Source organism: Candidatus Blochmannia americanus (nom. nud.), assembly GCF_059934915.1.
Map to the genome: position 1 here is coordinate 576,715 of NZ_CP011792.1, position 57,671 is coordinate 634,385.

General features: G+C 30.3%; 40 protein-coding genes, 3 tRNA genes and 1 pseudogene (1 of these 44 running past the window's edge). 15 read left to right on the forward strand and 29 right to left on the reverse strand.

Annotation, left to right across the window (positions count from 1 at the left end; genetic code table 11):
* Positions 1-1,359: pseudogene (gene metG, locus Bamer462_RS02440) on the forward strand (methionine--tRNA ligase); its annotated part reaches 276 nt to the left of the window's first position; the annotation flags it as partial.
* A gap of 1,035 nt (positions 1,360-2,394) precedes the next feature.
* Here metG and folE read toward each other — a convergent pair.
* Entirely contained in the window at positions 2,395-3,060 is a 666-nt protein-coding gene (folE, locus tag Bamer462_RS02445; protein WP_500837534.1) for a GTP cyclohydrolase I FolE, read from the reverse strand.
* A gap of 927 nt (positions 3,061-3,987) precedes the next feature.
* Between folE and rplY the strand changes: the two genes are divergently transcribed.
* On the forward strand, positions 3,988-4,281 hold the full coding sequence (gene rplY / locus Bamer462_RS02450; RefSeq protein WP_500837535.1) for a 50S ribosomal protein L25: 294 nt from the start codon (positions 3,988-3,990) through the stop codon (positions 4,279-4,281).
* Positions 4,282-4,650: 369 nt separating this feature from the next.
* On the opposite strand, the gene ddlA is transcribed toward rplY, so the two are convergent.
* The 3 genes from ddlA to gyrA all read right to left on the reverse strand — a co-directional run bounded on the left by ddlA (position 4,651) and on the right by gyrA (position 10,208).
* The gene (gene ddlA, locus Bamer462_RS02455) at positions 4,651-5,760 is read right to left on the reverse strand and encodes a D-alanine--D-alanine ligase (RefSeq protein ID WP_500837536.1); all 1,110 of its coding nucleotides are present in this window, start codon (positions 5,758-5,760) and stop codon (positions 4,651-4,653) included.
* Positions 5,761-5,868: 108 nt separating this feature from the next.
* A complete protein-coding gene (locus Bamer462_RS02460) occupies positions 5,869-6,990 on the reverse strand; it encodes a porin (RefSeq protein ID WP_500837537.1) in 1,122 nt (373 codons plus the stop codon).
* Positions 6,991-7,655: 665 nt separating this feature from the next.
* Positions 7,656-10,208: a DNA gyrase subunit A gene (gene gyrA / locus Bamer462_RS02465; protein ID WP_500837538.1), complete on the reverse strand. Its 2,553-nt coding sequence runs from the start codon at positions 10,206-10,208 to the stop codon at positions 7,656-7,658.
* A 258-nt stretch (positions 10,209-10,466) separates the two neighbouring features.
* On the opposite strand from gyrA, the gene ubiG reads away from it, so the two are divergent.
* From ubiG to yfaE, 4 genes are all read left to right on the forward strand, one after another.
* A complete protein-coding gene (gene ubiG / locus Bamer462_RS02470; RefSeq protein WP_500837998.1) occupies positions 10,467-11,204 on the forward strand; it encodes a bifunctional 2-polyprenyl-6-hydroxyphenol methylase/3-demethylubiquinol 3-O-methyltransferase UbiG in 738 nt (245 codons plus the stop codon).
* Positions 11,205-11,609: 405 nt separating this feature from the next.
* Positions 11,610-13,892: a class 1a ribonucleoside-diphosphate reductase subunit alpha gene (nrdA, locus tag Bamer462_RS02475; protein WP_500837999.1), complete on the forward strand. Its 2,283-nt coding sequence runs from the start codon at positions 11,610-11,612 to the stop codon at positions 13,890-13,892.
* 65 nt (positions 13,893-13,957) lie between these two features.
* Positions 13,958-15,088, forward strand: a complete 1,131-nt coding sequence (gene nrdB / locus Bamer462_RS02480; RefSeq protein WP_500837539.1) for a class Ia ribonucleoside-diphosphate reductase subunit beta — start codon at positions 13,958-13,960, stop codon at positions 15,086-15,088.
* A 25-nt stretch (positions 15,089-15,113) separates the two neighbouring features.
* On the forward strand, positions 15,114-15,353 hold the full coding sequence (yfaE, locus tag Bamer462_RS02485; RefSeq protein WP_500837540.1) for a class I ribonucleotide reductase maintenance protein YfaE: 240 nt from the start codon (positions 15,114-15,116) through the stop codon (positions 15,351-15,353).
* Positions 15,354-15,500: 147 nt separating this feature from the next.
* On the opposite strand, the gene nuoN is transcribed toward yfaE, so the two are convergent.
* The 18 genes from nuoN to fabB form a co-directional block, all read right to left on the reverse strand.
* A complete protein-coding gene (nuoN, locus tag Bamer462_RS02490) occupies positions 15,501-17,000 on the reverse strand; it encodes an NADH-quinone oxidoreductase subunit NuoN (protein ID WP_500837541.1) in 1,500 nt (499 codons plus the stop codon).
* 47 nt (positions 17,001-17,047) lie between these two features.
* Positions 17,048-18,577, reverse strand: a complete 1,530-nt coding sequence (nuoM, locus tag Bamer462_RS02495) for an NADH-quinone oxidoreductase subunit M (protein ID WP_500837542.1) — start codon at positions 18,575-18,577, stop codon at positions 17,048-17,050.
* Positions 18,578-18,650: 73 nt separating this feature from the next.
* A complete protein-coding gene (gene nuoL, locus Bamer462_RS02500) occupies positions 18,651-20,549 on the reverse strand; it encodes an NADH-quinone oxidoreductase subunit L (RefSeq protein WP_500837543.1) in 1,899 nt (632 codons plus the stop codon).
* Positions 20,546-20,848: an NADH-quinone oxidoreductase subunit NuoK gene (gene nuoK / locus Bamer462_RS02505; protein ID WP_500837544.1), complete on the reverse strand. Its 303-nt coding sequence runs from the start codon at positions 20,846-20,848 to the stop codon at positions 20,546-20,548. Before nuoK ends, nuoL begins: the two co-directional genes overlap by 4 nt.
* An 11-nt stretch (positions 20,849-20,859) precedes the next feature.
* A complete protein-coding gene (nuoJ, locus tag Bamer462_RS02510) occupies positions 20,860-21,453 on the reverse strand; it encodes an NADH-quinone oxidoreductase subunit J (protein WP_500837545.1) in 594 nt (197 codons plus the stop codon).
* A complete protein-coding gene (gene nuoI, locus Bamer462_RS02515; RefSeq protein ID WP_500838000.1) occupies positions 21,431-21,973 on the reverse strand; it encodes an NADH-quinone oxidoreductase subunit NuoI in 543 nt (180 codons plus the stop codon). The genes nuoJ and nuoI overlap by 23 nt, the downstream gene beginning before the upstream one ends.
* 26 nt (positions 21,974-21,999) lie before the next feature.
* Positions 22,000-22,971: an NADH-quinone oxidoreductase subunit NuoH gene (gene nuoH, locus Bamer462_RS02520; protein WP_500838001.1), complete on the reverse strand. Its 972-nt coding sequence runs from the start codon at positions 22,969-22,971 to the stop codon at positions 22,000-22,002.
* Positions 22,971-25,724 (reverse strand): NADH-quinone oxidoreductase subunit NuoG, encoded by a 2,754-nt coding sequence (gene nuoG / locus Bamer462_RS02525; RefSeq protein ID WP_500838002.1) that lies wholly within the window; start codon positions 25,722-25,724, stop codon positions 22,971-22,973. The genes nuoH and nuoG overlap by 1 nt, the downstream gene beginning before the upstream one ends.
* Positions 25,725-25,848: 124 nt before the next feature.
* Complete coding sequence (nuoF, locus tag Bamer462_RS02530) at positions 25,849-27,180, reverse strand: NADH-quinone oxidoreductase subunit NuoF (RefSeq protein WP_500837546.1); 1,332 nt, start codon at positions 27,178-27,180, stop codon at positions 25,849-25,851.
* Positions 27,177-27,698 carry an NADH-quinone oxidoreductase subunit NuoE gene (gene nuoE / locus Bamer462_RS02535; RefSeq protein ID WP_500837547.1) on the reverse strand — a complete coding sequence of 174 codons (522 nt, stop codon included), beginning with the start codon at positions 27,696-27,698 and terminating at the stop codon, positions 27,177-27,179. The genes nuoF and nuoE overlap by 4 nt, the downstream gene beginning before the upstream one ends.
* 13 nt (positions 27,699-27,711) lie before the next feature.
* Positions 27,712-29,490 carry an NADH-quinone oxidoreductase subunit C/D gene (gene nuoC, locus Bamer462_RS02540; protein WP_500837548.1) on the reverse strand — a complete coding sequence of 593 codons (1,779 nt, stop codon included), beginning with the start codon at positions 29,488-29,490 and terminating at the stop codon, positions 27,712-27,714.
* Positions 29,491-29,572: 82 nt separating this feature from the next.
* A complete protein-coding gene (locus tag Bamer462_RS02545; RefSeq protein WP_500837549.1) occupies positions 29,573-30,253 on the reverse strand; it encodes a NuoB/complex I 20 kDa subunit family protein in 681 nt (226 codons plus the stop codon).
* Complete coding sequence (ndhC, locus tag Bamer462_RS02550; protein WP_500838003.1) at positions 30,219-30,632, reverse strand: NADH-quinone oxidoreductase subunit A; 414 nt, start codon at positions 30,630-30,632, stop codon at positions 30,219-30,221. The genes Bamer462_RS02545 and ndhC overlap by 35 nt, the downstream gene beginning before the upstream one ends.
* A 647-nt stretch (positions 30,633-31,279) precedes the next feature.
* Entirely contained in the window at positions 31,280-32,566 is a 1,287-nt protein-coding gene (gene folC, locus Bamer462_RS02555) for a bifunctional tetrahydrofolate synthase/dihydrofolate synthase (protein WP_500837550.1), read from the reverse strand.
* Positions 32,567-32,648: 82 nt separating this feature from the next.
* Positions 32,649-33,512: an acetyl-CoA carboxylase, carboxyltransferase subunit beta gene (gene accD, locus Bamer462_RS02560; protein ID WP_500837551.1), complete on the reverse strand. Its 864-nt coding sequence runs from the start codon at positions 33,510-33,512 to the stop codon at positions 32,649-32,651.
* A 362-nt stretch (positions 33,513-33,874) separates the two neighbouring features.
* A complete protein-coding gene (truA, locus tag Bamer462_RS02565; protein WP_500837552.1) occupies positions 33,875-34,651 on the reverse strand; it encodes a tRNA pseudouridine(38-40) synthase TruA in 777 nt (258 codons plus the stop codon).
* Positions 34,652-35,207: 556 nt separating this feature from the next.
* A complete protein-coding gene (locus Bamer462_RS02570; protein WP_500837553.1) occupies positions 35,208-36,332 on the reverse strand; it encodes a 4-phosphoerythronate dehydrogenase in 1,125 nt (374 codons plus the stop codon).
* Positions 36,333-36,833: 501 nt separating this feature from the next.
* Entirely contained in the window at positions 36,834-38,048 is a 1,215-nt protein-coding gene (fabB, locus tag Bamer462_RS02575; RefSeq protein ID WP_500837554.1) for a beta-ketoacyl-ACP synthase I, read from the reverse strand.
* 831 nt (positions 38,049-38,879) lie between these two features.
* On the opposite strand from fabB, the gene prmB reads away from it, so the two are divergent.
* From prmB to Bamer462_RS02590, 3 genes are all read left to right on the forward strand, one after another.
* Positions 38,880-39,800 (forward strand): 50S ribosomal protein L3 N(5)-glutamine methyltransferase, encoded by a 921-nt coding sequence (gene prmB, locus Bamer462_RS02580; protein WP_500837555.1) that lies wholly within the window; start codon positions 38,880-38,882, stop codon positions 39,798-39,800.
* Between the two features lie 20 nt (positions 39,801-39,820).
* Complete coding sequence (aroC, locus tag Bamer462_RS02585) at positions 39,821-40,885, forward strand: chorismate synthase (RefSeq protein WP_500837556.1); 1,065 nt, start codon at positions 39,821-39,823, stop codon at positions 40,883-40,885.
* Positions 40,886-41,206: 321 nt separating this feature from the next.
* Positions 41,207-41,278, forward strand: a tRNA-Arg gene (locus Bamer462_RS02590).
* Positions 41,279-41,688: 410 nt separating this feature from the next.
* On the opposite strand, the gene Bamer462_RS02595 is transcribed toward Bamer462_RS02590, so the two are convergent.
* Positions 41,689-42,927, reverse strand: a complete 1,239-nt coding sequence (locus tag Bamer462_RS02595; protein WP_500837557.1) for an Nramp family divalent metal transporter — start codon at positions 42,925-42,927, stop codon at positions 41,689-41,691.
* Positions 42,928-43,256: 329 nt separating this feature from the next.
* Between Bamer462_RS02595 and Bamer462_RS02600 the strand changes: the two genes are divergently transcribed.
* Positions 43,257-44,444 carry a NupC/NupG family nucleoside CNT transporter gene (locus tag Bamer462_RS02600; protein WP_500837558.1) on the forward strand — a complete coding sequence of 396 codons (1,188 nt, stop codon included), beginning with the start codon at positions 43,257-43,259 and terminating at the stop codon, positions 44,442-44,444.
* 430 nt (positions 44,445-44,874) lie between these two features.
* Here Bamer462_RS02600 and gltX read toward each other — a convergent pair whose 3' ends face one another.
* The gene (gene gltX / locus Bamer462_RS02605; protein ID WP_500837559.1) at positions 44,875-46,305 is read right to left on the reverse strand and encodes a glutamate--tRNA ligase; all 1,431 of its coding nucleotides are present in this window, start codon (positions 46,303-46,305) and stop codon (positions 44,875-44,877) included.
* A gap of 165 nt (positions 46,306-46,470) precedes the next feature.
* Here gltX and Bamer462_RS02610 point away from each other — a divergent pair.
* Together Bamer462_RS02610 and Bamer462_RS02615 are read left to right on the forward strand one after the other, a co-directional pair.
* Positions 46,471-46,544 (forward strand) — tRNA-Val (locus tag Bamer462_RS02610).
* 21 nt (positions 46,545-46,565) lie between these two features.
* Positions 46,566-46,638: transfer RNA gene (locus tag Bamer462_RS02615), tRNA-Lys, on the forward strand.
* A gap of 269 nt (positions 46,639-46,907) precedes the next feature.
* Here Bamer462_RS02615 and ligA read toward each other — a convergent pair.
* Entirely contained in the window at positions 46,908-48,695 is a 1,788-nt protein-coding gene (gene ligA / locus Bamer462_RS02620) for an NAD-dependent DNA ligase LigA (RefSeq protein ID WP_500837560.1), read from the reverse strand.
* A gap of 306 nt (positions 48,696-49,001) precedes the next feature.
* Between ligA and cysK the strand changes: the two genes are divergently transcribed.
* The 3 genes from cysK (at position 49,002) to ptsI (ending at position 52,377) form a co-directional block, all read left to right on the forward strand.
* Positions 49,002-49,940, forward strand: coding sequence for a cysteine synthase A (gene cysK, locus Bamer462_RS02625; RefSeq protein WP_500837561.1), 939 nt, complete (start codon positions 49,002-49,004; stop codon positions 49,938-49,940).
* A gap of 392 nt (positions 49,941-50,332) precedes the next feature.
* Positions 50,333-50,590 carry an HPr family phosphocarrier protein gene (locus tag Bamer462_RS02630; protein WP_500837562.1) on the forward strand — a complete coding sequence of 86 codons (258 nt, stop codon included), beginning with the start codon at positions 50,333-50,335 and terminating at the stop codon, positions 50,588-50,590.
* A gap of 62 nt (positions 50,591-50,652) precedes the next feature.
* Positions 50,653-52,377, forward strand: a complete 1,725-nt coding sequence (gene ptsI, locus Bamer462_RS02635) for a phosphoenolpyruvate-protein phosphotransferase PtsI (protein ID WP_500837563.1) — start codon at positions 50,653-50,655, stop codon at positions 52,375-52,377.
* 482 nt (positions 52,378-52,859) lie between these two features.
* Here ptsI and cysA read toward each other — a convergent pair whose 3' ends face one another.
* From cysA to cysP, 4 genes are read right to left on the reverse strand one after another with little or no spacing between them, the layout of a single operon-like run.
* The gene (cysA, locus tag Bamer462_RS02640) at positions 52,860-53,927 is read right to left on the reverse strand and encodes a sulfate/thiosulfate ABC transporter ATP-binding protein CysA (RefSeq protein WP_500837564.1); all 1,068 of its coding nucleotides are present in this window, start codon (positions 53,925-53,927) and stop codon (positions 52,860-52,862) included.
* 21 nt (positions 53,928-53,948) lie between these two features.
* Entirely contained in the window at positions 53,949-54,809 is an 861-nt protein-coding gene (locus tag Bamer462_RS02645) for a sulfate ABC transporter permease (protein WP_500837565.1), read from the reverse strand.
* Complete coding sequence (gene cysT / locus Bamer462_RS02650; protein ID WP_500837566.1) at positions 54,809-55,642, reverse strand: sulfate/thiosulfate ABC transporter permease CysT; 834 nt, start codon at positions 55,640-55,642, stop codon at positions 54,809-54,811. Before cysT ends, Bamer462_RS02645 begins: the two co-directional genes overlap by 1 nt.
* Positions 55,642-56,664: a thiosulfate ABC transporter substrate-binding protein CysP gene (gene cysP, locus Bamer462_RS02655; RefSeq protein WP_500837567.1), complete on the reverse strand. Its 1,023-nt coding sequence runs from the start codon at positions 56,662-56,664 to the stop codon at positions 55,642-55,644. Before cysP ends, cysT begins: the two co-directional genes overlap by 1 nt.
* Positions 56,665-57,671 lie beyond the last annotated feature (1,007 nt).

Sequence of the window (57,671 nt, forward strand, 5' to 3'; positions counted from 1 at the left end):
TATTATTCTACTCACAGCGAAGAAACGCGCGAATTACTACATGATATTTACTTTCGCTTAAAAAATAACGGATTCATTAAGTCTAGATTTATCTCTCAATTATACGACTCTAAAAAAAATATTTTTTTGCCGGATCGGTTTGTAAAAGGCATATGTCCGACATGCAAAGCATCTGAGCAACATGGAGATAATTGCAATATATGTGGTGCTATTTATACTTCGTTAGACCTTATAAATCCAAAATCAGTTATTTCTGGAGTATCTCCAATAATACGAAAATCTAAACATTTCTTTTTTGATTTGCCAGCTTTTACTGACACATTGCATATGTGGATCCAATCTGGAAGCATACAAAAAGAAGTAGCCAATAAAATAGAAGAATGGTTTAAATTAGGTTTAAAACAATGGGACATTTCCAGAGATGCTCCCTATTTTGGCTTTAAGATTCCTAACACATCAGAAAAATATTTTTATGTTTGGATGGATGCCACTATAGGATATATGGGAACTTTCAAAAACCTATGCAAAAAAAATAAAAATATATCCTTTAAAGATTTTTGGCATTCAAATTCCGAAACTGATCTTTACCATTTCATAGGAAAAGATATTATTTATTTCCATTGCCTATTCTGGCCGGCTATTTTAGCAGGTAGCCAGTTTCGAAAACCAACCAATATATTTGTTCATGGGCATGTTACTTTAAACGGATCTAAAATATCAAAATCTAAAGGGACATGTATCAACGTAAGTACTTATTTAACACACCTAAACCCAGATTATTTGAGATACTATTACGCTACAAAACTTTCATCTCATATCAATGACATAGATTTAAATTTATCAGATTTTACTGCTAAAGTAAATTCAGATATTATTAATAAAGTATTAAATTTAGCCTCTAGAAATTCCGGATTTATACATAAATATTATAATGGTTACTTATCAAACACGCTAGCTAATCCAGTTTTATATAAAATGTTTACAGAATCCAAGCGCTCTATAGGAGAATTATTTCAAAAACAAGACTTTAACTATGCAATGCGTAAAATCATGCTATTAGCAGATGAAGCTAATCGCTATATCGATAAAAATGCTCCGTGGCATATCGCAAGAGAAACAAGTCGCAGACAAGAAGCATTATCAATTTATTCTATGGGTATTCAGTTATTTCGTGTTCTGATGATTTATTTAACACCAGTTTTACCTAAACTAGCCAAATACAGTGAATCTTTTCTTAATACCCACCTTACATGGCATAATATTTCTATACCTTTATTAGATCATCAAATTAATAAATTTAAAGTCATTTTCTTTAGAATTCGTCATGATCAAATTTCATCTATAGCAAACGAATCTCAATTACACATTCCAAATTCTAATACATAAAAAAAATTTACTCACAGAGTAAAACACTATTTAGTGCAATACCAAAAAATCCAGGTAATACAACAATTCACCATTTTTTGTACACAAAACTTTACTTTTAAAACCTAAAATATCAAATTCTTGTCATAAAAAGTATCACGCTAAAGATTTTTCATACACTTTCTGAAAAAATAACTCTACTATTATCTGATTAAAAATAATCAATACAAAATAAACCTGGCCTTATGCACAACATTATAATGTAAATCAATAAAATAAAATATAATCCTATTAGAATACAAAAACACTGCTAATCCTATTTAAATATTGTAACGTAAATAATACTATTTTAATGTTTATCATTAAAAATTATTCTTCATTATATACTTAATAATGATCTGTTATTACCTTAACAAGATCTGATCCTTACTATTGCAACAAATCAGCAACAATAAATACTAATTAAACATATAAAACAATTTTATATTAAAGCCATTCCTTTTATTCACACATTATCATTGTTTGATTTAATTTATCTTATTTATGTAAAATATTTACATTAATACAATCATTATAATCCAAGACCTTTAGTTCTGATTACATTTTACTTATTTTTATTAATAAGATACATATCTTAAAAATAACACTCAACTACATCACAATTAATTAAACCAACCCGAATATAACATACACTTAATCTAAGAATAAAACCGTTAAATGTATGTTAATGAATATAAACATACATAAACACAATAAAATTTCATATCTTAATTATTGTTTTTTAGTGCATTTAATTATAAAAATAAATTCATATGATCACTATCTAAACAACAGCTACATAAATTTCATTTTTCACTTATATTTAGTTATGATATATAAATTCACAATTTCACATTGATAAAAATATCTTTTTAAGTAACCTTAACACCATTTATGTACACATAAATGCATAGTATAATCATATTTCCATATCTTTCACATCTCATATTTATAAAATGTATAAACAACTATAAACTGAAAACATATCACTTAATTATTACAGTACATAATCGAATGCAAAAACTCTTTTCTAGTATTGGCATTGGACTCAAATAATCCTCCTAATGCAGTAGTAGCTGCAGTACTACTAACATCATGAATACCTCTAGCTTTGACACAAAAATGCACTGCATCAATAAATATTGCCACATTATTTGTGTTAAGCAATGTTTGCAACGCTAAAAAAATTTGTTTTGTCAATCGTTCCTGTAACTGCGGTCTTTTAGAAAAAAACTGTACTATTCTATTAATCTTGGACAAACCAATCACATTTTTTTCCGGAATATAAGAAATAGTCACTTTACCATTGAAAACAATAAAATGATGTTCGCAAGTACTAGTGATATCTATGCCTCGTACTGTGATCATTTCATTGATTTTCATTGTATTTTGAATAATTTCAATTTTGGGAAAATTTGAATAATCTAAACCTGAGAAAATTTCTTCTATATACATCTTAGCTATACGTTTAGGAGTGTTTAATAAACTATCATGCTTTAAATCAAGATTAAGAAGATGCACGACAGCTCTCATATTATCTTCAATACGACGTTTACGTATTCGATGATTAATATTCGATTCAATTAATGGATTTTCCAATCCTCGCACTGATAAAGCATCACGCACTAATAACGCTTCTTGTGTCAATATAGACATATAACTTTCTCTAAAAATATATACATAAAATCTTTCAGGATAATACCCCGTGCTATAATAAAAAATTAAAAACAACTCAATTACAATCAGCATACCTTAATTAATATTAACGACTCATATGCATTATTATAAAAGCCATAATTAATCAAATTATTTTCTGTAAATTACTTAGCTCTTCTTATATGATTATTTTTTTATAAAATCACCTGCATATAATCAAAACTTTTATATTATATTACATTAATATAAACAATTTATAAAAAATATACAAAAAAAACACTCCTTTATTACTATATAAAGAATCTATCTGTAAATTAAATCTATAATTTTCATAAAATATAAATAGAGCTTATATCTCTTCTACTAACCAATAAAAATATGAAAAAAATTATGCCTATCCATCATATATTTTCAATATATATATATTGCTATGACTTCATATTTAAAAAATAAATATACTCAAAAGTATGTATTGTACAAAAATAGTTAAAATATTAAAAATCAATAAAATCATTATAAATATCTATTTTTTTATATCCTCCAAAACTTATTTATTCTATTAAATATTATAAAATTAAATAAAACATTAAATACTAAAATATTACGATAATAATCTTTATAAAAACTATTACTGTTATAACCAATAAATATTAATGTATTTCATACAAACAAAAATAAAACTTGATTAAATTAGATCAATACAATATGAACGTCATTTAAAAATTACTTGCACTATTTAATATATTAAATGTCAACTTTATTCACATATAAAATTCACATGCAATAATACCAAATAACTTTATCATATATTATGTTTAACTATATAAATGATTATTTATGCTATATAATATTGTTAATGTGATATAACATCATTTACATGAATATTCAAATTGAATCATAATAAAATATTTAATAGGTATTATAACAATGTTAACAATTAAAGCTAATTTACGTATTCATCAAAAAAAAAGCGCAACAAGGCGATTGCGTAAACAAAACAAATGTCCAGCTATTATTTATAGTAAAAACGATCAACCAAATTTATCTATTACATTAAATCAAAACGATATCTTACATCCAGACACTGCAAGACAATTATGTAAGAATAGTGTTATTCTATTATTTATCGAAAATAAACAATCTATTACAGTTAAAGTACAAGAAATACAATATCATCCTTTCAAACCCAAACTAATTCATATTGATTTTACGCGTGTTTAATAAAATAATCTGTATTACAAACAATAATCAATCTAAAAAATCTATTTAATTTTTAATTTGAGTATAAAAACACACAATTCAATTTGATTGAACTTAATGCACATTAATCATGCTACAAATATAATTTGTAACTTAATTAAATTAACACACAATAAATATATTGATGCAAACAAGAAAACGATTAATATAAATATATATCCATCTAATAAAGTTATAAAATTTCAAAAATTATATGCATAACCTAATCTATAGTCATATATTTATGGAAAATTAATATTTTTACACAACTTTTTACAATCACCCTAAAAACAGCACGGAACAATAATTTGGTAATGCGCTATCTTGAAGTATCCAAAACAAATAAAAATATCAAATCCTCTCATGCTGAGGATACTTTAGTACACTACTATCTGCATGAGAAAAATAACTATTTTTATCATGCAGATCTAAAGACAATTCTATTAATCTCGTAATTAACGATTGAAAATTTAATCCAGTTGCCTCCCATAACTTAGGATACATACTATCGTAAGTAAATCCAGGTAATGTATTAACTTCATTAATAAAAATTTTATTATCTAGAGTTAAAAAAAAATCTACTCGTGCCATTCCAGCACAATTTAATACCTGAAAAGCACGTAAAGTAATATAACGAATCTCATCACTTATTGTATCATTAATTAAAGCAGGTATCATGATCTGAGTTTTGTGTTCTACGTATTTATCACGATAAGTATAAAAATTATCATTTGATAATATAATTTCACCGCATACACTAATCTCCGGATTATCATTACCCAATACCGCGCATTCCAATTCTTTTCCAACAATAGCTGGTTCTATTAATATCTTATGACTAAAAGAAAAAGCTTTTATTAATGATGGATAAAAATTGTTACAATTAGTCACTTTCGACACACCTATTGATGATCCTTGGTTTACTGGCTTTACAAACAAAGGTAATCCAAAAGTAGAAACAAGATCATCAAAATCTATATTATGTTGATCATGCACTGAAAAAGTTTTAAATGGCACTACTGATAAACCTGCATCACGCAATAAACGTTTAGAAACATCTTTATCCATACTTATGGATGAACTCAAAATATTAGAACCAACAAACGGTAAATTCATCATACATAATAAACCTTGTAAAGCCCCGTCTTCTCCTAATGTTCCATGAGTTACAGGAAAAATAACATCAAATTTCAATAAAACATTTATATTTTCAGCATTCAATACGAATCGATGAGGACAATTTTGTAATATAATCGAAATATATGTATCATCTCTATAATTCGATAAAACATTAGAATTTATATCTTTCAGATGCCAATATCCTTGTTTATCTATCCACAGAATCATCGCTTCAAATCGGCATTTATCAATAAATTGTGTAATACATATAGCCGATTTTAATGAAACCTCATGTTCGAAAGAACGACCTCCGCAAATAATACCAATACACAATCTAGACATATACCGTATCCTTTATTTAATATGCATTTTAATTAGTTAGCGTTACGCACTTAAAACAAAGGCGAATTATATAATTCGCCTTTGTTTTAAGTGCGTAACGCTAACTAATTAAAATGCATAAACTACTCCTAATGCAATAATATCATCAGTACAGATCTGAGATGCTCTAGTAAAATTATCCTTATTTAACAAATTAATTCTATAATCCATAGTAGTGCAAATATTCTTATTAAAAACGTAACTCGTTCCAATTGTGATACATTTTTTTAAAAAATTACTGTAACCATTTTCTACATCACTAGCTTTAGAATGCAAATAAGATACAGAAGGACGTAATCCAAAATTAAATTGATACTGAGCCACTAATTCAACATTCCGAGCTTTGCTAACAAATCCATAATAAACATGCTCCGTACTAGGATTATCGCGAAAACTACCAAATGGAGTCATATTATAAGTCTCCCCATAAGTAGCTGCAGCATACATCCCTTTTCCATCATATTTTAATCCAAAGGAATACGCTTCAACATTATTATTACAACAAATATTACTATCTAAACTACTTTGTTCAGCAACACGTTTGTTATTAGTATACGCTGCAGAAGCAGCCAACCCATTATTCAACGAATAAGACGCAGAGACTCCATATCCTTCTCCATTAGCTGTTTTTAAAGTACGACCTGTTGCTTTATTAACATCATTTTTACCTTGATACTGCACAGCAAAATCCAAACCGTTCACGAAACCAAAAAGATTTTTATTACGATATGTAATCACATTTGAACTACGATGAGACAAAAAATTATCTATGAGAGATATATCTCCGCCAAATCCCGGCGTTACATCTGTCCACGCTCCCACATCATATAACACTCCATAATTCCTTCCATAATCAATGCTTCCAAAATCTCCAAATTTCACGCCTGCATAACCAAGCAACACCTTATCATTATTATTCGCACTAATTCCTTCAACATTTTTTAATGAAATCTCATGCTCCCATACACCGAAACCCATAATTTGATCATTAATATATGTTACGCCAGATAATCCATATCTTATAAACGAATTATCCCCGTTTTTAGTATTATCTCTAGAAAAATAATGCCCCCCCACAAGACTCCCGAACATACTTAACGTATTACTATTTTTATTGTAAATTTCAGCAGCCCCGGCAGTGCTTGCTATAACCATAGTCACAACTAGGCTAGTAAAACACCGTAATTTCATATCAATACCTCATCATATAATAAGTAATACTGTTAACAATCCAATAAAACTAACGTTACTTTCTTTGGTAACAATCAACACTTATTCAACTAATATCCACTCCTACTAAGTATCACATATCACATACCATCTAACGATCTTATACTATAACACCTACTCCAACTTATTAATCTAATATAATTTTCAAATCAACCAATTACACTAAATCATACATACAAAAACTAAATTCCATACGCAACAACATAAATCTCTATACATACCCTATCGACGTGATTCGTTATTAAAAAAACAATAACCATCTCGTTTATAGTTAATACCAACAATCTATCTACCCATTGTTACAAATAGATATCATATTACGTATAATTATTATATTCAACATAAATACAAAATGATTCTCCCATAATATATGGATATATATTATGATATTAATCATTTCAAATTATTATCCTTACAATTAACTATCTTATACATTATATTAATCATCCCTAATCACCATATCATAAAAACCATTACGCCAAATTTCAACAACATATATTATGTAAACACATGATTAAACAATATGCAATGCAATATTAATTTCACAAATGAAAAAATCTCATAATATTTAATATTTTTTTATTAAACCGACAATTAACAATACTCACATTCCCTATGACATTAAATTAAATAAAATGATTTTCACTTTCAACTGATTCTACAACACGTTGCAAACCGACTACGCATTCATCACATGCGGTACGAATTAACATAACCCCTTGAGTATTGCGTCTAATAATATTAACTTCAGCAACACGAGTACGAACTAATCGACCTGCATCAGTAATCATTACTATTTGATCAGATTGATTTACCTGAACAGCCCCCACTACATTACCATTTCGCTCGGTAACCTTAATAGAAATTACACCTTGAGTAGCACGTGACTTAATTGGATATTCTGATTGATTAGTACGTTTCCCAAAACCATTCTGAGTAACAGTGAGAATAGAACTCTTATCTTTCGGTATAATTAACGATACTACACGGTCACCTTGTAATAAATGAATACCTTTTACACCAATAGCTGAACGTCCCACGCTGCGTACTTCTGTTTCTTTAAATCGCACAACTTTTCCATAAGCAGTAAACAACATCACTTCATTACTACCATCAGTTATATCAGCTCCAATCAATTCATCTCCGTTATTAAGATTTAATGCGATAATACCAACATTACGTGGTCTACTAAACTCCGTAAGTGATGTTTTTTTTACAACTCCACTACTAGTTGCCATAAATACTTGATGTCCTGTTGTATAATTTTGAATTGGTAAAATAGCAGTAATTCGTTCATTTATGTCTAATGGTAATAGATTAATAATTGGTTTACCTCGTGATCCACGACTAGCTTCTGGTAATCGATATACTTTCATCCAATATATACGCCCATAATTAGAAAATAACAAAACTGTATCATGAGTATTAGCTACTAATAGTTGAGTGATAAAATCTTCTTCCTTGATTCGTGTCGCTAACTTTCCTTTTCCTCCTCGTTTTTGTGCTTCATAATCTCTTAATGGTTGATATTTAACATAACCTTGATATGATAGGGTCACTACTACATCTTTTTGATTAATTAAATTTTCAACATTAATATTTTCAAAATCATCACTAATTTCAGTACGACGGGGATCATGGTATTCTTCTTTTATAACCAATAATTCTTGACGAATTACCTTCATAAGACATTTAGGATCCTTTAAAATAGAGCTTAAATTTTCCATTTTTTCCAACAAACTAGTATATTCTTTCAATATCTTTTCATGCTCTAAAGTAGTAAGTTTATGTAATTTTAAATCCAAAATAGCTTGAACCTGATGCTTAGTAAGATAATATTGATCATTATTGATAGTATTTTTTACTTCTGACCATTCAGATTCAGTAAAATTAACAGAAATTACTTGTCTCATCTCCAAAATATTGCCTGGCTTCCATGATGAAGATGTTAAAATAGAACTAGCTTCCACAGAACTATTAGATCGACGGATAAATTCAATAATCGAATCAATATTAAACAACGCAACAGCTAATCCCTCTAAAATATGAATACGACTACGAGCTTTTTTTAATTCAAACATAACGCGACGTATTACTATTGCACGGCGATGACATACAAAAGCGGACAAAATATCCTTTAAAGACATAATTTTTGGCTGTCCCTGATGTAAAGCTACCATATTAATACCAAATGAAGTCTGCAATGAAGTTAAAGAATATAAATTGTTTAAAATTACTTCACTAATAGCATCACGTTTAACTTCAATAACTATCCGCATGCCATCCTTATCAGATTCATCACGTAAATTATGTATTCCTTCAATACGTTTTAATTTTGCCAATTCAGCAATTTTTTCTAATAATCGAGTCTTATTAACTTGATACGGAATTTCATATATCACAATAGATTCACGACCACTTTTCACATCAGTTTCAATTTCCGCTCGAGCACGAATACAAATTTTTCCCCGTCCAGTACTATATGCTTCTTTAAGGCAACTACTGTCATTAATAATAGCAGCAGTAGGAAAATCCGGACCCGGAATATGTTTCATTAAATCCTCAATAGTAATATCCTCATTATCTATAAACGCTAAACATCCATTAATTACTTCAGAAAGATTATGCGGAGGAATATTAGTAGCCATACCTACAGCAATGCCGGAAGACCCATTTACTAAAAGATTTGGAATTCTAGCTGGCAATATTCCTGGAATTTTCTCAGTACCATCATAATTAAGCTCATAATCAACAGTTTCCTTATCTAAATCTAACAATAATTCATTTGCTATTTTAGACATGCGTATTTCTGTATAACGCATAGCTGCTGCTGGATCACCATCAACTGAACCAAAATTACCTTGTCCATCCACTAAAGCATAACGCATTAAAAAAGGTTGTGCCATACGTACTATAGTTTCATATACTGCAGCATCTCCATGAGGATGATATTTCCCAATAACATCACCTACCACTCTAGCTGATTTTTTATAATTTCTATTCCAATAATTACCAAGTACTTGCATAGCAAATAATACACGCCGGTGTACAGGTTTCAATCCATCTCGTACATCTGGCAACGCACGCCCGACAATAACTGACATAGCATAATCTAAATAAGAATGCGTTAATTCTTCTTCTATATTAATTTGTGTTATTTCTTTAGCAAAATTATTCATGCATTTATATCCTCTATTTATTTTTAGCTTATATGTATACTAAAAACTAGTTTAAATAATTTATTAAACTATAATATAAACTGTTTTAGTAATATTTAAATTATTCTACTAGGATAAATGCGTTTATCATGTTGATATATAATCCAGTTCATATTCATATTTTAATGAACTGATAATTATAATTAATTTATATACTAATATTAAATCTATAGAACCTCACATTTTCTATTTTAAAAAGATCTTAACACGAAAAATATAATTATGAATAAACTTACAATACATCAAAACAATATAAACGAAAAAGAAATTGATAAATTTCACACATCTGAATCGCAATGGTGGAGCTCTTCTAATATGTTTAAACCATTACATCATATTAATTTGATACGTTTTAATTATATTACTGAACGTAGTAATGGATTATTTGGTAAAAAAATATTAGATATTGGATGTGGTGGAGGTATTTTATCAGAAAGTATGGCACAATCCGGTGCAGAAGTCGTAGGATTAGATATAAATGCTACTGCTTTAGAAGCAGCAAAGTCACATGCTTTGCATGAAAACTTAAATATTCATTACACGCAAGAAACAATAGAAGATCATGCCCTAAATCATGCTCAGCACTATGATATAGTAACTTGTATGGAAGTTTTAGAGCATGTACCACATCCTTTATCAATCATTCAAGCCTGTTCTACTATGATTAAGACAGGTGGATCAGTATTTTTTTCTACATTAAATCGTACTTTTAAATCATGGTTATTTATCATAATAGGCGCCGAACATATTTTTCGTATTATTCCAAAAGGTGCTCATAATTTTAACAAATTTATCACTCCATCTGAACTACTAGAATGGATTGACTCTACCATTTTAGAAGAACAAAATATCATTGGATTATGCTATAATCCCTTTACCACTAAGTGCACCTTAGTACGAAACGTTAATACAAACTATATCCTACATGCTCAACTAAAAAATAACGCTCCTATATAGTAAAAATGTGACTACTAATGAAAAAAAATTTATACTGATACAGGTTATTTCAAATTTTAATTTGATAAATATAATTCCCAAAAAAATATAATTATTTTATTTGTGGTATTAATAATAATGTTTATTACTATTTTCAACGAAAAAATAAAAATAATATAATATTGCATGATCAAATATGTTTTACAATGCAATCAGTTATGATGAATTTTTTTCAATACCTATACTAAATTAGACAACACAACATTCTGAACTTACGTTACTATTTAATTATTACTATTTTTTATACATAAAACATTATGATGTCATCATTAATTCATCACTTTATCATGATTATGAACCATAATTCATTCATTATGAATTACTGTGGCTAATGTTATTAGTATTTCACAACAGGTATGCACTTATATGAACCAAACTCTACTAGTTACTAAACGAAATGGTCATCACGAACCTATTAATCTTGATAAAATCCACCGAGTTATTAATTGGGCCGCTAAAGGCTTAGAAAAAATCTCTGTTTCACAAGTAGAATTACGTTCTCGCATACAATTTTATAATGGAATAAAAACTTCAGATATTCAAGAAACCATCATAAAATCAGCAGCAGACTTAATTTCTGAAGCAGAACCAGACTATCAATATTTAGCAGCACGTTTAGCCGTATTTCATTTACGTAAAAAAGCTTATGGTCAATTTGAACCGCCAAAACTTTACAATCATGTGTTACGATTAATAAAAATTGGCAAATACGATAAACATTTACTAGATGATTATAATGCAGAAGAATTCAATCAAATGGATACATTTATTGATCATTGGCGGGACATGAATTTTTCATATGCCGCTGTAAAACAATTGGAAGGTAAATATTTAGTACAAAATCGGGTAACCGGAGAAATTTATGAAAGTGCTCAGTTTTTATATATATTAACCGCGGCTTGTTTATTTTCTAAATATCCTAAAAAAACTCGCATGAATTACATTCAACAATTTTATAATGCAATCTCAACCTTTAAAATTTCTCTGGCAACCCCTATTATGTCTGGGGTACGTACACCAACACGCCAATTTAGTTCTTGTGTATTAATCGAATGCGATGACAGTCTTGATTCTATCAACGCAACATCCAGTGCTATTGTAAAATATGTAGCACAACGCGCTGGGATAGGCATCAACGCTGGGCGTATTAGAGCGTTAGGCAGCCCAATACGTGATGGAGAGGCATTCCACACTGGATGTATTCCGTTCTATAAACATTTTCAAACAGCGGTAAAATCATGTTCTCAAGGAGGTGTACGGGGGGGAGCTGCTACGTTATTTTATCCTATTTGGCATTTAGAGATAGAAAATTTACTTGTTTTAAAAAATAATCGAGGTATAGAATCTAACCGAATACGTCATTTAGATTACGGCGTACAAATCAACAAATTAATGTATCAACGTCTTATTCAAGGAAAATATATTACACTATTTAGTCCATCTGATGTGCCAGGATTATATGAAGCTTTTTTTGCTAATCAAAATGAATTCGAACGTTTATATAAAACATATGAAAATAATCACAAAATTAAACATCGAAAAATTAAAGCAATAGAACTATTTTCTTTAATGATGCAAGAACGAGCTTCTACTGGAAGAATTTATATCCAACATGCAGATCATTGTAATACTCACAGCTCTTTTAATAGTATCACCGCTCCAATTCGTCAATCTAACTTATGCCTAGAAATAACATTACCAACAAAACCTTTAAATAATATTAATGACTATAATGGCGAAATTGCTCTATGTACTTTATCTGCTTTCAATCTTGGTAATATTAAAAATCTTGATGACTTATCTGAACTTTCTACTTTAATAGTACGAGCTCTTGATGCTCTATTAGATTATCAAGATTATCCCATTCCTGCTGCGCAACGCAGCGCTATAAGAAGACGCTCTTTGGGAATTGGAGTAATTAACTATGCTTATTATCTTGCTAAACATGGAGTTCGTTATTCAGACGGCAGTGCTAATAAATTAACACACCGTACTTTTGAAGCTATTCAATACTATCTATTAAGAGCTTCTAATAATTTAGCAAAAGAAAAAGGATCTTGTGAATGGTTTTATGATACTTCATATGCAAAAGGAATATTACCTATTGATACATATAAAAAAGACCTTAATTTATTTATTAATGAACCATTACATTATAACTGGGAAGATTTACGCGCTAAGATTAAACAATATGGATTACGAAATTCTACATTATCCGCATTAATGCCATCAGAAACTTCATCACAAATCTCTAATGCCACTAATGGAATAGAGCCTCCTAGAGGCTACATTAGCATAAAAGCTTCAAAAGATGGAATTTTACGTCAAGTAGTGCCTGAGTTTATTAAACTAAAATCTGCTTATGAATTGTTATGGCAAATACCAGACAATCGAGGATATCTACAATTAGTAGGAATTATGCAAAAATTCGTTGATCAATCCATTTCAACTAATACTAATTATGACCCCTCTCGTTTTCCTGCATCCAAAGTTCCTATGAAACAACTACTTGCAGATTTATTATACGCATATAGGCTTGGTATTAAAACATTATACTATCATAATACTCGCGATGGTGCTCAAGATATACATAAAATACTATCACATAACCAAATAAACACTTGTACAAGTGATGCTTGTACAATTTAAAATACAACTATTATTTATAACATAAATCACATATATTTATATATACTTTTAATAAAGGAATAAAGATGATTTATACAACCTTTTCTCAAAATAAAAACAACCAACTGCTTGAACCAATGTTTTTAGGACAACCAGTAAATATCGCTCGATTTGACCAACAAAAACATTCTATTTTTGAAAAACTTATCGAAAAACAACTTTCTTTCTTTTGGCGACCAGAAGAAATAGATATCTCTAAAGATCGTATAGATTTTCAATCGTTACCAGATCATGAAAAACACATTTTTATTAGCAATTTAAAATACCAAACATTATTAGATTCTATTCAAGGACGTAGTCCTAATATCGCATTACTACCATTAATTTCTATACCAGAACTAGAAACTTGGGTAGAAACTTGGTCATTTTTTGAAACTATCCACTCTCGCTCTTATACCCATATTATTCGCAATATTGTTAGTCATCCATCGTTAATATTTGATGATATTATCAGCAACAAAGAAATTTTAAAACGTGCTAAAGATATTTCAAGCTACTATGATAATTTGATTGAATTAACCAGTTATTATCATATCTTAGGACCTGGTAATCACAAAATTAATAACAACACTGTTACAGTAAACTTACATGAACTCAAGAAGAAACTATATTTATGTTTAATTAGTGTCAACGTGTTAGAAGCTATTCGTTTTTATGTAAGTTTCGCCTGCTCTTTCGCATTTGCTGAACGTGAACTCATGGAAGGTAATGCAAAAATTATACGATTTATAGCTCGCGATGAAGCCTTACATTTAAATGCTACTCAACATATGCTAAATCTGATGCGTTCTGGGTCAGATGACCCAGAAATGGCCGATATCAGTGCAGCATGCCAACAAGAAAGCTATGCGTTATTTTTAATGGCTGCGGAACAAGAAAAAAATTGGGCTAACTATTTATTTAAAGATGGATCTATGATAGGTTTAAATAGGGATATACTTTGTCAATATATTGAATATATCACCAACATACGTATGAGCTCAATAGGACTAGAGGCCCCTTTTGACACTAAATCCAACACGATACCTTGGATTAATTCTTGGTTGTCATCAGATAATGTTCAAGTAGCACCACAAGAAGTAGAAGCCAGTTCTTATCTGGTAGGTCAAATAGATACTAATATGCGTGATAATGAATTCAATGACTTTCAATTGTAGAATATTTATTTGTTCAAAAAAATGTATGAATATACAATTCATACATAATAGTAGAACATATCGTTCTTTATTGGAAGCATTGGAAAAATACCATATCCCATCACTTAATTATCAATGTCGATCAGGTTACTGCGGAAGTTGTCGAGCTTTATTAATAGCAGGAAAAGTACAATATTATAAAGAACCTTTAGGTTATATTAATTCCGATGAAATCCTGATGTGTTGTTGCGCTCCTACAGAAGATATTATATTAAAATTACTATAACACCACATTTTTTAATTAAATTATTGCTAAATTAGCATATATATGCAAAAACAACGCTAACGTTGTATTAGCATATATATGCAAATACAACGCTAAATTCATTAAATGACCTAAAATATAAAATATTTAATTATAGATCTTTATCACTTAAAATAATCTAAGCACATGACCTGTTGGATTTATTAAATGAATGAAGTTTATCATAGGTTGAGGATATAACCCTAAAAACAATATCAAAAAAGATGCAATAATCACTATTATCCCATCGGGGGTAATACTCCAACTACATGAAGAATTAAAATTCATTTTTAAACGATGTATAGGGTTAAGATACAAATTTATTACAATTCTTAAATAATAAAATATACTAACAACACTACTCATCGCTACAAAAACAGTAAGCCACCATAATTCGCTATGCGCTCCTAAAACAAATACATAAAACTTACCAATAAAACCTAATGTCATAGGTATACCAGCTAAAGATAATACAATAATTGTAAATAATACCGATAACATTGGTTGATACCAAAAAAGACCACGATATGAAAATAATGAATCTGTATCTTTATTAATACAACAAACAGACATTGTTGTGATAACACCAAATGCTCCTATGCTAGTAATTACATAAGTTATAAGATAAATACCAATAGCTTCCAGAGCAATTTCATTGCTCTGGAATACTGCAACTACACCAATTAATATATAACCTATATGTGCAATTGAAGAATAAGCTAAAATCCGTTTAATATTATTTTGTTTAATAGCCATTAAATTTCCAAATAACGTTGAACAACATGCAGTTCCTGATAAAAATATACAAAATATCTTATTATATTGCTCAGGAAATACCATAAACAATCGTATTAATACTGATATTATAGCTATTTTACTACTAGTTATCAGATACAGTGATATTGAAGATGGAGCTCCCTGATATATATCAGGAGTCCACAAATGAAAGGGAACCAATGATAACTTAAATCCAAACCCAACCATCATCATACCTAACCCTATAATTAACATAAGTATAGGATGATGCGATGCAACAAAATGTAAATGTAATAACTGATGACTAATGCTAGTAAAAGATAAACAACCAGTTACAGCATATATCAATGCTATACCAAATAGTATAAAAGATGAAGATACCCCAGATAATATAATATATTTAATGCTAGCTTCCAAAGAAAATTTTTTAAAAAAGGAATAACCTATCAAACCAAATAACGGCAATGTAATCAATTCTATTCCTAGATATAACATTGCTAAATGATTCGCTGTGGCCAATACAATACCACCAATAGTAGAAATAAGTAATAATAAATAAAACTCGTCACGATGACTTGGATAACTTGATAACCACTGATAAGCTAATACGGCACTCGATATACTAGAAACTAATATTAACATTATACATAATAAGGAAAAATTATCCATACACATTAATTGAAAAAAATTTCGATCAATTTGATCCCAAATCACTCCAAGAGATATAATGGATAAACTAAATCCAAATACTGCCAATAAAGTATGTAAAAATAAGTTGCGACGATATGCAATTGATAACATAATAATGACCGTTGTTATTCCAATAATTAACACAGGCAATAATATAATTATTTGTGTCCAAGTTATTATCATGGTAAATTATAATCCTATTACCGTTACAATGCGATTACATTGAATAATTATATTCCATGCACCCAAATATAAAGATTGTGCATAGTTCTATATGAAGTGTTCAAAATATATTGCGGAAAAAAACCAATTAAAAAAATACATAATAACAACATTGTTACAACATATTTTTCTCGTAATGTCATATTTGTTAATAACCCATTTCCACTAACGTTAACAGTCAATGTTGGACCAAAATATATGCGTTGCATTAAAATAAGAGAATAAATTGATGAAAATATTATCCCAAAACAAGCTATTATTGTAATTATAGGTGCTACTTGAAAATTACCAATCAAGATCGTCATTTCTCCAATGAAATTTCCAGTACCAGGTAATCCTAGCGTTGCTGCTGCAAAACACAAAGAAAAAGCCGGGATTAAATTCATACGACCCCACAACCCTCCCATTAAACGCATGTCTCTAGTATGTACTCTCTCATATAATTGACCACACAGTACAAACATTCCAGAAGCAGATAAACTATGAGAAATCATTTGTACAACAGCGCCCTGATATGACAATTGAGTACCACTATAAATTGCAATCAGTACAAACCCCATATGGGATATACTGGCATATGCAATTAAGCGTTTAACATCCGTTTGCGCAAATGCCATACAAGCGCCATAAAAAATATTCAATAGACCTAAACACATAGCAATTGAAGCAAAAGATTTAGAAGCACCAGGAAACAACGGTAAAACAAATCGAAAAAACCCATAAGCTGCAGTCTTTAATAAAATTCCTGATAAATCAACTGACCCTGCAGTAGGAACTTGACTGTGTACGTCCGGTAACCAAACATGAAATGGAACAATTGGCATTTTTACTGCAAAAGCGAAAAAAAAACCTAACATAATCAAATATTCCATACGTTCTGGCAATATTACATGCAATAAATCTTGATAACTAAAAGACCACACTCCATTTATCTTATAATTTACAGAAACAATAGCGATAATAGAAACCAACATAAATAACCCGCTAAATTGAGAATAAATAAAAAATTTAGTAGCAGTATTGATGCGATCACTTCTTCTTGCTGCTTTATGTCCCCATAAAGATATTAAAAAATACATCGGAATAAGCATTATTTCCCAGAAAAAAAAGAACAAAAACATATCAATTGATAAAAAAACCCCAATAACCCCACCTAAAATCCATAATAAATTAAGATAAAAAAGACCCTGACAACGCTGAATTTCAGACCAAGAACATAATACCGCCATGCATCCTAAAAAACCAGTTAATGTCACCATTAAAAATGATAATCCATCTAAAGCCAAATGCACACTAATTCCAAATCTTGGAATCCAGAGATATACATATTCTAATTGCCATTTTGGAAATACATGATCTGTTGGATAAGAATTTAATACATCATGACACTCATACCTCCATAAAAACAAAACAGTAAAAAGTGTTAGGCTCATTCCTAATAAAGCGATCCAACGAGGCGCCCAATATCCAATACGTTCTGATTGCCAACACAACAACCCGAAAATAAAAGGAATCAATATCAAGATAAGTAATAACATACTTTTTTATTCTTCTCGCTGAACATACATATTAAACATGATATTACCTTTATATACGATACGATCCATAATACTATACTGATTTACATATATGATCATGTGTTAATATCATGATCAATATAATGACCGCTCCTATATTCATAGATACTATATACCAACTTAATTTACCATTTTCACTAAACGTTAAACCATTCTTAAGCCAACATAATATTGATACGATCATATTCATGATTATATCAATTGGATCAGAATAAGATAATTTTTTTGTTATAAATAAATATGGTTTTATAAATATCAATTTATAAAACCAATCAAACCCCCACCCATAGTAACATAACAATACTATGTATCGCTCTATTACCTCCACTGCACGCGGTGTAATAGCCTGGCTCTTAAGCTCACGCCCAAAATCTAGCCAAAAAATCGATGCCAACCAAATACCAAAAATCACTAAAAATCCAGATACTATTTCAAAATATATTCGACTATAATTATACACTATACTAACGTTAATACCGACAATGTCTGTCGATAGAGGTAATTGTATCCATCCACCAATAAACGTAGATAAAAATAACAATAAAATTAAGGGCAAATTTTGTGTAATTTTATTGCACACACGCGGATCAATTTTTTTAGCACCATGAAATACGACAAAAATCATACGAAACGTATAAATAGGTGTTAAAAACACTCCTATTAATCCAGAAAATAGAAAAAAATAATCATGATTAGCTAATGTTTTTAACATAATCATTTCCTTCGAATAAACTCCAGCTGTAATTATTGGTATTCCGGATAAAGAGGCTCCACCTATTAAAAAACAAACATAGATCAAAGGTATAAATTTATATAATCCTCCCATCTTAAAAATATTTTGTTCATATCTGCAAGCATAACTTAATGAACCTGCAGCTAAAAATAACAACGCTTTAAAAAAAGCATGTGTTACCAAATGTAACATAGCTGCATCCCAATGCTGCCCTCCCAGCGCTAAAAACATATATCCTATTTGACTGATAGTAGAATACGCTAAAATTTTTTTAATATTACTTTGAAATAATGCTGCGCAACTGAATAATACCACGGTTAAGGAACCGATAATACCAGTCAAGTATAAAATGCTCGGAGTCATCACAAAAAAATTATTCATTCGAATTATTAAATACACACCAGCAGTTACCATAGTAGCTGCATGAATCAATGCTGACACTGGGGTTGGGCCAACCATGGCGCTTGTTAACCAAGTTTGTAAAGGCAACTGAGCTGATTTACCAATTGCTCCAATAAGCAACATAAAAGATATCCATGTAATATTACCAAAAAAATGACATGACGAACATTTTAGTTCTAATGTTAATAACTTATTTAAACTTAAAGTATGATATTGATCATAAATCATAAACAATGCACATATCAAACATATATCCCCGAAACGAGTCATAATAAATGCTTTTAACGCCGCTATTCCATTCCTAGAATCACAATAATAAAATCCAACTAATAAATAACTACACAGACCTACACCTTCCCATCCAAAATACATCAATAATAAATCATCTGATAGAACCAAAAGCACCATATTTGCCATAAACAAATTGGTATAAGCAAAAAAACGAGAATACCCTTCACACCCTCTCATATACCACACAGCATATAAATGAATAATAAACCCAACGCCAGTAACTACTGACAACATGGTCAAAGATAACCCATCCAATCTCAGTGATACAGTAACGCGCAAAGCATTAATAGAAATCCACGTCCAAAGTTCTTGAACAAGTACAAAATTTAAATAATCATTAGAACTGAAATAAAAATCACATATGATACATACAGTGACAAATACTGATACACCTACTGCCCCTACTCCTATTATGGCAGAAGTGTTTTCCGACCATTTTCCTTGAGAAATAGCTAATGTAATAAATCCTAACAATGGAAAAAGTATAGTTAAAACAAGTAGATTCATCCACGCATCTCGCTAATGTTATCAACACACAATGTATAATAACGACGATACAATTGAAGTAATAATGCTAAAGAAATTGCAGATTCAGAAGCAGCTACGGTAATTACTAAAATATACATAATCTGACCATCCGCTTGCTCCCAAAAAGATCCTACTACCACAAATGCTGAAGCAGCAGCGTTAATCATAATTTCCAGTCCTAATAATATAAACAATAAATCACGTCTTATTATTATACCTATTAAGCCTAATATAAATAAAATTATAAATAAACTAAGACCATGCGATAAAGGAATCATATTTTCCATTCTTATGAATAATCAGAATCAATATAATCATCAGGCAATTTATACTCTTGAGACAAATGAAATACAGAAATCAATGCGCTTAACAATAAAAATGATGCTAATTCTACCATTAATATATATGGCCCAAATAACACCACACCAATTTGTTTTGAATCTATTACTGATGTATATAAATTTATCAGATAATCTTTTAACCCAAAAGAAACATACAACAAAATGATAAACAAAATACCTACCAATAACGCAATGCCACAACATAATATGAAGCTTAAAAACCTACTTTCTTGTTGTATAAAAAACATAATAGCTTTTGTATTCAGCATCATTATTACAAATACGAACAAAATCATGATGGCCCCAGCATAAACAATAATTGCCACAGCACCAGCGAAAGACGCTCCTAAAGAAAAAAAATTACATGATATGGATAAAAATGCAACTATTAAGCATAATAAGGCATGCATTGGATTATAATGTAATATTACACACGTCGTAGATAGTATCGCTATGACTCCAGAAATATAAAATAGAGCCGTCATATCATACCTCTTCTCATCGATCGTTGCTTTAAAATTAAGGCAATATGTTTCTAACATCTATAGGCTGTGATTCTTTTTTCGCATCTCCTTTTTTCTTACCCAATATTTCTGCGCCGGAAAATCGATAAAAATCATATTCAGAATATTTTCCCGGACCTGATATTAATAAATCAGATTTTTCGTACACTAAATCATGTCTTTTAAAATCACTCATTTCAAAATCTGGAGTTAATTGGATAGCTGCTGTTGGACATGCTTCCTCGCACATACCACAAAAAATACATCTAGAAAAATTAATCCTAAAAAATTCCGGATACCATCGCCCATCTGTAGACTCTCCTTTTTTTAAAGAAATACACCCCACTGGACACGCTACAGCACATAAATTACAAGCTACACAACGCTCTTGGCCTGAAGTATCTCGAGTTAATACAATCCGACCACGATATCTAGGTGACGGAATACACGGAACATCAGGATACATCTGAGTTTCACGTTTACTAAATGCTTGTATTCCTATCATCCAAATACTACGTAATATAGAACTAATATCTATTATAATCTTTTTTAACTTCATCATATATATTTAACCTACATTAATAATTATAATAAAATAAAAACAGCGGTACTTAATAAATTAAACAATGTAAGAGGTAAAAAAATCTTCCAGCCTATCAACATAACTTGATCGTAACGTGGACGCGGTAGAGCCGCGCGTATCAATATAAATATTATCAAAAATAAAAAAGTTTTACTAAAAAACCAAATAGCAGGAGGAAACCACGGTCCTTGCCACCCCCCAAAAAATAACGTTACAATAAACGATGAAATGACAATCATGCTGATATATTCAGAAATAAAAAATAAACTAAACTTAATCCCAGAATATTCTATGTGATAACCGTCAGCCAATTCTTGTTCTGATTCTGGTTGATCAAATGGATGTCTATGACATAAAGCTATGCCTGCTAAAAAAAAAGTAATAAATCCTAAAAATTGAGGAATTACATTCCATAAATATAATTGATCCTCCACTATATTTCTTAAATTGAATGACCCAGATTTAGCAACTACACCCATCACAGATAGCCCTAGAAACACTTCATAACTAAGCGTTTGAGCCACAGCGCGCACAGCTCCGATTAAGGCATATTTATTGTTACTCGACCAGCCAGCAAGCAATACCGAATACACCTTTAATCCTGATATCATAAGAAAAAATAATATACCAACATGACACTCTAATATTAACCATGTAGGAGTAAAAGGAATAATTAATACATTCATCAATGATAAAATAAAAGCTATCACTGGCGCTAAAACAAACACAATACGATCAGAAAATGGAGGAATCCAATCCTCTTTAAACATAATTTTTATTAAATCAGCCAATAACTGCAATGAACCATTCCAACCTACTCTATTAGGACCATAACGATTTTGAAACAACGCTAATAATCTACGTTCTAAAAAACTCATATACGCACCACAAAAAATTATTACTAACAAAATAATTAATGCATGTACGACAGAAGAAACACAATGTGCTGTAACAATTTCTGACGAACAAAAAATCACGATAAAACTCCTTGCACATCTTGCGCATACATACCAGATAAAAATACTGGAATATCTGGCAACCCTATAGGTAATCCAATATGCCCTATAGGTAAATTAACGCTAAATTTTATTGGTAAACATAAAATTTGACCGTCACATGTAAATTTAAGTGACATATTTTTTTGTATTTTTAGTTGTAACGCATCTGAAGGATTGAGCATAACATAAGGGTTTGGCATGCAATCTTGAATACACTTAGAGCGCTGAGAAGTTTCTTCGCTTCCAAACAAATGCCAATAAGGCACTATCAACCACTTATCAGCATTTCTAACAATCCTAAAAGATTGAGGAATCATGTTAAACCAATTCAACGTGGAGCTATTATGAGTATATAATATACGTATTCCTGGATCTCCAGAATACAAATACCCGCCTACCTTATTTTGAAATTTATTCCAAGCTTGTGGAGAATTCCATCCTGGAGCCCATGCAAATGCCACTTGTTTATGAGATGATTTAACATCATGATGACCCTCCATAGAGAAAGAAAACATCGAATCATCATCTTGTGATATGTACGGCTCATGTACATCAATATTAGCATACATAGCTGTACGTCCGCTGTAACGATGCGGTGCACGAGCTAATTTTTGTCCATGAATACGAAAAGACGCACCCGGCGATGCCTGTTTAATTCCAATTAATTTTGGAAAAAAATAAGTCATAGCATCTATAATATGATCAATATGCAGACTTCTTCTTCGAATATAATTTATATAAAAATCATGTATTAAATATAACCATCTCCAACTTTCCAAAACAACTACATCCCTTTCATAATTCTGAGGTTTGTATAAACGAAAAAACCTTTGCGCACGTCCTTCATAATTAATTACAGTTCCATCACTTTCAGTAAAACTAGAAACTGACAAAACTAAATTTGCCTTTTCTTGAATCCGATTATATTGATGATCTAATACAATTAAATAATTAACCTTACTTAAAGCCATATCTACTTGAGTTGCCTTTGCATGACGATACAAACTATTTTCTAACACAATTAAACCAATAGATAAAGTGTTGTTGGTACAAACATCTACAAGAGCAGCATCAAGACTTTTTTTACCCAACATTACTAAACCTATACTATTCACTTCGCCTACAATAAAAGTAATTCCAACCTCACTGCCGCGATTTTTTAAAGCACGTGCGATATTTGCTGCCGAGGCAATTAATTCTTTACTACCTGCATTACTTCCTGAAATAATTAATGGCTTACGCGATGCCATTAATTTTTGCACAGCTATATCTAATTTATCATTCAATTTAGAGTCAAAATCTTTAACTGCAGGAGCAGTATGATCTAACGCATGAGCAATAGCAAAACCAAACCGTGCTTGATTTTGAACCGAATCATAATATGTTAACACAGCAACATCATCTAATTTTGTTTTGTCAATACCAGTAATTAATATAGGATTTTTAATACCTTGAGAGCTATGTATAACCGCCGCAGACTGCCAATCAAAAATTCCTCGATCCTGTGCATCTTTACAAGCTTTCCCTTTAGCAGCTTGTCGCACCGACAACGCTACTCGCGCCCCAGTTTGAGTTAAATCTTCTCCTAATATTAATATTGTATCATAACTTTCTACTTCACGTAATGATGGAACATAAATACCACTATTACACAGTATTTCAACAATTAATAACAATCGTTCTTGTTCAAAACTATCAATACCAGTATAAAAATTATCTGGTCCTACTAGTTTTAGTAAAGCAAAATTGCTTTCCATGCTGGCACGTGAAGATCCAATACCGATTATCTTATTACAATTATATTTTAATGCATTCGCAGCTTCTTGTATTGCCTGTTTTTCATTAAGTATAACCCGATCATTACCTTGTCTATACGATGGATTTTTAGGTCTATTATTAATATTCACATAATCACAGCCAAATCGACCACGATCACACAAAAAATAACCGTTAATATTACCATTATAACGATTTTCAACACGACACAACTTTCCGTAACGTTCACCTAAAATAATATTACACCCAATACTACATTGTTGACAAATACTGGGGGCGAAAATCATATCCCATTTACGAGTGTAATTTTTTGATTGTGTTTTATCAGTAAATACTCCGGTAGGGCATATTTCTATTAAATTTCCAGAAAACTCACTTCGTAACATACCATCTTTTACTCGTCCAAAATAAATATTATCGTGTACTCCAAATACACCTAGATCATCACCCCCCGCATAATCATTATAATAACGTACACAACGATAACAAGTAATACATCTATTCATTTCATGCGCGATAAACGGTCCTAAATACTGATTATGATGCGTACGCTTAGTAAACCTATACCGACGATATGTTTGTCCAACCATTGCTGTCATATCTTGTAAATGACAATTACCTCCTTCTTCGCATATCGGACAATCATGAGGATGATTAATCATCAATAACTCCAATATATTCCTTCTAAATTCTACTACCTCATCATCAAAAATAATAATAACACTACCATCTGATACCGGAGTCATACAAGACATTACCAAATGACCTATTGTATCATTTATTTTATGATCAGAATATTGCTTTACCGCGCACTGCCTGCAAGCTCCAACACTACCTAAAGCAGGATGCCAACAAAAATAAGGAATATCAAATCCAAGAGATAAACATACTTCCAGTATATTTTTTGAATCTTCCACTGTATACTTTTTGCCTTCTATATAAATAGAAATCAACATTTTAATATACCAATTTTATTTTTCATTTATGTCTTAAAAATTTTAAAAAATCAATCAATATATGCCGTTGTATATTACACGCATAAATTATTACAATCTTATCTTATCTATCTATAAAAATTTAATTAATTTGTACACAACTAATACGATGCGTTTTCTGTTGATAGAATTTAAAAATACCTGATTCGAATTCATTTCGGAAATATTTTAAAGCACTTTGTAACGGCGCTATAGCACCCGGAGCATGAGCACAAAAAGTTCTTCCAGGTCCAAGTGTACGGCATAATTGCTCCAATAATTCTATATCCTCAGATCTACCATGTTTCCTTTCTAAAGACAGCAACAATTTTACTATCCAAGGCAAGCCATCTCTACATGGAGTACACCAACCACAAGATTCTCGCGAAAAAAATTCTTCTAAATTACGCATTAGAGCAACCATATTTACAGTACTATCTATTGCTATTGCCATGCCAGTTCCCAATCGACTACCAGAAGCAGCAATATTATTAAAATCCATAGGTATATCTAAATGTTCTTGAGTTAAAAAACCTGTGCTTATGCCCCCAGGTTGCCATGCTTTTAAAACAAAACCAGTACACATACCTTGGGCATAATCTTCTAAAATTTCTCTAGCAGTCGTACCAAAAGGCAATTCCCATACCCCTGGTGTTCTGACTCGACCTGAAAATCCCATTAATTTTGTACCTGAATCATTACTTTTTTTAACAGAGATATTCCTATACCAAATCGCTCCATGTTCAATGATTCCTGGGATATTACATAATGTTTCAACATTATTAATACATGTAGGTTTTCCCCACAATCCTACATGACTTGGAAACGGTGGTTTAGCGCGTGGAACAGCCCTACGACCTTCCAAAGCACTAATCAGCGCTGTTTCCTCTCCGCAAATATATCTTCCAGCTCCTGTATGTAAAAATAGTTCTAAATTAAACTCACTATTCAAAATATTTTTACCAATTAATCCAATTGATTTAATCTCAGCAATAGCACGAGTTAAATATTCAGCTGCAATCATATATTCATATCTTAAAAAAATGTACGCTCGTGACACTCCTAACGCATAACTTGCAATTAATATACCTTCCAATAATAAATGAGGTAATTGTTCCATCAAAAATCGATCCTTATAAGTTCCCGGTTCCATTTCATCTGCGTTACACACTAAATAACGAGAGCAACTAGACTTATTTTGCAACATCATAGACCATTTTATTCCGGTAAAAAAACCACCACCTCCACGACCTCTTAAACCGGAATTTCTAACTAATTCAATAATCTCCTCTGGAGACATATGAGTAATAGCCTTATATGCAGCTAAATATCCATTTCTAGATCGATATTCATGCAACCATACTGGTTGCTTGTCATGCCGCATTCTCCATGTAAGTGGATTATTCTCTGTATTTGCATCATAATTTTTGTTCATAAATACTGCCCTAACAATTTTGTAATCGTTTCTGGAACTATATGAAAATAAATATCTTTATCTACCATAATGACTGGAGCCTTATCGCATCTACCTAAGCAACAGGTAGGTAATAAGGTAAAACGATTATCTGCAGTTGTATTGCCCACAGAAATGTTTAGCGTATATGTTAAAGTTTTTTTAATTTTTTCACATCCAATCAAGTAACACACTATGCTATCGCAATATCTAATAATATGACGACCTACCGGTTGACGAAAAATTTGATTATAAAATGTAGCTATACCTTCTACATCAGCAATAGAAATACATAATAACTTAGCAACCAATATAATTGCCTCATCTGGTACCCAGCCATGATTTTTTTGAATAATTTTTAATGATTCAATAGAAGCAGCACGTATATCTTCATAGTGTGTACACTCTTCTTGAATAGCATGTAATTCTTCTGGGCTTAATTTAAAAAAATCACCGTTAGTTATATTAACAGCCATATCACTAATTTTACTCCTACTCATATTTCCTCGTATATTAACGATCTACATCAGACATAACAAAATCAATACTACCTAGATATACTATTAAATCAGATATTAAACTACCACGAATAACATGTGGAATTTGCTGCAAATGAGGAAAACTAGGAGTACGAATGCGAGTACGATAACTCATAGTATTCCCATCGCTAATTAAATAATAACTATTAATACCTTTCGTGGCTTCAATCATTTGAAAAGATTCATTTGCTGGAATAACAGGCCCCCATGATACTTGAAGGAAATGAGTAATAAGAGTTTCTATATCTTGTAAAGTATATTTTTTCATGGGGGGGGTGGTTAAAGGGTGATCTGCTTTAAATGGACCTGTTGGCATATTCTGCAAACATTGTTCTAAAATGCGTATACTTTGATACATTTCTTCTATTTTTAACATGACTCGGCTGTAAGAATCACTTATACCATTTCCTATTGGTATATCAAAGTCAAAATTTTCATATCCAGAATAAGGGCGCGATTTACGTATATCAAACTCAACACCAGTAGCACGCAATCCCGCTCCCGTTACTCCCCAATCCAATGCTTCTTTAGAATTATATGCGCCAATACCACAAGCGCGTTTTTTCAGTATACTATTTTCTAATGCTGACTTAACATAAAAAGAAACACGATGTGGCAACCAATCAAGACATTTTCTCAATAAATCATCCCAGCCTCTAGGTAAATCATTAGCAACTCCTCCAATACGAAACCATGCCGGATGCATACGAGCTCCAGTAATTAACTCGATGACATCATAAATTTTTTGCCTATCAGTAAACGCTAAAAAAACTGGAGACATAACACCTACGTCTTGTAAATAGGTGCTAATATATAATAAATGGCTATTAATTCTAAATAATTCAGATAACATAATACGAATACATTGTACTTTATCCGGTACCGTAATTCCGGCAAGTTTTTCGACAGCTAATATATAAGGCATTTCATTGACACATCCTCCTAAATACTCGATACGATCAGTATAAGGAATATAACTATGCCAGGTTTGTCTCTCTCCCATTTTTTCAGCACCGCGATGGTGGTAACCAATATCTGGAACACAATCTATAATTTCTTCTCCATTTAATTGTAAAATAATACGAAACACTCCATGCACTGAAGGATGATTAGGACCTAAATTAAGAAACATAAAATTCTCATGTTTAGTATACCTACGCATACCCCATTCTTCCGGTTTAAATAATAATCCTTCCATTGCTAAATCTTCTTTCTGTTTTGTCAGAATAAAAGGATCAAATTCTGTAGCTCGAGCTGGGTATTCTTTTCGTAACGGATATCCGTCCCAGTTCTTTGGCATAATTATACGTGTTAAATTAGGATGATTATCAAAATGAATTCCAAACATTTCCCAAGTTTCCCGTTCATACCAATTCGCATTTATAAACAAAGAAACTATTGTTGGTACACATAGAGATTCTTCTAACAAAGGAACCTTTATTATTATATCATCATTACGTGATATAGAAATTAAATGATAAAACACTGTAAAATCTGATTGAGGTAACCCTTCACGATGTATACGCAATCTTTCATCTATACCATGCAAATCATACAATATAACATACGGTTTTGTTGTCGTTTTTAAAAACGACAACACTGGGACCAGTATCTCGCGTTTTATCCAAATTATTAAAACTCCAGTATAAGTAGATTGCAATATGAAGTCTTTAGAACTGAACACAGAAAATAAATCATTCAATATTGAATAAATATTCTCAATACTAGACTCTTCTGTAGAATCATCACGCATAATATCTACCAATTAATTGCAATTATCACAACACCCATTCCTACTCTTGATCATATACTCACTGCTTTATTTTAAATATCCATCAAAGTTCATCATTCGGATAGGATAAAACAGTTTCTGCCATTCGAGTGCCACTTTTACGTTGACGTTCTGATTGTATATTTCTTCTATATATTTCTCCATCTCCTAACACCCAAGAAAGTGGGCGCCGTTCTTCATTAATAGATTTTTTTAATAATAACAACGCTTGAATATATGCTTCAGGCCTGGGTGGACACCCAGGAATATAAACATCTACTGGAAGAAATTTATCTACTCCTTGTACCACAGAATAAATATCATACATACCGCCAGAATTTGCACAAGCCCCCATAGAAATTACCCACTTAGGCTCTAACATTTGATCATATAATCGTTGTATTACTGGAACCATTTTAATAAACGGTGTACCTGCTATAACCATAAAATCCGCCTGACGAGGAGATGCGCGCAGCACTTCTGATCCAAACCGTGCAACATCATGAACTGCAGTAAACGCGGTAGTCATTTCAACATAACAACAAGATAAACCAAAATTATAAGGCCATAGAGAATTACTTCGTCCCCAATTAATAATTTTATGTAAAAAAACACTTAATTTTCCAAAAAAAACGTTCCTTTGAACATTCTTTTCTAAGGGATCTGGCACAACCTTTCTGTCTTGAAGAGGATATTGTTCATCTTCGCTATTATTTGTTCGAATTGTTGTTAAAGTATATTTCATAATTACTGCCTTTTATTACTTTTTTTAAACATTTTTCTGTATCAAGGTTAAAATAATTTATACAACGGACATGTTGTGATAATTGTTCTGTCCAATTAAATATACCAACTCTTATTAAGTATACTAAACCTACTAATAAAATGGAAATAAACACAAACATCTCGCCAACTCCTATCCACCCCGCATCTCGTATAGATACAGCCCAAATATACACATATATCCCCTCTACATCAAAAATCACAAAAACCATCGCGATTAAGTAAAATTTAATAGAAAACTTTATTCTAGCATTCCCTGTAGACTTAATACCCGACTCAAACGGCTCATTTTTAGCGCGCGAATAAGAACGTCCTCCTAAAAAGTATCCACAGCATAACATAAACACACACACAACCAAGACACCAACTATGAATGCTATTAACCCCCAATAATGAGTATCACACAAATTGTATACCTTCTTTTTTTTATTATTAAATATTAAAATTTCACACCAAATTACATAATTTCACTACCCCAAACCCATAAATATTTATTTTTATTTTCAATATTTTATATAAAATAAATTTATAACTGTTTATTTAAAAATTTATTTTATCCATCACAAAACTATTTAATATAATCACGTTGATTGTATATGAACTGAAGTTATAATGATGCAAATTCTACATATGTACTACAACACCCCGTTATGATTACACTGATAAATATTTCATTTATGTCATACAATATAATGATTATTATTATCCGACGCGCCTAAATTGACTAAAATTTTTAAAAAACAACCATTAAAATTATATAAACATATCTCTCTGTCAAGTTTATTTAATTGCTAATTTATAAAAAAACTTATAAAGTTTGCACAATTCCACATTACTATAACATCTCAATAACTAAAATCATTAGTTTTAGTTTTTAATTTTCTATTTATCTATATCTTATAATGTAAATTAATTATTTGATAATAATCATCATACCCTATCATTGTCTCGTGCCGATGCTAATCGGCACGAGACAATGATAGGGTTATTAACTATTTACTATCTTTTTCATAATTGGACTTACAGCGTAAAATGACCCAAATACTAAAATACAATCATCACACAACGCATCTGACATAGCTTGACTCCAAGCATCTAGTATATTATCAAATCGCTGAACATTATAATTAAATAAACAAGTAGATAACTTTTCAGAACTCACAGAAAACGGTGTATTTAAATCAGCGCAATACCATACATCAACCAAATGGCTTAAACAACGTATAGTACCCTGAATATCCTTGTTTCTTAACATTCCTATGACTACTCTTACATTACCTGTACTTGTTGCAAGAATAACAGCTAGCCGTTTAGCTAAATAACTAGCGGCATGAGGATTATGTCCTACATCTAAAATTACAAGTGGTTTATGAGTAACTATTTGAAAACGTCCTGGTAAAGTGGCTACTTGTAATCCATAACATATAGCTGTTTTATCAACCAAAAAAGGCAACCAATACAATACACTCAATGCAGTAGCAGCGTTTTCCACCGGGATAATAGGTAATGGTAAATCATATAACAATTTACGATAACTAGAACATCCCCACCAAATCCACTTGTTTGCATAAACACTAAAATTCCAATCACGACCACGTACAAACAATATTGCCCCGCAATATTGTGCTATTTTATTTACAATCATTGGCAACCCATTATCGCCAATCACTGCTGGCTTATTAAATCGAAAAATACCTGATTTTTCGTATGCAATCATATCACGATTTATACCTAAAAAATCAGTATGATCTATTGCAATATTCGTAATTACAGAAATATCAGGATCAACAATATTTGTGGCATCTAATCTACCACCTAATCCAACCTCAAGAATAATCACATCTAATTTTGATTGTTTAAATATATATAAAGCGGACAAAGTAACAAATTCAAAATAAGTGAGTTCGATATGATTACGAGCAGATTCTATAACAGCCATTGCTTGAATATGAACACTATCCAATAACTCTTTCCCACAAACACGAATACGTTCATTATAAGACAGTAAATGAGGTGAAGTATACAAACCAACTGTATTATTATTATGTAATAAAATAGTTTCCAATAAACAACATGTAGTACCCTTACCGTTTGTACCTCCTACTAATATAATATATGCTGCAGGATGTATTAGATCCAAATCTATAGCTATTTTTCGTACCCTATCAATATTTAAATCAATTGATGCATGATTTAGTCCCTCAATATAATACAACCATTCTTTCAGTGATGAAAGAATGGTAGGAATACTTAAAACAGATGAAATTTCATTCATAGCTTATAGTGCTTGAATTATATAATAGACAAAATAAATTTTAATAATAAATATACCCATTTGTTTAAAACAATTTCATTTATCAACTTTTCGGTATTGGTTTTTGAGTTAACTTTGCTAATAATCTTGCTACTTTAAACCGTAAATCTGGTCTGCGTACAATTAAATCAATTGATCCTCTTTCTAATAAAAATTCACTACGTTGAAATCCTAACGGCAATTTTTCCCTAACTGTTTGTTCAATAATCCTAGGACCGGCAAATCCTATAAGTGCTTTTGGCTCAGCAATGTTTAAATCTCCCAACATAGCTAAGCTAGCGGATACTCCTCCCATAGTAGGATTAGTTAAAACAGAAATATACGGTAAACATCTATCATGTAAATTAGCCAACGCAGCGCTAGTCCTCGCCATTTGCATTAAAGACATAAGAGCTTCTTGCATACGAGCACCGCCGCTTGCAGAAAAACAAACTAATGGACACTTCACCTTTAAAGCTTGATTCACTGCATGTACAAAACGAGCCCCGACTACAGAAGACATCGATCCACCAATAAAAGCAAATTCAAAAGAAGCAGCAATAACCTGCATACCATATAAAGTACCTTGCATAACTATTAATGCGTCTTTTTCTTTTGTTATTTTTTGTGCTGAAATTAAACGATCTTTATATCTTTTTGAATCTCTAAATTTTAAAACATCTTTAGGTTCTAATTCACTTCCTAATTCGAACGTACTTCCTTGATCTAAAAAAGAAAACAAACGTACTCTTGCCGAAATTCTCATATGATGATCACATTTAGGACACACTTCCAAATTACGTTCTAATTCTTTTTTATACAATAATTGGCTACAATTATCACATTTTGTCCATATTCCTTCTGGAATATTGATTTTTCGAATTGGTATAATAGTGTTTTTATTAAGAATTCGTTCGATCCAACTCATTTTTAACCTTTAAATATTAAATTTTTTATTAAAAAAATTAATATGCAGTTTATATACTATAAACATTAATAATGCCAAGCACCTAAATTATTTGATAAACAAATACATCACTATTAAAAAATAGTCTAATTAAACTGCTATCTTACATATAAGAGAACGATCAAATATTAACTTTATGTAATTATTTCTATGTGATTTTTTACTACAAAAATTCAATAAAATCATTCAATCACACGATTTAATATTTTATAAAAAATGATCATACAATTATCTATAATTCATTTTTTTATACAACATAAATTCATAAAAATATGTTTTAATACAATCACAATAAAATGTCAATATAGGCAAATTTATGCGTATTACAACTCCTCTATGCAAAAAGAAGGAATAGAAAAATATGAAGGATATTTAACCTCTACTAAGTATAAGCCACTAGCTGGAGCTGTCAAACCAGCTGTCGATCTATTACAATTTCTTAATAACTCTAAAATCCATGTTTCTGGTCTTTCCCCACAACCAACTTTCACTAAACTACCTACAATATTTCGTACCATGCGATACATAAAAGCGTTAGCTTTGATATCTAATATAATACACTGACCTTTGCGTATAATACGTATATGATATAATTTTCTTCGCGTTGAACACGACTGACAACCAGCAGAACGAAATGAAGAAAAATCATTGTCTCCTAATAAATGCTGAGCAGCATCATGCATTTTATTAACATCTAAATATTTTTTATAATGCCAAGTATTTCTAAATAACAACGCAGATCTTACATAACCATTATAAATAATATAACAATAACGACGAGAAATTGCACTAAAACGAGCATGAAAATCTTGACGCACTAGTCTAACCCAACGCACACAAATGTTTGACGGCAAATAACGATTAATACCTAATGTCCACGCAGACTTTGAGCGCTGAGAATAAGTTTCAAAATGCGCAACCTGCCCTAAAGCATGCACTCCAGAATCAGTGCGTCCCGCGCAAACTACTATTACCGGCTCAGCTGTTATTTTTTTCACAGCATTTTCAACATAAGTCTGGATACTGGGCGCATCTTTTTGTTTTTGCCACCCACAATACAAAGACCCATCATATTCAATTCCTAAAGCCAATTTTTGCATTGCATTACAATTTTTGTTTAGATATATATTATAATATATTTATTATTATTATAGATATCTAATAGTCTACATCACACTAATAATATTCCATGCATTTTGAACTAAAAATAACAACATACAATTTATATATGTTCATCAAAATATAGATATACAAAGTATATATACGACACTTATATAAATCCTAGATTTAATTAAATTTAAATATAATATTAATCATAAAATATAATAATGTGTCATCTAAAAATTCAAAAAAAATAAGCAATAATCAACCTAATGTACTGATTTGATTATGAGATCACAAAAACAACACAACAACATAATTATTACCAATAAAAAGATTAGTTCTTACACTTTTTTAAATCAGATACACCTGATATAATTTTTTTATCATACTTAAAACGCTTTTATTTGATACATATAGAAAATAATCTCTTATAAATACTCTTTTATCACACACTCTTTTTTACTAAAAATAGTAAACTTTTAACCAATATATAGTATATATATACTATATATTGTTCAAACAACACACAATATGTCAATATAAATGTAATATTTATATACAACATACATTAAAACCCAACTTAGTTAATATCTCGCTATTAGAATCTACATCAGTTTCCACGCACAATGAAGACCACTCTCTACGAGCTAAATAATACCTACGTATCCTGTCAAATCCTCCTGATACAGCAGCAAATCGTCTTAATATGATGTCATCATGGTGTATGTCATACACCAATTTAATCAATTTATATAACAAAACCTCATCTATTTCTTTCTGCACTTGTAAATAATAAATAACAGTAGGATCCAACACAGATAAATTAACTGTATCAAAAATATTAAAAAAATTAAGGTATGCTTTATATATTTGAACAATACTTCGTGTTCTACTTTCAGCAGTATGTCCAGCAATATGAGGAGTTCCAATATCCACATAAGACAATAAAGGTAAAGATAATTCTGGTTCTGTTTCCCAAACATCCAGTACCACATTTAATTTTTTACCCTTGTCTAAAACTTTTAACAAAGCGTTATTATCTATTACAGAACCTCGACAAGTGTTAACTAAAACACTATTAGAAGGCAATGCCTCCAACACATCAATATCAACCATATGCCATGTAGGATAATCTCCTTTATAAATCAACGGAGTATGAAAAGTTAAAATATCTGCTTCAGAGACTAATGTTTCAAAAGACTTCCAAGGTTTATTGATGTTTTTTTTTTCTAATGGGGGATCACATAATAAAGTATGTATGCCAAAATTACGTAATCTTTCATTCAACAAATTACCAATATGGCCTACTCCAACAATTCCAACAATTTTATCACGCAAAAAGAATCTATCACGCTGTGCTAACCAAAGTAATGCTGAAAAAACATATTCCACTACTGCTACAGCATTACTTCCTGGCGCATAAACAAAATTAATTCCATATTTTTTCAAATAATGTTGATCAATATGATCAACTCCAGCAGTTGCAGTGCCCACAAATCTGATAGGACTATCATTCAGTAATATTTGATTAACTTTTGTCACTGAACGTACTATCAAAATATCTATATTTCTGACATCCTTATCAAGGATGTCACGTCCTTCACATAATGTCACCTTGTTATGTAAACCAAATAATTTATAAATATGAGGTATATTTTTATCAGCTAAAATCCTCAAATTAATCCTCCAAATAAATTATTATACACAAAATATAAATAATCATTTTCGTGATTTTATGTTGTTAATATACTAATAATAATATATGAAGCATAAAATTTATTATTATTATTATATTCTATTTATATTTTTTACTTTTTTATAAAACACAGTTTAAAAATAAAAAAGTAATACTACGTCTCTCTAAATCAGAGACACGTAGTATTACCAATACAGTTGTAATTTATGTTTTTAAAAAAAATATAACGCTTTATCTGATTTATCATAAGATAAACACAATATAATCAATAAATACATTTATACAAAACAATTGACTACAATAACTACCAACACCGATTTAACTTCTCAGTAACATTACACATTCATAAAATATAAATTGATAAAAATCATAATATCTCTATATGTAATTTACAACGTACATTGTCATTATATATTTCTCGGTACACAAATTATAATAATAATTAAATATACACATATATATGCAAAATATCACTGTAATATTTAAGAATGTTTACTCATAACTAATGTAGCATTTGTTCCTCCAAAACCAAAACTATTAGTCATAACTGTTGTTAATTTTCGGTAAATAGGCTTATTAATAACAATTTTCATATTATTGATGTATGGATCCAAATGATCAATATTAATACTTGGTGCAATAAAATTATGTTTTAACATTAATAAAGTGAAAATAGTTTCATGAACTCCAGCAGCACCTAATGAATGACCAGTTATTGATTTAGTAGAAGAAAAAGCAGGATGTCGATCACCAAAAATTTCACGAATAGCCCAAATCTCTTTAATATCACCTATTTGAGTTGATGTACCATGCGCATTAAGATAATCTATTGAACTATTCACATCTCTTAACGCCATTTTCATGCATCGAATTGCTCCTTCTCCAGAAGGAGCAACCATATCACATCCATCAGATGTAGCTCCATACCCAATAATTTCTGCGTAAATATGAGCACCGCGACTTAAAGCATGCGTTAACTCCTCTATTACAACTATTCCTCCGCCTCCTGCAATCACAAATCCGTCTCGATTAATGTCATAAGGACGAGACGCTCTCTCTGGTATCATATTATATTTCGTAGATAACGCCCCCATAGCGTCAAATTCGCAAGCCATTTCCCAGCATAATTCCTCTCCACCTCCAGCAAAAATAATAGATTGTTTTCCCAACTGAATTAACTCAACTGCATTTCCAATACAATGTGTAGATGTAGAACAAGCAGAACTAATAGAGTAACTAACTCCACGAATTTTAAAAGACGTCGCCAAACATGCCGATACACCTGAAGCCATAGATTTAGTCACCATATAAGGACCTACTCCCCTTAAACCCCGCAAGCGCATTCCATTAGATCCAGAAACCTGATTACGGGGAGACCCCCCTCCAGATCCAACAATCAATCCTGTTTGGTCGTTAGTAAGCATACCTTTAGATAATCCAGAATCTACTATGGCCTGTTCCATAGATAAATAAGTATAAATAGATGCATCACTCATAAAACGAGAAATCTTACGATCAATTAATCCTGATGTATTAAGTTTGATATTACCCCAAATCTGACTACGCATGCCAGATTCTTTTAATTCCTGAGAAAAAGTGACCCCAGATCTACCACTTTTCAAAGCAACCAAAACTTCATTTTGATTATTTCCAATGCTTGATATGATCCCTAAACCAGTAATAACAGCACGTTTCATTTTTTTTAATATACCTCATGATAATAATATTTTCTAATATCAAAATCGCACTAAATCTTAAAAACATCCACTTAAAATATTTAATCGTACGAAAAATTATTAACATAGGAAATAACTCAATAATTTAACACCAATCATTATCTACATAAATATTTAAAAAAATATTTTCACTTATATTTGAAATACTATTCCTTAAATTAAATGCTAATACACAAATATCAATTATAATTAATACTCATATCATTATAGTACGACGCCAGCATCAAGCATATACTAATGCGATTAATATTTACAATAGATATATATAATGTATAATTGATTTTAATTATCAATGTATACTGTTTTCAAAAAAATAATAACTCATGCATTTCACAGAGATGAAATAGTACACACTGGTTATGAAAATACAATCAAAATAATCACCGTTTACAATAAACATAACTGAGTACTTATAACTTATGCTAATTTCTAAACTAAAAACACTGTACTTATTACAAACATACACATACAGTTATCTATATATATTAATAAAGAATTCTATATAATATAGATTGATATATAACTATATAAGCAAAAAAATTATACATAAAACATTTATAATATTTACATACTCGATAAATATAATTTATACAATATAATTATATGATGATAATTATTATATTATACATCTATTACACTAATTATAACACCAATATTCCTATCTAAATAGATCTGTATACAAATTACAAAACATAATACTGTAATATTATTCCTAAAATAAATTACACCCCCACACACAATAACTTTAAAAGATTCATGTATCAATCAATGCAATCACAGGAACCACAACCTATGACTAACATAGATCAAAAAATTCTGACAGAAATGCATACTATATTAGATATGTTACGTTGGAGTAGTAGCCAATTTAATGCTGCTAATTCAATTTTTTATGGACATGGTACGAATAATTTTTGGGATGAAACATTACATTTAATATTACCCAGTTTGCACTTACCTATAAATATTCCAAGTCAAATATACCAAGCACGTTTAACCCATAAAGAATGTACTAACATAATCAAACTAGTTAGCTATCGTATTAAAAAACGCATCCCAGTGCCTTACTTAACTCATAAAGCATGGTTTTGTGGTTTAGAATTTTACGTAGATAAACGAGTATTTATTCCTCGCTCCCCCATTGGAGAATTAATTACATCATATTTTCATAATCTGTTATTACCCCACTATCCATATCGTATCCTTGATATAGGTACCGGTAGCGGATGTATTGCTATTGCCATCGCTATAATGTATCCAAAATCTGAAGTAGATGCAGTAGATATTTCCATAGATGCATTAAAAATAGCTGAACACAATATCAAATTGCACAATTTAGAAGATCGCGTTTTTCCTATCCATTCAGATTTATTTAACAACTTACCAAAATTAAAATACGATCTCATCGTAACTAACCCTCCTTATGTAAACAATTCGGATATATATAAATTACCGAAAGAATTTCATCATGAACCTGTGATATCCTTATCTGCAGGTAATGATGGATTAAAGATTATTCAACGAATATTGATGAACGTTACGCGCCATTTAAATACAAATGGTATTTTAGTATGCGAAGTAGGTGGGACTAAAATGGCATTAATAAAATATTACCCAAATATACCATTCCATTGGGTACATCTTCGTAACGGGGGAACAGGTGTATTTATGTTAACTTACAAACAATTATTATCTTTTAACAAAAATAAATAATGAATAATTAAGGAATTAATATGGCTGGTAATAGTATTGGGCAATTTTTCAGAGTTACAACATTTGGAGAATCTCACGGATCTGCATTAGGTGGTATTATCGATGGAGTGCCTCCTAGTCTTCCTTTAACGGAAAAAGATCTACAACACGATCTAAATCGTAGACGTCCGGGTTCTTCTCATTATACTAGTCCACGATCAGAATTAGATACAGTAAAAATTTTATCTGGTGTTTTTAATGGAAAAACAACAGGGACTAGCATAGGCTTAATCATCAAAAATACTGATCAACGATCACAAGATTATGAAAGCATAAAAGATCTATACCGACCTGGTCACGCTGATTATACTTATGAAAAAAAATACGGTTTTAGAGATTATCGTGGAGGAGGACGTTCTTCAGCTCGTGAAACAGCAGTGCGAGTAGCAGCAGGAGCTGTTGCTAAAAAATACCTGTTTAACAAAAAAAATATAAAAATTCGTGGATTTTTAGCTCAAATGGGTAATATTTGTTGTAATTTAAAAGATTGGCAACAAGTAAATAACAACCCATTTTTCTGCCCTGATGCTGATCAATTAATTGCATTAGATACATTAATAAATAATTTAAAGAAATCTGGAGACTCTATTGGCGCAAAAATAACAATAATAGCAGAAAACATACCAATTGGTTTAGGAGAACCTGTATTTGATCGACTTAACGCCGATTTAGCTCATGCGCTGATGAGTATTAACGCGGTAAAAGGTATAGAAATTGGAGATGGATTTTCAGTTGTTACTCAACACGGTAGCGAACATCGAGACGAAATGACATCAAATGGATTTCAAAGCAATAATGCTGGAGGAATATTAGGCGGAATTAGCAATGGACAACCAATTATTATACATATAGCCATTAAACCAACTTCCAGTATAACAGTACCAGGAAAAACCATTACTTGCAAAAATGAAGAAACACACGTAATTACTACAGGGCGACATGACCCTTGTATTGGAATCAGAGTAGTACCCATAGCTGAGGCTATGATAGCAATTGTTTTAATGGATCATCTACTGAGACAGCGCGCACAATGTGAAGAAATATAATAAAAAATATCAACCAAATATAATAGACTTCGATCACAAAATATAAATTAACATATGTTGCTACACCATACTTACACAATGCCTTTTATAACTGGTTATTCAACGTACAACATAAACAGATTATTTAATACTACATTAAATTATCAAAATTATGTTTTTAATAAATTTTATATTTGCAAACAGTTGTACACGTATACATCGCTATTTTAGCAAGTAGTATATATTATTTCACTTATTTTAAATGAAACCACAAAATAACGTATGAATAATATACATGACCATATGATATAAAATACAATAACAATAAATAATTAATAGCAAGTCTTCGTAGTTAAACGGATATAACGAGCCTCTCCTAAAGGCTAATTACAGGTTCGATTCCTGTCGAGGACAAAGTATAAATATCATATGCATGATATTTATACTGAATTAACTGAACAAGTGTACATGCATTATCAGATTCAATCCATGTATGATTAAATAAAAACCCTTCTTGTATGAATTTATATATATATAAATTCACAATTTATGTGTTGAATATGACAACACTATATATTGTGGATATCTTGATCTCTACAAGAAATAGATATTAATACTATTAAAACAAATGATTAATATTTTTTATCTAAAACATATTCAATAACAATTCATGACTACAATTTATCTCTATATATAAAGCTAAAAAATATATTTAATTTAACAAAATATATTCTGATAATAATCAGGGTATGTATATATATATTACATATACAATAAAATCAAAATTCACCTAAAATGACTAATTCTATTGGTTTATTAATTCATTAAATAATAATACCAATTAACAGATATATATTCAATGTTATTACTATTATTGTTATGAACCAACCAACCAACTTAATCCATAAAGAATTTACTAATTCGTTCATTAATTTTACATCACCAGTAAACGCTAACAATGGTATTAATGCAAGTGCAATCCCAAAACTAAGTAATACTTGACTCATTATTAAAATACGTGTGGAATCAATTCCAAAAGAAATAACTATAAATGACGGTAACATAGTAATAACACGACGCAACAACAACGGAATATGAAAACGCACAAAACCTTGCATCACCACTTGACCCGCTAAAGTACCCACCACTGTTGATGATAATCCAGCTGCTGTTAAACTTAATCCAAATACTATAGCAGCAGTATGATTTAATAAAGGTGTTAACGTTAAATAAGCCTCATCTAAATTAGAAATACCAGTATACCCGTTGCAATGAAATACTGCCGCTGCAGTAGCCATCATAGATAAATTCACAAAACCGGCAACAGTCATTGCGATAGCAACATCTAACTTTGTAGAAGAATATCGTTCTGCTCTACTTACAGTTACATTGTCATCTTGAGTCAACGAAGAATGCAAATAAATAACATGAGGCATAATTGTAGCACCCAATACCCCTGCTGATAAAAATACTGCTTCTTTATTTGGAAGTATTGGAAGTAACATACTCATACCTAATACAATAAATTTAGGTTTTGAATAAAAAAGTTCAATAATATAAGCAATTGCAACAAAAAATAATAACCCCCCCACAACAAATTCTAACGGTTTTTTTCCATATCTTTGTAAAGTTAAAATCAAAAAAGTAATCAACCCTGTTAAAAATGCACCTTGTAATAAGGATATACCAAGCAATATTTGAAGTCCAATAGCAGCTCCAATAAATTCTGCTAAATCTGTAGCCATAGCAATGATTTCAGCTTGAATCCAATACATCCATACAACTGATCTTGGAAATTGATCTCTAATATGTTCTGCCAAATTCTTGCCAGTAGCAATACCTAATTTTGCAGAAAGCAATTGAATGAGCATAGCCATAATGTTTGCCCATACTACAACCCACAATAACTGATAACCAAAAGTAGCTCCAGCTTGTATATTAGTTGCAAAATTCCCAGGATCAATATACCCAATAGCAGCTATAAAAGCAGGGCCAAGTAACGCAAATTTAATTTTCCTTATAGAGCGACGTTCAACTACTACTGAATCTTGCTCATTTAGCATACTAGCAATCCTCATAAAATCATCTTATTCGATTAACTTTATACACTGAAACACAGTAATTATACTATAATGGAACAACAATTATTGAACGATCAAATTTGAAGATGTAATCTTCCTATAAATGTTTACGTTTTTAAAAACTATATTAGTATAGCATAGGCTAACTTTTAAATTATATTTTTTTAGATTCATTAATAATCTTTCGATAACCATATCGTTATAAATAGAACTGGTATTCCATTACCCCGCATACGGCTAATTTTAATTATTACTGTTTTTGTATAGAATGATACGAGAAATTTCAGCATTACATTAATGGAGTAAAAATTGTGTCTCGCATTTTACATTTTATCCTAGGATTTATTGTAATAATAATCGCATCCCTGTTTGTTAGCAGTAATCCAAAAAATATTCGTATACGTTTTATTTTTCAGATATTAATAATAGAAATTTTATTTGGATACTTTATTTTACATTCCCAATTAGGATCAAACGCTGTATTAAAATTGTGTACTTTGTTTAATACACTATCAATTTTTGCGTCAGAAGGAACAAATTTTGTATTTGGAGGGATGTATGCACAAGGATCAACTACTTTTTTTTTAAACATACTTTGTCCAATCATTTTTGTTTCTGCTTTAATTGGAATTTTACAATATACTCATATACTAACATTTTCTATTCGAATAATTGGGACTATTTTATCTAAAATTAACGGCATGGGAAAATTAGAATCTTTCAATGCAGTAAGTTCGTTAATTTTAGGTCAATCTGAAAACTTTATAATATATAAAGATATTATAGGAAAAATATCTGAACCACGAATGTATACTATGGCAGCAACCGCTATGTCTACCGTGTCTCTATCCATAGTTGGCTCATATATGACTATGCTAGCTCCAAAATATGTTGTAACTGCATTAATATTAAACATGTTCAGCGCTTTTATTATATTATCATTGCTTAATCCGTATATAGTAGACCAAGATCAAGACTTACATATAACCAAATTTTACATTAGTAACCGGAATATTTTTGAAGTTATAGGAGAATATATTTTAATTGGATTTAGAATAGCTATTACCGTTGCCGCAATGTTAATAGGATTTATTGCGCTTATTTCCGCTTTTAATTCAATGTTTACAGTATTATTTAATATTTCTTTACAAGAAATTTTAGGCTATATTTTCTTTCCTTTCGCATGGATTATGGGTATACCTACTAACGAAATATTACAAGTTAGCAGTATTATGGCAACTAAATTAATTTCCAATGAATTTATTGCAATTATAAATTTACAAAAAATTTCTGGTGATTTGTCATCTCAAACTGTAGGAATAGTGTCAATTTTCCTAGTTTCATTCGCTAATTTCTCATCTGTTGGTATTATTATAGGCGCTATTAAAGGGATTAATGAAACACAGGGCAATACAATATCACATTACGGATTTAAACTAATATATAGTTCTACACTCATCAATATGCTATCAGCCACAATAGCCGGTTTAATTATGTGATTTAATTGATAAGACGATTAATAAAAAAAATTTTATATACTTAGTAGATACGTGGATTACTAACAATCCCACTAACATGTAACCTACAATTTTCTATGTGACCTATTTAGAATATAAATATCTCTCACAACAACAAGAATAAAACAAAAACACATGCATCCATGCCATGGATGCAATAAAAATCGTATAAATAATATATTAAAAAAATAAATGGACCTAAGCGCGGAATCGAACCGATAACCTCATTTCATGCCCTATGCAAACACTCTCCCGCTCGCGGTTTAGCTATAGCCCCCAGATTGATTAATAGATCTTCTCTTTTTATATGATAATAACAACATATATTCATATATTGTTGCATAATAATAGCTATTAAAATATTTTATTATTACATGCAATATACTTTTCTCAATAAACGCATAATAGTTACTTACTCTATATTCTGACTATAATACCGCGTTGAAATATAACGCACAGCCTGATCAATTCTCTCTAATACACGAGACTGGCCTATAGCATGTATAGTGATACTAAGTGTTGGAGAGCGATCTGTTCCAGTTAATGCTACGCGAAGAGGCATACCTATTTTATCTATACTAATATTCAATTCATTAACAGTTTTTACAATTACAGATTTAATAATTTCTGGTTTCCAACTAACTATATTGCTGATTTTTTTTCTTAAAAATTTCAACGGTGTTATTGCAGTAGGTTTTAAATAATCTTTAGCCATCTTATTTTCCAATAAATCAAAATCCATATAAAAATAATGACAATTATTTACAATTTCTTTTAATGTACGGGAACTTTTTGAAAATAATTTTATTATATCAGTTAATTTTGGCCCATTTTGTATATTGATTTTTTGCTGATTCATATGCCACGCTAAATGCGAAGCTACATAATCTATTGGTAAATGGTTCATATAATAATGATTTAACCAAAGTAATTTTTCAAAATTAAAAATACTAGGTGATTTGCTAATTTTACTAAAATCAAAATATTTTTTCATCTGTTCGATACTAAAAATTTCTTGATTCCCATAGGACCATCCCAATCTTACTAAACAATTCAATACAGCTTCAGGGAGAAATCCATCATCACGATATTGCATAATTCCTAATGTTCCACAGCGTTTTGATAGTTTTTTTCGATCATTATCTAATATCATTGATACATGAGCATATGTTGGTATTGGAGCTTTCAATGATTTTAAGATATTAATCTGACGCGGGGTATTATTAATATGTTCTTCGCCTCGTATGACATGAGTAATTTTCATATCCATATCATCTATTACAACACAAAAATTATATGTTGGGGAACCATCAGCTCGGCGAATAATTAAATCGTCTAACTCTTTATTAGCAAATGTAATTACACCTCTAATTTGATCACGGAACATCACCACGCCTTCCTGGGGATTACAAAAACGCACTACATAAGAACCAACGCAGGTATTATGTTTACCCATAGGTTTAAAACGACAATACCCATCATATTTAGGTTTTTCTCCATTTTTCATTTGATTTGATCGCAATACTTCTAATCTTTCTGATGAACAATAACATTTATAAGCCATATTATGTTGAATCATATAATTTATTACACTGTCATAACGACTCAGCCTATCGCTTTGAAAATAAGGACCTTCATCCCAATCTAAATTAAGCCATTGCATCCCTGAAATAATTAGTTCAACATTATCATCTATGGAACGTTGTAAATCAGAATCTTCTATACGTAATAAAAATTTACCACCTTGATTACGCGCAAATAACCAAGAAAATAAAGCGGTACGAATATTTCCAATATGTATGGAACCTGTAGGACTGGGTGCGAAACGAGTTTTAATATCCATAAAAGTTAAGTGCCCAATTATATATAATATATATACATACATTTAAATTAATGCAAAACAAAAAATTTTTAATTTTGGATTAATAAAATACAACTCAAAATATTTATTTTATAAAAAAACCATTGACTCATATCATTGAAGCCATATAATTCAATTCAATAGAAAAGGTGATTAGCTCAGTTCGGCAGAGCATCTCCCTTACAAGGAGAGGGCCGGCGGTTCGATTCCGCCATCACCTATTTTATTTTTATAATTTTCCTGGGTCGTTAGCTCAGAAGGTAGAGCAGTTGACTTTTAATCAATTGGTCGCAGGTTCGAATCCTGCACGACCCAAAGATTAACCGTGTTCATCATACTAATAATTTTATTGATTACTAGATAAGTATATTAATAACCATTGACCCTCATAAACATATGCGGTTTTTAAATACCGCATATGTTTAAAAAAACCATACTTAAATAATAAAAAATTCCCTTAAAACAATTAACATGTATTCAGTTAACCCAATTTAAATCCTTTACTTTTATCTAAAAATATTTTTAATATACATAACCTAAATATAACATACCTATTATTTTTAATCTTTTAAAATTTTTTATTCTTAAATAACAGCGCTGAATTGAATACCAATAGAAGGTTTAATTAAATCTTGAACATTTTTCAAATTATTTGTATTTCTAAAAAAATAATATATATTATTCGCTACAATTGGTCCTACATATTTTAAAGTTGATAACGATTGTAAATCAGCAATAGCTATATTTTCAACCGTTTTATAAACAGTAGCTAAATTATTAGATACTGTTTCACCTACACCCCGAATGCCTAATGCATATATAAAACGAGCCAAAGTAATTTTTTTAGCATTCTCAATTGCTCTGAATAAACGTTCAATCTGTTCTGCGCCAAATCCTTCCAAACAAAGTAATTCATTTTTATTTAAACAAAAAAAATCAGACGGAGTAGATATTAAATTGTGATTAACTAACTGATCAACCATGTTATTTCCCATACCACAAATATTCATTGCTTTTCTAGAAGCAAAATGTTTAAGCGCTGCTTTTCGTTGAGCAAGACATGCTGATCCAGCCATGCAGCGCAATATTGACTGTTGATACCTAGTTTCAATACCAGATCCACACACCGGGCAAAACCGAGGTAATTCTATAGATTTCACATGATCAGTACGCTCCGATAAAACTACTTCTAAAATTTTAGGTATGACATCACCAGATCTTTGTATACGAACTGTATCCCCAATCATTAACCCAAGCCTCTTAATTTCATTAATATTGTGAATATTCACCTTTCTAATTGTCACATCAGAAATTGTGATAGGTTTTACATAAGCTATTGGAGTAATTATACCTGTTCGTCCAACACTGAAAATTACATTATCTACTTTAGTAGACCTTATTTCCGTAGGAAATTTATAAGCAATAGCCCAATTAGGCACTCTAAATCCGCAGCCTAATTTACTTTGATATTTACAACTGTTTACTTTCACAACTATCCCGTCAATATTAAATTCTAAATTAGCGCGTATTGATTTTATATAAGAATAATATTCCAATACTTTATTGACTCCACTAATTACACAGATATGATCACTAATCGATAAACCCCAATTTTTACATAACTGCAATCGTTCCCAATGACTATCTGGTAATATCATTTCTCCAGCATAATCACTAATACCATAACAATAAAAGCTCAATGGACGTGTAGCTGTAATACTGGGATCTAATTGACGCAATGAACCAGAAGCAGCATTTCTCGCATTAGAAAAAGGTTTATTGCCTTGTTGCTCTGTTATTTTATTCAATTGTAAAAAACATAATTTAGATATAAATACTTCTCCTCTAATTTCCAATAAATATGGAAATTTGCCATAATTATTAGTACCAATTTTTAAATACATAGGCACTGAATTAATAGTACTTATATTGTCAGTAATATCCTCTCCAATTCTACCGTCACCCCGAGTTGCCGCGTAAATTAATTTTCCTTTTTTATATAATAAAGTAGCCGCCACCCCATCTATTTTTAATTCACAACAATATGACATGATGTAACGATTATTAAGTTTAATTTTTATTCGTTTATCAAATAACAACAATTGAGATGATTCAACAATACTATTTAAAGATAACATTGGTACCTTATGACGTATCTTTTTAAAATTATATTGAGCTACACTTCCCACGCATTGAGTGGGAGAATTTTCTGTAATCAAATGCGGATAAATTTGTTCTAACTGATTTAACTCTTCTAATATCATATCGTATTTTTCGTCAGATACCGCAGATTCATTTTTTGTATAATACAAATATTCCCAATGACGTAATTTTTTCCTTAATTTTTGTATTTTTTTACTAATAAATTTCATAGTATAAATATCCCAATAATTTGGGTTATAATGATTAATCTACACTTAAACGATTATTTTTCGTTTACATACAATTAAAAATTTATAATACTAATATTTTTAAACAATACAATTAAAAATAACTAATACTGAAATGTTAAAACATTAAATTAACTTTTATAAATTATCTATACCAATAGAATGAAATCAATATTATTAAATATTCAACACACATCTATACAGTTAAAACGCAATTGTTAATTTTATTTAATACACGTATTCAATAATATACATGTAATATTAAATAACACTTGAGGAATATTAGGTATGTATAAAATTTACCAAGATAATTCTTACACTATTGGACATACTCCATTAGTCCGACTTAATAGCATTGGCAATGGTTATATTGCAGTTAAAATTGAATCTAGAAATCCTAGCTTTAGCGTCAAATGTCGCATTGGCGCTAATATGATTTGGGACGCAGAAAAAAGAAACTTATTAAAATCAAATACAAGACTTATAGAAGCAACTAGTGGTAACACTGGAATTGCGCTAGCTTACGTAGCAGCTGCAAGGCATTATAAATTAACGTTAACCATGCCGGAGACTATGAGTATTGAGCGCCTTAAATTAATTAAAGCTCTAGGGGCTGAAATTATATTAACAGATGGAAATAGAGGAATGAAAGGAGCTATTGCCAAAGCAGAAGAAATTGTGGCTTCTGATCCTAAACATTATTTATTGTTACAACAATTTAATAATCCTGCAAATCCAGAAATTCATGAAAAAACCACAGGACCCGAAATTTGGAATGACTCCGATGGACAAATAGATGTATTGGTAGCTGGAGTTGGTACAGGAGGCACTATTACCGGAGTTGGAAGATTTTTCAAACATACAACAAAAAATAAAAAAATTGTTATCGTAGCAGTAGAACCAGAAAACTCTCCAGTAATTACCCAAACATTGTCCGGGCAAGACATAAAACCAGCGCCACATAAAATCCAAGGTATTGGTGCTGGATTTATTCCAAAAAATCTCGACTTAACTCTAATTGACCGTGTAGAAACAGTAAGCATAGATGAAGCTATTATCTATGCTAAACATTTAATGGAAAAAGAGGGAATTTTAGCCGGCATTTCTTCAGGCGCTGCATTAGCAGCAGCAATACAACTACAACAAGAAGAAACTTATGCTACCAAAAATATAGTTGTTATACTTCCATCATCTGGTGAACGATATTTAAGCACCATATTATTTTAAAAGTTATAAAAATAATATATTTTCTTTTCTATTAATACAAAACAAAACGGAAAACACTCATTTAGAGTGTTTTCTATATTTATTTTACGCAAAATAAATATTATATATTTTTATTTGTTGCAGAATCTACAAAAACATTGAATTAATTACATTATATAAATAAAATACTATATTTTCTAATATCCTAAAATATCCCAGGAGATCTAATGAAAATATCTTTAGTTCATATTCTATTTTGAATGTGATATACATGAAATAGAAGACAAAAAAATTAATAAATTATTCAATATAACAGTTTTATTCGCCTATATTCATCAATGAAAATAATTAATTTATTAAATTTGAATAAAATATTATTTTTTACCATATTATTTAATAAAATGGAGACAAAAATGTATCAAAAAGAAATTACAATTACTGCTGCTAATGGTTTACATACCCGTCCAGCCACTCAATTTGTGAAAGAAGCCAAAAACTTTAATTCTGCAATTACAGTAATATCTAATGAAAAAAAAGCAAGTGCTAAAAGTTTGTTTAAACTACAAACATTAGGTTTAAGTAAAGGTTCTATAATTATCATTTCTGCTGACGGTACGGATGAAAAACAAGCGGTACAACATTTAGTCAAGTTCATTGCTGAACTTAAATAATATAATGCAAACAATCAATATACAGATAATCAACTATTTATGACTCTAATGAAGGTAGAATTATGATTTCAGGAATTTCAGTATCACCTGGCATCGCCTTCGGAAAAGCGTTGCTATTACAAGAAAAAAAAATTCTCATTAATTTAAAAAAAATCAACATTGATACTATTGAACAAGAAATCAATCGATTCCTTTCCGGGCGCATTGAAACTTCCAAACAATTAAAAAAAATTAAAAATAAAGTAAAAAAACAGCTAGACTCTAAAAAAGAAGCTATATTTGAAGGTCATATTATACTTCTAGAAGATGAAGAACTTGAACAAGACATTATTACTCTTATCAAGGAAGAGTTATGTAGCGCTGATGCTGCTGTACATTCAGTAATTGAAACTCAAGCAAAAGCTTTAGAACAACTAGAAGATGAATATTTGAAAGAACGTGCGACTGATGTACGAGACATTGGAAATCGTTTGTTAAAAAATATTCTAGGGATTCCAATTATCGACCTAAATGCTATTACCGAAGAGGTGATCATTATTGCAGTAGATCTTAGCCCATCAGAAACCGCTCAATTAAATTTAAAAAAAGTTTTAGGGTTTATTACTGATGCTGGCGGAAAAACTTCACACACTTCTATTATGGCACGCTCTTTAGAATTACCAGCTATCGTAGGAACTGGTACTATTACAAAAAAAGTTTCTAATGGAGACTTTATAATACTTGATGCCCTAAATAATAAAATTTACATCAATCCAACTCTAAATATCATGAATAATCTCAATACACTAAAAGAAAAATATATTTCTGAAAAATATGCTCTAACTAAATTAAAAAATCTTCCAGCTACTACTCTAGATGGACATCAAGTACGAATATGCGCCAATATTGGCACGATAAATGACATAATCAGAGCCAAAGAAAACGGAGCTTCAGGCATAGGATTATATAGGACTGAATTTTTATTTATGAACCGTAATATGTTACCTACAGAAGAAGAACAATTTAAAGCTTACAAAAATGCGGCTGAATCAATGATTAACGAGGCTATAGTTATACGTATTATGGATATTGGAGGTGATAAGAACTTACCTTATATGCACCTTCCAAATGAAGAAAATCCATTTCTTGGATGGCGTGCAATTCGAATTATGTTAGACAGAAAAGATATATTACATACTCAATTACGTGCTATTTTACGCGCTTCCTTTTTTGGTAAATTACGCATAATGTATCCGATGATCATTTCAGTAGAAGAAATAAAAGCTTTAAATACAGAATTAAATTTTTTAAAAACACAATTACGTAAAGAAGGAAAAAAATTTGACGAAAATATTAAAGTAGGTATTATGATTGAAACTCCTGCTTCTGCAATTATCGCTCATCATTTAGTTAAGGAAGTAGATTTTTTTAGCATCGGAACCAATGATTTGACCCAATATACTCTCGCAGTAGATCGTGGTAATAAATTAATATCCCACCTGTATAATCCTATATCTCCATCTATTTTAATATTAATTAAACAAGTAATTGAAGCCGCACATGCTGAAGGCAAATGGACAGCAATGTGCGGAGAAATGGCGGGCGATGAACGTACCACTCTACTGCTATTAGGAATGGGACTAGATGAATTTAGCATGAGCGCCATATCTATTCCGCGCATAAAAAATATAATCCGTAACACATATTATCACGATGCAAAAAAACTAGCACAAAAAGCATTAAAATATTCAACTACAGAATCCTTAATGCAGTTACTCTCACACACACATGTATCACATAACACATAAAAATTATGACATTAATTTTTAATTAAAACATTATCATGTAATATTGTAAATATATAATTTTAAAACCACAATTTATGATTGTGCAAATCATTATCAATCGTACAATTTTATGTAAAAATTGATTATACTACATCTATGTAGTACGCACTTAACACATAAATGAAACAATTAATGTAACATAAAAATAAAAGCATTATCTATCTTTTAAAGATAAGATATGATCTTATAACATAAAACTAAAGGCTTTTTTATATTGCTCCATATAAATCTGATATAATCTTTTACAATTTATTTTCATGTTACTCAAACCCCCACAAAATTATAAATAAAAAACAAATATTTTATAGACATAACATTTAAATATAAACACCATCGATTACTAATGCTTCTCATACCAATACGACACACATATTCATATACATCAATATAAAATAATAATACTCATTGGCATTATATAATTAAGAAATCTCAAAAAAAATCGCTCATAGTACCATGTTTCCTGAATACAATCGTGCATTCCGACCACTTAAATAACAATATGATCCACATTCTGGAACACCAAAAACATCTTTAATCCCTAAAATTATAGTCAACAAATCTTGATGCCATCCTAAAGGTTCTACACTTAATTGCCAGTAATAACCATGCAAACTAACATTAACAATCTTAGCCGGTAACGGATATAACACATTATATTCTTTACTAATATCCATTTCCCACGGACGAAAAAATAATTCTACTCTTCCTTGTAAATCCGGAATATATGGCAAAGACCAATGATAAGGCCCTACAAATAATTCTGACCCACACACTACTCCTTGTAAACAATTAACTTCACTCAAAAACTCTAAAACAAAACGAGTAGCTGGAACACACCAAATATCTTGAGGTGTACCTATTTGTTCAATCACTCCTCGATTCATTACCACTACTCTATTGGCCACTTCCATAGCTTCTTCTTGATCATGCGTAACGAAAACACTAGTGAATTTAAATTCATTATGTAGCTTACGAAGCCAACGACGCAGTTCTTTTCTGACTTGTGTATCTAAAGCTCCAAATGGTTCATCTAATAATAAAATTTCTGGTTCAATTGCTAAGGAACGAGCTAAAGCTACACGTTGCTTTTGTCCTCCAGAAAGTTGAGTAGGATATCTATCTGCTAAACGTTCTAATTGCACCATACTTAATAATTGTGTCACTTTTTTACTAATTACGTGAGAACTAGGACGTTTATGACGCGGTAACATTCTTATACCAAAAGAAATATTATCTGATACCGTCATGTGACGAAACAAAGCATAATTTTGAAAAACAAAACCAACATGGCGATCACGTACGCTAAGTTGACTGACATCTTTACCTCTAAAACGTAAAAAACCGCTATTATGATGTTCTAACCCAGCAATAACACGTAATAATGTTGTTTTACCAGAACCAGACGGTCCTAATAACGCTATTATTTCTCCAGATTCAATATGCAAAGAAATATTAGCCAATATTCTGTCATGGCCAAAAAACTTGGTAATCCCATCTATTTCAATGCTCATTCATTATCCTCAAGCACAACATCAATTTATTTGTTTTAAATGACCTTGTAAATAATTCTTTATAAACAACATAATAATTGAAATGAAAGCTAATAATGATGCGGCAACAAACGCACCTACAGTATTATAATCCTGATATAATAATTCTATATATAATGACAAAGTATATGTTTCACCCCGTATTAATCCTGATACTATAGATACTGCTCCAAATTCTCCAATAGCTCGCGCATTAGTAAGAATAGCTCCATATAACAAACCCCAACGAATATTTGGAAAAGTAACGTACCGAAACATCATCCAACCAGATGCTCCAAGAAGTATAGCTGCCTCATCTTCCTTTTTTCCTTGATTCACCATCATAGGAACAAGCTCATGTGCTACAAAAGGACAAGTAACAAAAATAGTAACCAATACTAATCCTACCCATGTAAATATTATTTGTATATTATGCAAATCAAGCCAATTTGTTATTGTATTATTATTTGTATAAAATAATAAATATAATAGGCCAGCGATCACTGGAGATACAGCAATAGGTATATTTAACAAGATATATAACAACTGTCTTCCATAAAAATTAAAACGCGTCACTAACCAAGCTATTAATACACCGAAAACCACATTAACAGGTACTGTAAATAACGCTACAACAACCGTTAATAAAATCGCATGTATCATATCTTTATTGATTAAATTTATTACTACCACTTTAAGACCTGCTGAAAAAGCAGACACAAAAATTACAATTAAAGGCACGAACAATAAAATCATCGATATAACCATGGTTAAAATAATCAGAACCCATTGATTCCATTTAATACTACCATAACAATTATTACTGTTTGTTCTATTGATAGAATTATTCCACATGCTTATCATCAAGACCCATTAAACCTCCGGTTTATTCGCAATTGAAACATATTAGTAAAAAATAATAATAATAAAGAAATAATTAAAATTACAGAAGCAATAGCACTAGCTGCCGGATAATCAAATTCCTGCAAACGAATAAAAATAATTAAAGATATCACTTCATTCTTCCAAGCGACATTTCCGGCGATAAAAATAACTGCGCCAAATTCCCCTAAACTACGAATAAATGATAACACTACACCGTATAACCAAGCTGGCGCCAATTCCGGGAAAATTATATTATAAAAAATTTGCCAATGATCAGCTCCAAGAGTTTCTGCCGCTTCTTCATGTTCTACAGTAAACTCTTCTAATACCGGTTGTACAGTTCGCACTACAAATGGAATACTTGTAAAAATCATAGCAATAGATATGCCTATCCACGTATAAGATACTGTAATTCCTATTCGAGATAACCAACTACCATACCAACCTGATGTTGAAAACAATGTTGCTAAAGTTAATCCCGCCACTGCAGTAGGCAAAGCAAAAGGTAAATCTATCAATACATCTAATAATTTTTGACCAGGAAATTGATATCTAGTGATTACCCATGACACTAACATACCAAATATGGCATTAAATAATGTCGCTACCCCAGCAGCTAATAAGGTAATTTTATAGGAAACTAATAATGCTGGATCAGTAATTATATCCCAATATTGAAAGAAACTCATGTGAGATAATTGCATGATCAATGCGCTTAAAGGTAATAACAACACTAAACTAACAAATAACAAACTGCTGCCAAGTGCTATACCAAATCCAGGCAACGTATGTTTAGCTGAAAAAAATAACATCAACGGTGCCCTATTGATAACAATGTATCTAATTCACCACCACGTTTAAAATGTGTATTCATAATAGTATTCCAATTACCGCATTGATCCTCTATTCTAAATAATTGATCATTAGAAGACTTATTCTGACGTATTTGCATAATATCAGTTACGTTGACACGATATCCAAACTTAGTAATAATCTTTTGCGCTGCAGGAGTATAAAGGTAAGCTAAATAAGCCTGTGCTACATCTTTGGTTCCATTTCGGATAACATTTTTATCTATCCAAGTCACTGGAAATTCTACCAAAATATTCGGTGTGGGTATAACTATCTCATAATTATCAGATCCATATTGGTTTTGTACTAATTTTGCTTCAGATTCAAAATTAATTAATACGTCTCCTTGGTGACGATCAACAAAAGTAGAAGTTGCAGCACGACCCCCAGTATCAAATACCACTACATTTTTTAAAAATTTCTGCATCCAAACTCGGGTTTTTTTTATATTCCCATCGCTATTTTTTAAAAATATATTCCAAGCCGCTAAATAAGTATAACGTCCATTACCAGAAGTTTTAGGATTAGGAAATACTATTTTCAACCCTTCATTAGTTAAATCACACCAATTATAAATTCCCTTTGGGTTACCTCGTCTCACTAAAAAAGCCATAGTCGAATAAAATGGTGAACTATAATTTGGTAATCGATCTTGCCAATTTTCAGGAATCAAACGTCCACGATCGTATAAAATTTGTACATCTACTACCTGATTATAAGTGACCACATCCGCACGTAGTCCTTGTAAAACAGCCATAGCTTGTCTGGTAGACCCTGCATGAGATTGACGAATAATCAATGTTTCTTCAGGATGTATATCCTTCCAATATTTAATAAAATCAGAATTAATCTCTAAAAATAATTCTCTGGATACATCATATGAACTATTTAATAAAACAGCCCCATAAGCTGATATACAAACAACACAATATAACAATACTGTTATTTTAATTATTTTAAAAATAGCATGCATACTAATCATATATATATATCCAAATACAAACATACCTGCTCAAATAAAAATTATTCTTCCAGTTGAGATAATAGCATATGTGATATCTATATCCTTGTGACATAGACTGCCTATAAATACATTTTTACATACAAATTTTATAACTCATTTTTATTATATAGAAATATAATATCTTTTATTATATCAATTAATTTATGTACCACTGAATTATTAATTAACGAAAATTTCCGATTTTTATATATTATAAAAAATACATTACTATAATAATTAAATTTAAATTAATAATATTTAATTAATATTTTATATTTTTATTTCCAAAGAAATACTATCATATTCAATATTGTAATTTACAATAACATATAAAATATAATAATATTATCTTTATTTTAAAATATATGAAAACGGTATTTTTTGACAATAAAAGAAATTAAAAAAATAATTTTACATATAAGATATGTATGCATATATTATTATTAATACAATCAAAAAAAACCTAAAATAATTATTTATATGATTATTCAAATTAAAACAATTCTATTATAACAAATCATTTATTTAAAAGATCATTGCCTTGATATATCAAGGCATATACATATAATTAATTACTTTTATACGATTTACAAAATAATACTATAATTCATATTATATTGAAACTTATGCTGCATAATAATTATTATCTCAATAAAACTGCTTTTTTTCAAAAAAAATGATTATCCTAAATAAATTCAACCATTATTTTCACTATTGTTTACTTATATACTACCCATGTATAATTTTTTATTAAGGCAAAATTACATAATACAAAAAATTAAAAATCAAATTACTTTGTACGATCTTAATCAGCAATTACATGTTATATAATACTGATTCTGCAACCCTATCTTATTAAATATCACAATATATATATATATAACATAATTTACTTTTTTTATTGCGCTTTAAAAAAATCAACAACTCCACCAAATTGATGTTTAACGCGCTATCACAATCATAATAGTCTTTATTGGTATCACCAA

Excerpts from the sequence above, each read along its gene's own strand:
- folE (WP_500837534.1), bottom strand. The coding sequence starts at position 3,060 with ATGTCTATATTGACACAAGAAGCGTTATTAGTGCGTGATGCTTTATCA.
- rplY (WP_500837535.1), top strand. The coding sequence starts at position 3,988 with ATGTTAACAATTAAAGCTAATTTACGTATTCATCAAAAAAAAAGCGCA.
- ddlA (WP_500837536.1), bottom strand. The coding sequence starts at position 5,760 with ATGTCTAGATTGTGTATTGGTATTATTTGCGGAGGTCGTTCTTTCGAA.
- Bamer462_RS02460 (WP_500837537.1), bottom strand. The coding sequence starts at position 6,990 with ATGAAATTACGGTGTTTTACTAGCCTAGTTGTGACTATGGTTATAGCA.
- gyrA (WP_500837538.1), bottom strand. The coding sequence starts at position 10,208 with ATGAATAATTTTGCTAAAGAAATAACACAAATTAATATAGAAGAAGAA.
- nrdA (WP_500837999.1), top strand. The coding sequence starts at position 11,610 with ATGAACCAAACTCTACTAGTTACTAAACGAAATGGTCATCACGAACCT.
- nrdB (WP_500837539.1), top strand. The coding sequence starts at position 13,958 with ATGATTTATACAACCTTTTCTCAAAATAAAAACAACCAACTGCTTGAA.
- yfaE (WP_500837540.1), top strand. The coding sequence starts at position 15,114 with ATGAATATACAATTCATACATAATAGTAGAACATATCGTTCTTTATTG.
- nuoN (WP_500837541.1), bottom strand. The coding sequence starts at position 17,000 with ATGATAATAACTTGGACACAAATAATTATATTATTGCCTGTGTTAATT.
- nuoM (WP_500837542.1), bottom strand. The coding sequence starts at position 18,577 with ATGTTATTACTTATCTTGATATTGATTCCTTTTATTTTCGGGTTGTTG.
- nuoL (WP_500837543.1), bottom strand. The coding sequence starts at position 20,549 with ATGAATCTACTTGTTTTAACTATACTTTTTCCATTGTTAGGATTTATT.
- nuoK (WP_500837544.1), bottom strand. The coding sequence starts at position 20,848 with ATGATTCCTTTATCGCATGGTCTTAGTTTATTTATAATTTTATTTATA.
- nuoJ (WP_500837545.1), bottom strand. The coding sequence starts at position 21,453 with ATGTTAGAAACATATTGCCTTAATTTTAAAGCAACGATCGATGAGAAG.
- nuoI (WP_500838000.1), bottom strand. The coding sequence starts at position 21,973 with ATGAAGTTAAAAAAGATTATAATAGATATTAGTTCTATATTACGTAGT.
- nuoF (WP_500837546.1), bottom strand. The coding sequence starts at position 27,180 with ATGAACAAAAATTATGATGCAAATACAGAGAATAATCCACTTACATGG.
- nuoE (WP_500837547.1), bottom strand. The coding sequence starts at position 27,698 with ATGAGTAGGAGTAAAATTAGTGATATGGCTGTTAATATAACTAACGGT.
- nuoC (WP_500837548.1), bottom strand. The coding sequence starts at position 29,490 with ATGCGTGATGATTCTACAGAAGAGTCTAGTATTGAGAATATTTATTCA.
- Bamer462_RS02545 (WP_500837549.1), bottom strand. The coding sequence starts at position 30,253 with ATGAAATATACTTTAACAACAATTCGAACAAATAATAGCGAAGATGAA.
- ndhC (WP_500838003.1), bottom strand. The coding sequence starts at position 30,632 with ATGTTATGCTGTGGATACTTTTTAGGAGGACGTTCTTATTCGCGCGCT.
- folC (WP_500837550.1), bottom strand. The coding sequence starts at position 32,566 with ATGAATGAAATTTCATCTGTTTTAAGTATTCCTACCATTCTTTCATCA.
- accD (WP_500837551.1), bottom strand. The coding sequence starts at position 33,512 with ATGAGTTGGATCGAACGAATTCTTAATAAAAACACTATTATACCAATT.
- truA (WP_500837552.1), bottom strand. The coding sequence starts at position 34,651 with ATGCAAAAATTGGCTTTAGGAATTGAATATGATGGGTCTTTGTATTGT.
- fabB (WP_500837554.1), bottom strand. The coding sequence starts at position 38,048 with ATGAAACGTGCTGTTATTACTGGTTTAGGGATCATATCAAGCATTGGA.
- prmB (WP_500837555.1), top strand. The coding sequence starts at position 38,880 with ATGACTAACATAGATCAAAAAATTCTGACAGAAATGCATACTATATTA.
- aroC (WP_500837556.1), top strand. The coding sequence starts at position 39,821 with ATGGCTGGTAATAGTATTGGGCAATTTTTCAGAGTTACAACATTTGGA.
- Bamer462_RS02595 (WP_500837557.1), bottom strand. The coding sequence starts at position 42,927 with ATGCTAAATGAGCAAGATTCAGTAGTAGTTGAACGTCGCTCTATAAGG.
- gltX (WP_500837559.1), bottom strand. The coding sequence starts at position 46,305 with ATGGATATTAAAACTCGTTTCGCACCCAGTCCTACAGGTTCCATACAT.
- ligA (WP_500837560.1), bottom strand. The coding sequence starts at position 48,695 with ATGAAATTTATTAGTAAAAAAATACAAAAATTAAGGAAAAAATTACGT.
- cysK (WP_500837561.1), top strand. The coding sequence starts at position 49,002 with ATGTATAAAATTTACCAAGATAATTCTTACACTATTGGACATACTCCA.
- Bamer462_RS02630 (WP_500837562.1), top strand. The coding sequence starts at position 50,333 with ATGTATCAAAAAGAAATTACAATTACTGCTGCTAATGGTTTACATACC.
- ptsI (WP_500837563.1), top strand. The coding sequence starts at position 50,653 with ATGATTTCAGGAATTTCAGTATCACCTGGCATCGCCTTCGGAAAAGCG.
- cysA (WP_500837564.1), bottom strand. The coding sequence starts at position 53,927 with ATGAGCATTGAAATAGATGGGATTACCAAGTTTTTTGGCCATGACAGA.
- Bamer462_RS02645 (WP_500837565.1), bottom strand. The coding sequence starts at position 54,809 with ATGATAAGCATGTGGAATAATTCTATCAATAGAACAAACAGTAATAAT.
- cysT (WP_500837566.1), bottom strand. The coding sequence starts at position 55,642 with ATGTTATTTTTTTCAGCTAAACATACGTTGCCTGGATTTGGTATAGCA.
- cysP (WP_500837567.1), bottom strand. The coding sequence starts at position 56,664 with ATGATTAGTATGCATGCTATTTTTAAAATAATTAAAATAACAGTATTG.